At 35.1% G+C, this 57,671-nt stretch carries 45 protein-coding genes, 5 pseudogenes and 1 riboswitch (1 of these 51 running past the window's edge); of the genes and pseudogenes, 36 read left to right on the top strand and 14 right to left on the bottom strand.

Going from position 1 to position 57,671, the window contains the following annotated elements; genetic code table 11:
- The 4 genes in view from DN394_RS12840 to DN394_RS12825 are tightly spaced (at most 33 nt apart) and all read right to left on the bottom strand, a layout consistent with a single transcriptional unit that may run on beyond the window.
- On the bottom strand, nt 1-340 hold the 5' portion of the coding sequence (locus DN394_RS12840) for a hypothetical protein (protein ID WP_149293850.1). The gene continues 134 nt to the left of window position 1, outside the view; only the first 340 of its 474 coding nucleotides appear in the window; its start codon is at nt 338-340; the stop codon falls past the left edge of the window.
- A complete protein-coding gene (locus tag DN394_RS12835; protein ID WP_149293849.1) occupies nt 312-2,444 on the bottom strand; it encodes a site-specific integrase in 2,133 nt (710 codons plus the stop codon). Before DN394_RS12835 ends, DN394_RS12840 begins: the two co-directional genes overlap by 29 nt.
- Nucleotides 2,444-3,802, bottom strand: coding sequence for a tyrosine-type recombinase/integrase (locus tag DN394_RS12830; RefSeq protein ID WP_149293848.1), 1,359 nt, complete (start codon nt 3,800-3,802; stop codon nt 2,444-2,446). Before DN394_RS12830 ends, DN394_RS12835 begins: the two co-directional genes overlap by 1 nt.
- 33 nt (nt 3,803-3,835) lie before the next feature.
- A complete protein-coding gene (locus tag DN394_RS12825) occupies nt 3,836-4,390 on the bottom strand; it encodes a helix-turn-helix domain-containing protein (RefSeq protein ID WP_098090969.1) in 555 nt (184 codons plus the stop codon).
- Between the two features lie 667 nt (nt 4,391-5,057).
- Here DN394_RS12825 and DN394_RS12815 point away from each other — a divergent pair.
- The 4 genes and pseudogenes from DN394_RS12815 to DN394_RS12795 all read left to right on the top strand — a co-directional run.
- Nucleotides 5,058-5,267 carry a hypothetical protein gene (locus tag DN394_RS12815; RefSeq protein WP_098705263.1) on the top strand — a complete coding sequence of 70 codons (210 nt, stop codon included), beginning with the start codon at nt 5,058-5,060 and terminating at the stop codon, nt 5,265-5,267.
- A gap of 59 nt (nt 5,268-5,326) precedes the next feature.
- A complete protein-coding gene (locus DN394_RS12810; protein ID WP_149293847.1) occupies nt 5,327-5,707 on the top strand; it encodes a BA_1872 family lipoprotein in 381 nt (126 codons plus the stop codon).
- 327 nt (nt 5,708-6,034) lie between these two features.
- Nucleotides 6,035-8,080, top strand: a complete 2,046-nt coding sequence (locus tag DN394_RS12800) for a class I SAM-dependent methyltransferase (RefSeq protein ID WP_149293846.1) — start codon at nt 6,035-6,037, stop codon at nt 8,078-8,080.
- Nucleotides 8,081-8,107: 27 nt separating this feature from the next.
- Nucleotides 8,108-8,238 (top strand): annotated as a pseudogene (locus DN394_RS12795) (radical SAM/SPASM domain-containing protein); the annotation flags it as partial.
- Nucleotides 8,239-8,407: 169 nt separating this feature from the next.
- On the opposite strand, the gene DN394_RS12790 reads toward DN394_RS12795, so the two are convergent.
- Nucleotides 8,408-8,932, bottom strand: coding sequence for a GNAT family N-acetyltransferase (locus DN394_RS12790; protein ID WP_097917633.1), 525 nt, complete (start codon nt 8,930-8,932; stop codon nt 8,408-8,410).
- Between the two features lie 142 nt (nt 8,933-9,074).
- Here DN394_RS12790 and DN394_RS12785 point away from each other — a divergent pair, with 142 nt between their 5' ends.
- From DN394_RS12785 to DN394_RS12775, 3 genes are all read left to right on the top strand, one after another.
- Nucleotides 9,075-9,773, top strand: a complete 699-nt coding sequence (locus DN394_RS12785; protein WP_097917634.1) for a response regulator transcription factor — start codon at nt 9,075-9,077, stop codon at nt 9,771-9,773.
- Nucleotides 9,763-10,830, top strand: a complete 1,068-nt coding sequence (locus DN394_RS12780; RefSeq protein ID WP_141520993.1) for a HAMP domain-containing sensor histidine kinase — start codon at nt 9,763-9,765, stop codon at nt 10,828-10,830. The genes DN394_RS12785 and DN394_RS12780 overlap by 11 nt, the downstream gene beginning before the upstream one ends.
- A gap of 82 nt (nt 10,831-10,912) precedes the next feature.
- Nucleotides 10,913-11,854 (top strand): M23 family metallopeptidase, encoded by a 942-nt coding sequence (locus DN394_RS12775; protein ID WP_098705261.1) that lies wholly within the window; start codon nt 10,913-10,915, stop codon nt 11,852-11,854.
- Here the strand turns inward: DN394_RS12775 and DN394_RS12770 are convergent.
- Nucleotides 11,811-13,106 carry an Nramp family divalent metal transporter gene (locus tag DN394_RS12770; RefSeq protein WP_098705260.1) on the bottom strand — a complete coding sequence of 432 codons (1,296 nt, stop codon included), beginning with the start codon at nt 13,104-13,106 and terminating at the stop codon, nt 11,811-11,813. The two genes, DN394_RS12775 and DN394_RS12770, sit on opposite strands and share 44 nt — an antisense overlap.
- Before the next feature lie 491 nt (nt 13,107-13,597).
- On the opposite strand from DN394_RS12770, the gene trhO reads away from it, so the two are divergent.
- Nucleotides 13,598-14,557, top strand: coding sequence for an oxygen-dependent tRNA uridine(34) hydroxylase TrhO (gene trhO, locus DN394_RS12765; RefSeq protein WP_149293845.1), 960 nt, complete (start codon nt 13,598-13,600; stop codon nt 14,555-14,557).
- A 208-nt stretch (nt 14,558-14,765) separates the two neighbouring features.
- Here the strand turns inward: trhO and DN394_RS12760 are convergent, their stop codons facing one another.
- Nucleotides 14,766-16,241 carry a hypothetical protein gene (locus tag DN394_RS12760; protein WP_046959100.1) on the bottom strand — a complete coding sequence of 492 codons (1,476 nt, stop codon included), beginning with the start codon at nt 16,239-16,241 and terminating at the stop codon, nt 14,766-14,768.
- 174 nt (nt 16,242-16,415) lie between these two features.
- Here DN394_RS12760 and panE point away from each other — a divergent pair, with 174 nt between their 5' ends.
- The gene (gene panE / locus DN394_RS12755; protein ID WP_149293844.1) at nt 16,416-17,360 is read left to right on the top strand and encodes a 2-dehydropantoate 2-reductase; all 945 of its coding nucleotides are present in this window, start codon (nt 16,416-16,418) and stop codon (nt 17,358-17,360) included.
- Nucleotides 17,361-17,415: 55 nt separating this feature from the next.
- Here the strand turns inward: panE and DN394_RS29390 are convergent, their stop codons facing one another.
- On the bottom strand, nt 17,416-17,544 hold the full coding sequence (locus DN394_RS29390) for a hypothetical protein (protein ID WP_000031869.1): 129 nt from the start codon (nt 17,542-17,544) through the stop codon (nt 17,416-17,418).
- Between the two features lie 140 nt (nt 17,545-17,684).
- Nucleotides 17,685-17,831: riboswitch (cyclic di-AMP (ydaO/yuaA leader) on the top strand.
- A gap of 144 nt (nt 17,832-17,975) precedes the next feature.
- On the opposite strand from DN394_RS29390, the gene DN394_RS12750 reads away from it, so the two are divergent.
- The 12 genes and pseudogenes from DN394_RS12750 to DN394_RS12695 all read left to right on the top strand — a co-directional run bounded on the left by DN394_RS12750 (nt 17,976) and on the right by DN394_RS12695 (nt 35,001).
- On the top strand, nt 17,976-19,802 hold the full coding sequence (locus tag DN394_RS12750; RefSeq protein ID WP_000254869.1) for an APC family permease: 1,827 nt from the start codon (nt 17,976-17,978) through the stop codon (nt 19,800-19,802).
- A gap of 593 nt (nt 19,803-20,395) precedes the next feature.
- On the top strand, nt 20,396-21,556 hold the full coding sequence (nheA, locus tag DN394_RS12745) for a non-hemolytic enterotoxin NHE subunit A (protein ID WP_097917642.1): 1,161 nt from the start codon (nt 20,396-20,398) through the stop codon (nt 21,554-21,556).
- 37 nt (nt 21,557-21,593) lie between these two features.
- Nucleotides 21,594-22,802, top strand: coding sequence for a non-hemolytic enterotoxin NHE subunit B (nheB, locus tag DN394_RS12740; RefSeq protein WP_000162961.1), 1,209 nt, complete (start codon nt 21,594-21,596; stop codon nt 22,800-22,802).
- Nucleotides 22,803-22,909: 107 nt separating this feature from the next.
- Nucleotides 22,910-23,989: a non-hemolytic enterotoxin NHE subunit C gene (gene nheC / locus DN394_RS12735; RefSeq protein ID WP_149293843.1), complete on the top strand. Its 1,080-nt coding sequence runs from the start codon at nt 22,910-22,912 to the stop codon at nt 23,987-23,989.
- A gap of 217 nt (nt 23,990-24,206) precedes the next feature.
- Nucleotides 24,207-24,569: pseudogene (locus tag DN394_RS12730) on the top strand (WXG100 family type VII secretion target); the annotation flags it as partial.
- Between the two features lie 22 nt (nt 24,570-24,591).
- On the top strand, nt 24,592-24,798 hold the full coding sequence (locus DN394_RS12725; protein WP_097917645.1) for a bacteriocin immunity protein: 207 nt from the start codon (nt 24,592-24,594) through the stop codon (nt 24,796-24,798).
- 426 nt (nt 24,799-25,224) lie between these two features.
- Nucleotides 25,225-28,653, top strand: coding sequence for a DUF4132 domain-containing protein (locus DN394_RS12720; protein ID WP_098208869.1), 3,429 nt, complete (start codon nt 25,225-25,227; stop codon nt 28,651-28,653).
- Between the two features lie 15 nt (nt 28,654-28,668).
- Nucleotides 28,669-29,775, top strand: coding sequence for an ATP-binding protein (locus DN394_RS12715; protein ID WP_149293842.1), 1,107 nt, complete (start codon nt 28,669-28,671; stop codon nt 29,773-29,775).
- Nucleotides 29,736-32,042 carry a DUF5682 family protein gene (locus DN394_RS12710; protein WP_149293841.1) on the top strand — a complete coding sequence of 769 codons (2,307 nt, stop codon included), beginning with the start codon at nt 29,736-29,738 and terminating at the stop codon, nt 32,040-32,042. The genes DN394_RS12715 and DN394_RS12710 overlap by 40 nt, the downstream gene beginning before the upstream one ends.
- Entirely contained in the window at nt 32,032-33,138 is a 1,107-nt protein-coding gene (locus DN394_RS12705; protein WP_098109885.1) for a VWA domain-containing protein, read from the top strand. Before DN394_RS12710 ends, DN394_RS12705 begins: the two co-directional genes overlap by 11 nt.
- Complete coding sequence (locus tag DN394_RS12700) at nt 33,114-34,751, top strand: SWIM zinc finger family protein (RefSeq protein WP_046959108.1); 1,638 nt, start codon at nt 33,114-33,116, stop codon at nt 34,749-34,751. Before DN394_RS12705 ends, DN394_RS12700 begins: the two co-directional genes overlap by 25 nt.
- The gene (locus DN394_RS12695) at nt 34,723-35,001 is read left to right on the top strand and encodes a hypothetical protein (RefSeq protein WP_097994794.1); all 279 of its coding nucleotides are present in this window, start codon (nt 34,723-34,725) and stop codon (nt 34,999-35,001) included. Before DN394_RS12700 ends, DN394_RS12695 begins: the two co-directional genes overlap by 29 nt.
- Before the next feature lie 326 nt (nt 35,002-35,327).
- Here DN394_RS12695 and DN394_RS12690 read toward each other — a convergent pair whose 3' ends face one another.
- Nucleotides 35,328-35,756 (bottom strand): hypothetical protein, encoded by a 429-nt coding sequence (locus DN394_RS12690; protein ID WP_000873462.1) that lies wholly within the window; start codon nt 35,754-35,756, stop codon nt 35,328-35,330.
- A gap of 698 nt (nt 35,757-36,454) precedes the next feature.
- Between DN394_RS12690 and DN394_RS12680 the strand changes: the two genes are divergently transcribed.
- From DN394_RS12680 to DN394_RS12630, 11 genes and pseudogenes are all read left to right on the top strand, one after another.
- Nucleotides 36,455-37,192, top strand: coding sequence for a DUF975 family protein (locus tag DN394_RS12680; RefSeq protein WP_097917652.1), 738 nt, complete (start codon nt 36,455-36,457; stop codon nt 37,190-37,192).
- 581 nt (nt 37,193-37,773) lie between these two features.
- Nucleotides 37,774-38,178, top strand: a pseudogene (tnpA, locus tag DN394_RS12675) (IS200/IS605 family transposase).
- Nucleotides 38,179-38,181: 3 nt separating this feature from the next.
- Nucleotides 38,182-39,269, top strand: a pseudogene (gene tnpB, locus DN394_RS12670) (IS200/IS605 family element RNA-guided endonuclease TnpB).
- A gap of 169 nt (nt 39,270-39,438) precedes the next feature.
- Nucleotides 39,439-40,614 carry a DUF4272 domain-containing protein gene (locus tag DN394_RS12665; protein WP_097916011.1) on the top strand — a complete coding sequence of 392 codons (1,176 nt, stop codon included), beginning with the start codon at nt 39,439-39,441 and terminating at the stop codon, nt 40,612-40,614.
- Nucleotides 40,615-41,027: 413 nt separating this feature from the next.
- Entirely contained in the window at nt 41,028-41,975 is a 948-nt protein-coding gene (locus DN394_RS12660; protein WP_000356574.1) for a sugar-binding transcriptional regulator, read from the top strand.
- A 307-nt stretch (nt 41,976-42,282) separates the two neighbouring features.
- Nucleotides 42,283-42,954: a deoxyribose-phosphate aldolase gene (gene deoC / locus DN394_RS12655; protein ID WP_001017440.1), complete on the top strand. Its 672-nt coding sequence runs from the start codon at nt 42,283-42,285 to the stop codon at nt 42,952-42,954.
- Nucleotides 42,955-43,056: 102 nt separating this feature from the next.
- Entirely contained in the window at nt 43,057-44,238 is a 1,182-nt protein-coding gene (locus DN394_RS12650; protein WP_000876170.1) for a NupC/NupG family nucleoside CNT transporter, read from the top strand.
- Nucleotides 44,239-44,274: 36 nt separating this feature from the next.
- A complete protein-coding gene (locus DN394_RS12645; protein ID WP_001983022.1) occupies nt 44,275-45,576 on the top strand; it encodes a pyrimidine-nucleoside phosphorylase in 1,302 nt (433 codons plus the stop codon).
- 33 nt (nt 45,577-45,609) lie between these two features.
- Complete coding sequence (locus DN394_RS12640; protein ID WP_000358522.1) at nt 45,610-46,005, top strand: cytidine deaminase; 396 nt, start codon at nt 45,610-45,612, stop codon at nt 46,003-46,005.
- A gap of 147 nt (nt 46,006-46,152) precedes the next feature.
- Nucleotides 46,153-46,548 (top strand): DUF2871 domain-containing protein, encoded by a 396-nt coding sequence (locus DN394_RS12635; RefSeq protein ID WP_016088360.1) that lies wholly within the window; start codon nt 46,153-46,155, stop codon nt 46,546-46,548.
- A 15-nt stretch (nt 46,549-46,563) separates the two neighbouring features.
- A complete protein-coding gene (locus DN394_RS12630) occupies nt 46,564-47,043 on the top strand; it encodes a CcdC family protein (RefSeq protein ID WP_098092117.1) in 480 nt (159 codons plus the stop codon).
- A gap of 47 nt (nt 47,044-47,090) precedes the next feature.
- On the opposite strand, the gene DN394_RS12625 is transcribed toward DN394_RS12630, so the two are convergent.
- A complete protein-coding gene (locus tag DN394_RS12625; protein WP_063224254.1) occupies nt 47,091-47,321 on the bottom strand; it encodes a DUF896 domain-containing protein in 231 nt (76 codons plus the stop codon).
- 245 nt (nt 47,322-47,566) lie between these two features.
- Between DN394_RS12625 and DN394_RS12620 the strand changes: the two are divergent.
- Nucleotides 47,567-48,489 (top strand): annotated as a pseudogene (locus tag DN394_RS12620) (hypothetical protein).
- 46 nt (nt 48,490-48,535) lie between these two features.
- On the opposite strand, the gene DN394_RS12615 reads toward DN394_RS12620, so the two are convergent.
- A complete protein-coding gene (locus tag DN394_RS12615) occupies nt 48,536-49,255 on the bottom strand; it encodes an urease accessory protein UreH domain-containing protein (protein WP_252197137.1) in 720 nt (239 codons plus the stop codon).
- Between the two features lie 15 nt (nt 49,256-49,270).
- Nucleotides 49,271-50,254, bottom strand: coding sequence for a F510_1955 family glycosylhydrolase (locus tag DN394_RS12610; RefSeq protein WP_149293840.1), 984 nt, complete (start codon nt 50,252-50,254; stop codon nt 49,271-49,273).
- Between the two features lie 221 nt (nt 50,255-50,475).
- On the opposite strand from DN394_RS12610, the gene DN394_RS12605 reads away from it, so the two are divergent.
- Entirely contained in the window at nt 50,476-51,759 is a 1,284-nt protein-coding gene (locus tag DN394_RS12605; RefSeq protein ID WP_097993884.1) for an aminopeptidase P family protein, read from the top strand.
- Nucleotides 51,760-51,862: 103 nt separating this feature from the next.
- On the opposite strand, the gene DN394_RS12600 is transcribed toward DN394_RS12605, so the two are convergent.
- Nucleotides 51,863-52,498 (bottom strand): pentapeptide repeat-containing protein, encoded by a 636-nt coding sequence (locus tag DN394_RS12600; RefSeq protein WP_000687275.1) that lies wholly within the window; start codon nt 52,496-52,498, stop codon nt 51,863-51,865.
- Between the two features lie 302 nt (nt 52,499-52,800).
- Here DN394_RS12600 and DN394_RS12595 point away from each other — a divergent pair, with 302 nt between their 5' ends.
- Nucleotides 52,801-54,456: a multicopper oxidase family protein gene (locus DN394_RS12595; RefSeq protein ID WP_097993886.1), complete on the top strand. Its 1,656-nt coding sequence runs from the start codon at nt 52,801-52,803 to the stop codon at nt 54,454-54,456.
- 54 nt (nt 54,457-54,510) lie between these two features.
- Here DN394_RS12595 and DN394_RS12590 read toward each other — a convergent pair whose 3' ends face one another.
- The gene (locus DN394_RS12590; protein ID WP_097993887.1) at nt 54,511-55,056 is read right to left on the bottom strand and encodes a hypothetical protein; all 546 of its coding nucleotides are present in this window, start codon (nt 55,054-55,056) and stop codon (nt 54,511-54,513) included.
- A gap of 331 nt (nt 55,057-55,387) precedes the next feature.
- On the opposite strand from DN394_RS12590, the gene topB reads away from it, so the two are divergent.
- A complete protein-coding gene (gene topB / locus DN394_RS12585) occupies nt 55,388-57,532 on the top strand; it encodes a DNA topoisomerase III (protein ID WP_097993889.1) in 2,145 nt (714 codons plus the stop codon).
- Nucleotides 57,533-57,671 lie beyond the last annotated feature (139 nt).

Below are 57,671 nucleotides of genomic sequence, written 5' to 3'. Positions count from 1 at the left end.
TTCGGTCTGCTCGTATGCGTCGATAATCAACAGGAGCAAAGGCAACAGAACGCTTTTGTAGATACTGATCGGAATTTGATTTTTGCTTGTATGTTTTGCTGTGTTGTTTATAATACTCATTCAACTCTGGATTTGTCATAATTGTATTAGAGTGAATACCTTTTCCTTCGGAATCAATCTCTTTAGACTTCTCCGATACAGTTTTTAATGTAACAGGGAGGTTTCCTTTGACCAGAAGGTCAATTGCTTCCTTACCTAATAGGAGGGAACGGCGGCTTCGAGATTCGTGAACTCCTTTTAGCCATGTTTTATTATTTTTTGAAGGAAATGTGTGGTCCATATGTCCGTTCCTCCTGATATTTTTCGATCAATTCAATCTCTTTTAATTCATTCCTTGCAAGTTTCTGCATCTGTTTTGCCTTATTTACTTCAATCGTCAAACCCATAGAAACAAAACGCTTTTCCATATCCTTTGATAATTCAATTGTTTCAAGAAGTTCATGCTTCTTTTCAGGTTGCGGAATCTTTGCCACACATCCTAAACATGCCATTTTCACAGGACATACTTTATCTGTCACACAAGTACCGCCTAACACGTTGTTGTATATACCTACTTTCGTTTTATATTCCTCCCATTCCCGCTGAAGTTCTTCGGGACTCCGAAGAATCGCTTCATCTAAATCAACATAGTTAGCAATCACATCATGTAACTCTCCAATCTTTTCGGCTACTTGACTTGGAGTAGGTTCCGAATAATACCTTGTTACATTCACGTCACGCTGATGGAGTATTTTTGCTACAATGTCAATTGGAATTTCCTGACGTTGAACTGCTTCCGTTGCGAACGCATGACGAAGTAGGTGTGTTTTAAGAACAACAGGTCGTCCTTCTTGGGTCTCGAAGAACAATCCATGCAAGAGAAAACGAAGGCATGACTGAAGTGTTACTTCCTGAAGTGCTTTCTTATTGTATTGAAAGAAATAAGGCTTTTGCTCTGGAAATAGGTGTTTTCTTCTAGCACGATATGGTACATTGGGAATTTTCCCGTTGTAATGCTCTTTTAGCATTAAATTGACCTTTTTTATCAATTGAAAGGTTTGCTTACTGATTGGATAAGATTCGAGAGAATCTCTTCCTTTCGGGATGGCATAGAAGAAAAATTTCAGGTCACCATTTATTTTTATAGCTCGTAAATAATCTTTTTCACTGTTAAGTTGTAATAGTTCGTTGATTCTCGATCCTGTGGTAGTCAAAATGTCTATTGCTAACAAACCGAAGGTTGATACGGCATAAAAGGGGTCTACATCAAATAGAATGCCTTCGGCTTTACTGCTGTTAAGAGAGACAAAGGTACTTGTACATAGAACGCCTTTGTGTTTGGAGTAAAACGGTGCAGGGTTTTCTGTTAAATTTTCTTCTCCATATCCCCATGAAAACAAGAGTTTTCGTTTCTGCTGTATTTCTTCCTCTGTCGCATTTGAATACCACTGCCCCAACACGCCTTCTTGCAAGATTTCTACAAACCACAGCCCCTCCGCTACATCGTCATCTTCCAATCGTTCAGCTTTCAAAAACTCTACAAAATAATGATTCTTCGTCTCGGAATACGTTCCTGTACGCTTTTCGGCTGACTTTACAATGGATTCTGCAAATTTCCCTTTGTGGTATAGGACAAAGGAAGGTTTATCCCATAAACGGAAGTGAAACCGCTCTCCAATACTTTCCGGCTCGTCATAGTGAAACTCTAAAGGTAGAGTGATATCTCTCTGTTCAGTTTGTTTACAAGCTATCAGAAAGGCGTCTCGTAATCGTTTCATCTGATTCCAGCGGAAGTTTGCTTTTACCCGAATTTGAGGAAGATGCGGTACGATGGCATCCGTTTCACTTTTGCGAGTGTGTTGAGCTTGTTCTTTTGCGTGTTTATTGAATATAAAATCTCGATTATCAAACGTAGGCATAGGGAGTAAGAATTGTTGAAAATACTCTTGTTGTTCCTGACATAACTTTGATCTAAGCCATTTTTCATTTGAGTAAGAAATAGAGTTATACAATCGTAAAAATTCTGCCCTTTGGTTATTTGAATGCTCAGGATAAATAAGACCTTTAAGATAGTCATACATATGCTTCGCTGTATCAAAATCAGTGAAAGTCTTTAAATCGTAAGCATGAAATATATTTTTAAACCTAACATTTATATTTCTAATATTGTTAAATACTGTCTGTGCATCCAAATTTCTATCTCCGCCAATAAGCATCACCAATAATAATTGATTCTGCCAAGATGTACCTAAACACTGATTAATGAAATGTTTAACAGGTAATTCATTCAACTTATCTAACAGAAACACACCTCTACTATCACGCAAATAAAGAATGTGTTCATCTACCTTACCTGCTAATTCCTTATAAAAAGGGGAGTTTGGTGAACTCATAGATTTTGTCATCATTCGTCCTCCAAATCATTTAATAGTACATGTATATCTACCTCTAACTCCGTTTCTTTTGCTTTATCTATAACAGTCAGAAGGGGCCTCTTAGTACGTTTCTGTTTCAGCTGTTCCACGTACTCTTTTTCTTTCTCTGCTATTTGTTCAAGCATATTGTCATGAAAATTTCGATGCCTTTCCTCGTCAAAATGATGTTCGTACACGTCCATCGTATCTTTTTGTTTCCACTTCATGTATTTAAAGAGTTCATCTTTTCGCTGTTGTATTTCTGCATCTGTCTTGGAAATATTATAAATCTCACGCATTCTTGTCGTGACAAACCAATGTCTTGTTTTATGTGGATTTAACCTCATGTCCATCATTTTCATGGCCTTATTCCAATGTGGATACCAAGTCTGATAAGAAAATGGTGTTCCTCGATGCGTCAGGAACATGGGTGCATTGTTAGGTAGAGAATTAAAATCCCGCTCTAACGGGTCAAATTTTTTACGCTCTTGATTGATATATTGAAACAGAAGTTTCGTTGTGTCTTTTTTGAATCGAAGAAACTTTACTCTACGTCCATGACTGCCTTTATTAAACGTGCTGACTTCTTCAAAGGACCTACGGGAACGATAATCGCCAATGGTGAGTTTAATTACCTCAGAAACTCTTGCTCCAGTATCAAACAACATACGGACAATGACCTTTTCTCTCAATGACCAATTTACCTGATCGCCTGCTTGTTTAACTTTGTGATAGAGAAGAGGGTCATCAATAATTTCAGGTTGCCATTCCTCGTTAATGAGTTTGAAGTAGGAATCTGTCAAACGTCTATGCTCAATAGGGTTCTCTGTTCCTGCTTCGGCAGGCATTCGGGGCTTATTTTCTCTAACACCTTCGGTATTTGTTTTGTAATCATCCAATATCGCATGAGAGTCGATAAGAGGATTCGGATAGCCATACTGTCTCAGTGTAATCAAGGACTTATAAAATGACTTGAGAGCGGAAAGGAAGCGATGAACAGTATTCGGACTTTTATTGGAATGATTGACAAAGCGAAAAAAATTTTTTTCCCGTACTTTACAAGCCATTTCATTCATCAAATAATCTTCCACAGCAACCCGTATGGCTTCTGGAGAGTCACTCCATTGTACACGTTTCCCCTGATAATTGCTGTGCTTGTCTAACCAAGTGAAAAACGGCATCAGGCATTGTAGATATGACAACGCTGAACTTTCCGAATTCTTTCTACTGACATCATCATGAAAGTCTGCCAGTGGCAGGAATACCTTGTTATTTGGGGTGAACACAAGTAGTTTATATCGGCTTTGAACGCCTTTTGGACAACGTAAGTGGTAATAACTATCTCTCATTTTCATAGCCTCCTGTCAGATATTCATAGCTAATTATTCTTCTAACCAATTGAAGAAGGGGACTTTCGGTTGATACTCATGTTGCTCCTGATTCGCCATTGCTTCATAGTCCAGTTGGTTAAAATCGTAGATATGTTTACTTTGTTTTTTTGATAATTTGACAGGAACAGTCGTTGGACTCCAATTCTCTCGAATGGCTTTCTTAATAAACCCGTCGGGGTTTTTCACTTTGGTAGTGGATTGTTGGATAATCAATAGAATTTCTAAGGTTCGTTTGATCCCGACAACGGATAAAAGAGTAAACATTTCATGCGTTGGAGATGTTAGTGTAACTACCTCATATGCTAATTTTACTAACTCCGATTCTTCAACCTCGTTCCGTATCACTTGTTGATTTTGCTGAGAATCTTCTTTTACGAATCCTGTTCCTTGCTTGAAATGTACAAGATCGCCTTCAGGAATTCTCCATCCTTCTTTATCGCTATTGCGAAATGCGTTTGGGAACTTTCCGGACCGTAGCCATCGCTTAATTGTTTCCTCATGCTTCTGTAAAGCTAATGATAATTCTTTTACTGTATACATGTTCATGTAAGCACCTCAAAAATAAACGGTTATTTAAAATGGAAACATACATTCTTGTTTAGTGTAACCACACTAATGTTGTTGTAAACAATATATTTTATGAAATTGTTGTTGTTGTATATGAGGTCATAAAGCGGTCTCTATAATAAAAAAAGTACATCACTCTTATTGAGCAATGTACCAATACGTATATAATGTGCAACATTATATACATCCTCTTATCCTTATAAGGAAAGACAGATATTGTTACTTATTTATTTTACATAGTAAAGTAAGGTTTTTTTAAAGAGTGCATGGAATAAGGGAATACAGTACAAATCAGCATACAAACAATCTCTTGTTGTAACTATGTTTGTTTTTAATTATATAAAAAATATTATTAGATTATATATTTTGTCATTGATATACTTAAAAGGTAATTGAGGTATTGAGATGAATTGATAGAGATGTTCGTGTAGAATTATTTGAGTATTATAAAAAATAGGAAGGCTTAAGTGTTTGATTTGAACGGGGCTTTTTCTATACGAATTAATTGGTATGTATAATACTTGGGGGATCTTTTGAAGCTAGAAAAAGCAGAGTCAAATTCCATGTACCATTAATTAGGTCCTGGTGTAGGTTTATGGGGATGTGGTTTAGAAGTTAATGTTAAGGAATAAAGGGGATAATTAGTATGAATAAGAAAGTAAAAAGATTTAAATATTTTATGGTTGTATTAGCCTGCATTGCAATTTTTGGTACAATTTTACCTAATGCATTAGATCCAAATGAAACATTAGCAGGTAACATCTCAGTTGCAGTTTTTGGTACAATGGGTACTTGTTTATTATTTTCTATTACTTATTTTATTATGAAAACAGCTATTTTAAGAGGTGGGAAATAAGATGGTACAAAATTTAGAGTTAGAATTTTAATTCATATACATAAAAAAGGAGAATTTCTATGAAATTACTACGTTTATTTATGATCCTCACTCTTGTTGTATTGTTAAGCGCATGCAATACAGCAACACAAGTCACAAAGGTTCAAAAAAATGGCGAAACGACTTTGAAAATTGGTTCGTTGCAAGGGTATTACGATGTGCAAACGGTTAAAGCTGAAAAAGGAAATGTGAAAATTCCTTATGAAGCAGCCGTTGAAGAAGGTACGATTTTATTGCAAGTTACAAAAGATGATAGGGTTATTTATGAAGAAGAAGTCACTTCTCAACAAGAAGGTCTGCTTTCTTTTGAAGCGCCAAAATCCGGATCATATGATTTAATTGTACGAGTGAAGGGTGAAAAAGAGAAAGCAAAAGAAATTCAAATACATACTAAGCTATGAAAAAATGGCAAGTGGAGTGCACCCGCTTGCCGTTTCTATTTTCGGTTGATTCTATCACAACATATGTTTATCAATTTAAGAAATGATTCGCTGAGTCCTGCTGTTTATTCCGCCGAAATTCCTGATGAAGTTAAAATAAGAGATGAACAAAAGAATGTGTTACAAACTTGGCATGTTAGAAACGAAATTGATAACTCTCTTTTAGATGATAAAAAGACTGGGTTTGATGCATTTGTATTTGAAAGAGATATAGATGGTAAAGGGGACATAAGGTGATAATCTTTTTAGAGAAGATGTCCCAGACCATACTACTGATATTGATTATATATGGGGGTAAATAAGTTGAAAAACATTGAAGTTCTAAATACATACATTGAAGGGTTTTCTAATACTCTCCCTACGTGGTTAAAGTATCTAATCGAGGCAGAGGAGATACATCAAAACTATGAGAATGTACAAGTACTTGGTGAATTAAAAACAGATGCGGTGTTGTACTATGTACACCGTACGCTGCAAGTGTTAGATGGATTGTCTTTAGATGAAGAAGCGTATCGCATTATTGAAAAAGTACTAACGTATAGTGAGCTTGCAAAGGTAGGCTCTTTAAAACAGCGAGAGAAATGGAAGGAGAACGGAATCAATCTATTGGTACATAACGAGGGTTCTGCTGATATCTTTAGTGATATTCAGTTTATCGAACATATAGAGACAAACTTAAACTCTACTGAGTATTTGTTTGTTCGAGATTTAATTAGAACACATGGATTAATCGGGCAGTATATCCGCGGAGAGGCTCGTTTGAACTCTCATATTGATTTAATTGACACATATAAAGAAGAATACGGAGACGTTAGGTTAAAGGAGATTCTATACTACCTTAATCAATGTATTATTGAAGGTGTATCAAAATCTTTGTGGAGCGAAGTAAAGAACGATGTGAAGATTACAATTGATGGTCTGTTTGATGGTTATGTGGAGCCATTTACTTCTCGCATACATAGACTCACACCAAAACATAAGGAGTCAGCATTTGAAAAAGATATAATTATGGGGAGCGAGAAGAGTGACGTTCAAATATTCTTATCCGATAAGGATTTGTGGTATGTAGAACCGTCTATGCATGCTCTTAGCTTCGAGGATATTTGGACAGTTTTTGTTATGTTAAAGAATGAGATAGGCACTAGAAAGGTTCAGCATATCCATTTCGAGAAATTGATGCAGCAGTTGCACTATGATTTCAAAGGCGAGAAAAAGGACAACGTGTATCGTAAGCGCGTTATTGAGAAGTATCTACGGGAGTACCGTGAGAACGAGAAGCCGAATACAACGCATGTTTCTTTTGAGGTTAAAGTAGATGAAGATATGAAAACTGCATATGTGTCGTTTCAGTTTTCTGCTGTAGGTGAGGCGTTAATTACCTTCTGTGTAGAGGCAGAAAAGATAGATATGATGCATGCTCGGGCAAATGTACTGCTCTTTGATTTCTTCGGGTTACGTAAGGATGCATATGATAGATTCCATAACGAAGAAGTGTATTTGGAGCATATGAATAGTTCGGCTGATGATAAACGAATTATTCTTGATTATATAAAGGGAGATACGATTGTAGATGTCGGATCCGGTGGTGGTGTTATGCTAGACATGATTGAAGAAGAGACCGAGGATAAACGAATATACGGTATCGATATTTCCGAAAACGTGATTGATACGTTGAAAAAGAAGAAACAGGACGAAGGTCGTTCTTGGGACGTCATTAAGGGGGATGCAATCAACTTAAGTAGCTCGTTTGATAAAGAATCGGTTGATACGATTGTATATTCTTCTATCCTTCATGAGCTGTTCTCTTATATCGAGTATGAAGGTAAGAAATTCAATCATGAAGTAATTAAAAAGGGGCTCGAGAGTGCTTACGAGGTGTTAAAACCAGGAGGTCGTATTATCATTCGTGATGGCATCATGACCGAAGATAAAAGGTTAATGCGTGTGATTCGTTTTAAAGATGCGGACGGAATGAAGTTCTTAGAGCAGTATGTCCGTGAATTTAAGGGGCGTATAATCCAGTATGAGGTACTGGCAGACAATACAGTCAAAATGCCTGTTAACGATGCGATGGAGTTCCTATATACATATACATGGGGCGAGGATTCCTTCGTTCACGAGGTGCAAGAGCAGTTTGGAATCTTTACGCCAAAAGACTATAAGGATTTCGTAAAGGGTATCTTTGGAGATAAAGTAAACATCGTTCAAGCTATGAATTATTTACAGGATGGATATACACAACATCTTAGCGAGAAAATCGATTTTAAAGATGAGTCTGGGAATGCGGTTGTGCTACCGGATAGTACGTTCTTTATGGTTTTAGAAAAGAAGTAATGATATTGAAAACTTTTAAAAAGTTTAGTTTGTGAGTTTCGATATGTTTGTGGAGGATCTCGTTCTAAAGCATATGCAATGACGGGAGAGTACATGGACAGCTATACATTCCAAAAGCATTGCGAAAACAGAAAAAGAACGTAAAAAAAGGGACATGAGTAAGAGTATGCTCATGCCTTTTTTTAGATTATATAATTTATTGTACTTCGCATCAGTCGTATGATGATCTAAGAAATGAAAAACGCTCGGTTTCCTATCTTTCGTTAAAAATCCACTATCTTGATTCATTATGCTGAAACGAGTTTTTACGTATAATTTCTATTAAACTCATTTTAATAAAGAATAAAAATTCGTATCATATGGGATATCATCTTGATACATATAATTTTTTAGAACTCCTTCTTTTTCAAAACCTAATTTTAATAGCACTTTATTGGAAGCTTCATTTTCAAGAAATACAATTGCTCCGATCCGTTTTAAATGAAGTGTGTGGAAACCGTATGATATAACTTCAGAAACAGCTTCCGTCGCATATCCTTTTCCCCAGTGTTCAGGGAGAAAGGCATAACTTATATTGGCTCGTTTATGCTCAGAAGACCAATCATGAAACCCGATTGTTCCAACGAGCTCTTTTTTGTCTTTTAATTCGATTCCCCATTTTATGCCGCTTCTTGCATTGTAACTGAGCTTAAAGTTATGAATGACTTGTTTCACTTGATTAACATCTTGTAATGGTTTTTGACCATAATAGCGCAGTACATCAGTATTAGAAAAGCATTGTAGTATACCCAGTGCATCTTCTTCGGTAAGTTCTCGTAAAACGAGTCGGTCGGTTTTCAATTTAGGAAACATACTTTCACTCCATTTCTTCTGAAACTAGAATGTGTTGTTATTATATAATTTAGTCTGAAAATAAAGATTATTCAAGAGGTAAGTACGGTTTTGATTTGTGTTAAAATTGATTGTGGAATATATTTCAAAAAGAGGTTTGTATATGGAGAAAAACTCAATTTTAATTGTAGATGATGATCAAGATATTGTTCGATTTGTTAACGCGAATTTAATGCAAGAAGGCTTTAAAGTTTTTAGTGCTCATAACGGAGAAGAGGCTTTAAAAATAATAAATAATAACAGTATTCAACTTGCTATTTTGGATATTATGATGCCACATATGGATGGGATAGAATTGTGTAGAAGGATTAGAGAGAAACATAGTTTACCAATTATGTTTTTAAGCGCGAAATCATCGGATGTAGATAAAGTAATTGGGTTTAGTACTGGGGCAGATGATTATATTGTGAAGCCGTTTAGTACAATTGAATTTATAGCAAGAGTGAAAGCTCAATTAAGAAGGTATACATATTTCAATCAAAATGCTGTCCAAGTAATAGAAAAGAAAATAAATATTAGAGGTTTAGAAATAGATGAAGTGTCGAGGACAGTAATGTTATATGGGGAAACGATTAATCTTACGAAAACTGAATATGATATTTTGTACTTAATGGCCGCTGCAAAGAATCGTGTGTTTACTATTGAAGAAATATATGAGAGCGTTTGGAAAGAAAGAGCCTATGAAAGTAATAATACAGTAATGGTTCATATTGCGAGATTGAGAAATAAAATTGAAGAGAATCCAAAAGAACCGAAGTTTATTCAAAATGTTTGGGGAGTCGGATATAAAATTGAAGATTAAATCATTACAAGGCATTAGAGCTAAGTTTTTTATCGCATTCATATGTAGTATTTTGCTAGCAACCGTAAGTATAATAGCGTTTCAAATTGTAATTGGAAATATATATAGTCATGTTACTGCGTTAGAGGAAAAATATTCATTTTTATATTTTATAGTTTTTTTAATTTTTACTACAACATACTTTGCATTCATGACAAAAACAATGATGAAAAGGTTATCTGAAATTAACAAGAGTGTGAAGGAAATAAGTAATGGTAATTTTGAAATACATATACCTATTTCAAAAAATGACGAGATTGGTGAATTAGCGAAGAATGTTAATAGAATGGCGAAAAGTCTAAAAGAGTCTATCGAGAATGAAAAAAAATCGCAGGAAATGAAAACTGAAATGATTAGTAATATTTCTCATGACTTACGAACACCTGTAACATCTCTAATCGGTTACGCGGACCTGTTAGGAAATCAGCTTCATTCAAATAGAGAAGAATGTGAACAGTATGTAAGTATACTAAAGCGAAAAAGTTATGAATTAAAAAATCAAGTAGATGATTTATTAGAATATTGTCAAATAAATTATAGAGAGATCGAATTACATAAAAGTGTAGTAAATATGAAATCGTTCATTGAACAAATCATGATTGATTTTGTACCACAACTAGATGATGCCGATATGAGCTTTTGTATTAATGGTGATAAGGAGTTACATGTGGAAATAGATGTAGCGCTTATGGTGAGGCTATTCGAAAATGTAATTAGTAATAGTATTATGTACGGGAAAGACGGAAAGGATATTTTAATTCAAGTTTCTAAAAAAGACATGAATGCTGAAATAGAAATTAAAAATTTTGGACAATGTATTCCGGATGAGAACCTTCCTTACGTTTTTGAGAAGTTTTATCGCGGTGAAAAATCACGTAGCTCTCATACGGGTGGAAAAGGAATGGGACTTGCAATTGCAAGAAGTGTAGCAGAGCTTCATAAAGGGGATATCACTGTGTGCAGTAACGAGAAAGAAACTGTTTTCACTATCGTTTTACCGCATTATAAAGAATTGTAAGAAAGTCGTAAGTATTTCTTTTATATGTCGTAATTTTCACTTCGTATCATGTAGAACAAAGATATGAGAGTGGGGATACAACATGTGGAAGAAATATGTATTGGTAATTTTAGTTGCGTTTTTAATGATAAGTTGGAGTGTAGTTTGTTTAGCTAATGGTGTTATATCAGTCATTGTTTGGTGGAGTATACAAGCCTTTAGCTTAGTATCAATCTTTATTTTGATAGGGTCAGCATTACTATTTGTGTGGAAAGGCATTTTCAAAAATCGAATAGATAGAATATTACTCTTCATAGTTCTTTTCTCTATAATTGGAGCTTGGCCTTTAGGATGGTTTGCTAACATAGGGGGACTTGCTTATCCAGCAGATGTACATTCTATGAATCCTAAAGCAGTAGTTCGCTTTCCTTTGAATGAACGAGCATTAGTGGGCTGGGGTGGTGATCGATTAGAAACGAACTATCATGTTATAAAACCAAATGAACGATGGGCATATGATATTCTTATTCCGCCTGCTGAAGTGAAAAGTAGTAAGTTAGAGGATTATGGAATATATGGAGCGAAAGTAATGGCACCAGCTTCTGGAACAGTTGTATCAATCAATAACGATGAAAAAGATGTAGTTCCAGGAGAGGATGATTTTCAGTCAATGGCGGGGAATCATATTTATTTGCAACTAGATGAATCAGGGACATTTTTGATTCTTGCCCATTTAAAAAAAGGATCAATTAAAGTGAGGGAAGGCCAACATGTAAATGAAGGAGAGGTACTTGCTCAAGTTGGTAACTCAGGAAGTTCAAGTGAGCCGCATTTACATATTCATCATCAAAGGCAGGATCCATCCAAGGTGAGCATATTTCTTTCGGAAGGATTACCACTTTACTTCCGAACTGAAAAAGGTACGATAATGCCAGAAAGAGGTACATACATAAGTGGTAATGAAAAAAGGTATTCCAGTTTTATTGGAATACCTTTTCTCATTACCCTACAAATGTTTGATACAGTAAGAAAATATTTAAAATGATAACAAGTGCAGCGATGATCCAAGCGATAAAGGTTGTTATGCGGTGATTAACGAGCGCACCCATAATTTTTTTATTGCTTGTAAACATAATAAGTGGTACTAATGCAAAAGCAATACCGAATGATAAGACGACTTGGCTCATGACTAGAGCGTAAGTTGGATTTACACCTAAAGCGATAATAACTAATGGTGGAATCATTGTAATAAAACGGCGTAAGTATAACGGAATATGCATTCGAATGAAACCTTGCATAATTATATCACCTGACATTGTACCGACAGAAGAACTAGATAGTCCTGCTGATAAGAGCCCAATTCCAAATAAAGCAGCTGATACAGGGCCGACTAAAGTACTGAACTGGTTAAAAGCAACATCAAGATCTTCAACATGCAAGCCATTTTTAAAGAATAGTGCAGCAGCAACAATTAACATACTTGCATTAATTGCTCCAGCGATAACCATTGCGATAATGATATCAATAAACTCGAAGCGGAAAATCTTTTTCTTTTGTTCATCATTTGTTCCGATCACGCGGCGTTGTGTCAATGCAGAATGTAAATAGATTGCATGTGGCATAACTGTCGCACCTAATATCCCTGCTGCAAGTAATATACTGTCTACACCTTGGAATTTTGGAATAAATAGTCCTGAAAGAAGGGGACTTAATTCTGGTTTTGCATAAAAAACTTGAATCCCAAATGCTATTACTACGATAAAAATCATCCCTGTAATAATAGCTTCTAGTGGGCGAAATCCTCTGCGTTGAAACTCAAGAATAATAAATGATCCGACTGCTGTAATTAAAGCAGCTGGTAACATCGGAATTCCAAATAATAAATACAATCCGAGTGCTGCCCCGATAAATTCCGCTAAATCTGTAGCCATAATAACGAGTTCACCTTGAATCCATAAGCCAATAGACACAGGTTTTGGAAAGTGTTCGCGAGCAATTTCAGGTAAATTATTTCCCGTAGCAATTCCTAATTTAGCTGATAAAGTTTGAATTAATACTGCCATTAAGTTAGAGGCGAATATAACCCATAATAGTAAATATCCATATTGTGAACCAGCTGCGATATTTGTAGCAAAGTTACCAGGGTCAATATAAGCTACGGATGCGATAAAAGCGGGTCCTAAAAACGGTAACAGTCTTTTCCAGCCTTTCGTTTCTCCACTTAAAGCTAAGTGTGCTGATTGAACAGTTGTACTTTGAGAAGGGACTTGTTCATCTTTTGATATATCTTTATTCATAGTAGTTTTCCCCTTTGAAATGTTAACTTGATGAAATTATTGTAAGTATTCTTATTGTTTATTTCAATACATTTAAATGTATTAGATGATATTTTTATTTGAACATAAATGTTTCCTTAGTGCAAATTATATGCCTTGCTACAATAGATGGTGTCGTGTTATAAAAAAATGGGAGTTTATGGTGTGATCACATGGGGAAACATAATGAATTAAAGGACTAATTTTGAAATTTATGTGAACATAGAGCCTATATTACAGCATATTAATTGATGGAAATGAAATTGTATGATATATAATATATTGGGATTACAACATAACCATAGTGTTTTGTGATGTAATCTTGTTTTTATTTTCGTTAACTTATAGAAAAAATTGTAAATAGAAGAAAATAGGCTAAGTACAATTTAGTATGTATTTTCTTATTATATATGTTTTGATATGAACGTTAACTTATACATGATTTTAAAATTTAGATAGGTGGTAGAAATAAATTGGCAACTACAAAACCATATAGAGTATTACTATATTACATGTACACAACAATTGAAAATCCAGAAGAATTTGCTGAACAGCATTTAGAATTTTGTAAATCACTTGAGTTAAAAGGAAGAATTCTTGTAGCGACAGAAGGAATTAATGGAACTTGTTCTGGAACTGTTGAGCAAACAGAGAAATACATGGAAGCAATGAACAATGATCCACGTTTTGCTGGAATCGTTTTTAAAATTGATGAGGCAGATGAACATGCATTTAAGAAAATGCACGTACGCCCTCGTCCAGAGTTAGTTACACTTCGTCTAGAAGACGACATTAATCCAAAAGAAATAACTGGTAAATATTTAGAGCCAACAGAATTCTATAAGGCAATGAAACAAGAAGATACAGTTATCATTGATGCACGAAATGATTATGAGTTTGATCTAGGTCACTTTAAAGGTGCGATTAAACCAGATATTGAATCATTCCGTGAGTTGCCAGATTGGATTAGAGAAAACAAAGAAACACTTGAAGGTAAAAAGATTTTAACATACTGTACAGGCGGAATTCGTTGTGAGAAGTTTTCTGGTTGGTTAGTTCGTGAAGGTTACGAAGATGTAGGTCAGCTTCACGGCGGTATTGTAACGTACGGAAAAGACCCAGAAGTACAAGGTGAGCTTTGGGATGGACAATGTTACGTGTTCGATGAGCGTATCTCTGTACCAGTAAATCAAAAAGAGCATGTTATCGTTGGTAAAGACCACTTTACAGGTGAACCTTGTGAGCGCTATGTAAACTGTGCAAATCCAGAATGTAATAAGAAAATTTTATGTTCTGAAGAAAACGAAGCGAAACATTTACGTGCATGTTCTCATGAATGTCGTGTACACCCACGTAATCGTTATATCGTTCAACACGAATTAACTGAAGAGCAAGTAGCTGCTGCATTAGAGAAAATCGAAGCAGGGAAGTAAGCTAAATTATTGTAATAAAAAAGTACTCCAAATTTTATTTTGGAGTACTTTTTTTACTATGTGTTTTTTATCAGTTTTAGTCGGTAAGTCGATATATCTTAAAAATCGCTGATATAATTTGAGTTGCGCCGATGTATCTTAAAAATCGCTGATAAAAATTTCATTCACTGAAATGCTCTACGTATTTGTAATTTGAAAATGACCCTTTTTAATGTTTATCATCTTTCTCTTTAACAGCAGAAAGTACAGTTTGTTTTACCCATGATTTTCTTCGTTTATGTTGTAGACTCCATTGGTATAAACTTTGCGCACCTAAAATAAGTGAAATGACTATGCCGCTAATTGCTATTAAAAGCGCGAAAAATTCAAGTGGCGACGAGATTTTATTTGAATCGGTGTTTCTTAAAAGATCAATCATAGTAAACCCTAACATTTGGCCTACTACAGAGTAGAGCGTTAAAATTAATAGTAAAAGACTATCTTTTTTAGAAGCGACATTTTCTTGATATTTAAACAAACTATCAAGATTTTGTTTTGCATTCGAGTATAGTACTTCAATGTTAAATAGATTTCTTAAGCGGAAGAAAATATCTTCACTCTGTGATTGGGATACTAACTCTAAAGAGAAGTAATTTGCTGTAAATGAATTGATTGAATAAATTAATTGCTCTATTTCATTTGTATCTTGTTCAATGTTTAGTTCAGCATAAGCGTTGGCCATCTTTAATAAAACAACTTTATGAAATAAGTTTAATAATAAAGCGTAATAAAACTCCCCGTACATTTGACTAGCAAGTTTAGCGATTGCTTGCTCACCTTCATTTGTTATACATGTAAAAATATGTTCTTCCATAACAAAGTAGCGATTAGGAGCCCATCTTTGATAAGAATGTTTTATTAAATAATCTTGAATATAAGGAACATTATTTGCGCTAATATACGGCTTACCATCGTCTGTTAATCCGGAAAGGCTGGAAGTACGATAAACATCCACTTCATTCAGGTCCATATCTTCTTTTATAGATAATAACGTTTGTACATACATTCTTTGGTCTTCAAAGAAAGGAAAGGTTTGAAAGTAAGAGCTCCGCAATCTCTTTTTCTCAAAGAAGTCTGTTACACCATGAAATAAATCACCGAATATAAGTTTTTCCACTTGTGAGTATTGTTTTCCGTTACATTCAATACAAATAGTCTCGTTTGTATCATTTTTAGTTTCGAGTACACGGAAGCGGGCGGCGAATTCGATTGCTTCTGATAATGTCATGTTTGGAGCGGTTTCTATTTCTGTCCGAATTGTTAAGAAGCCAAGCTCATAAGGGCAAAGTGTTACATCAATAGAATGAATCTTGAAGGGAACGGAAATAAGATTTGTTGTTAAGTGTCCAGTTAAGTTAAGGTCTTTAGAATAGCGTTGTAATCCTTTTTGATGCTCTGAGTGAGGAAATAGAATTTTATTTGTAAATGAAAGATAGTATGCTTCCATATTTTGATGTGAAACTTGAAACTTTCCGTAGTATGTATTTTCATTTTCAAGATGATCGAGTCGAAAAGGGCGGAAATCATTTTTCTGTAAGAAAGGGAACATATTTTGTTCATATCCAGTTTTAAAAGAAAATGGGAATATAAATTGAAATATAGCTGTTGCTACATCTTTTTCCTCGATTGTTTGTATTGCCTCCATTTACATTGTTTCCTTTCATATATGCTATAAAAACAACATGCCCAAATTTATTTGAAAATAACCACTGTTTTACACTTGATTAAGAATGAAAATTCAGCTTATTTAGTAGGGGACATGTATAATGTTATGTATACTACATGTTGTAAAATTTTATTTTGAAAAGGGGGATGTTGTATGCGTATTTTAGTATTAGGAGCGGGTGGCGTCGGAGGCTTTTTTGGAGGGCGATTAGTCGAAAAAGGAGAAGATGTTACGTTTCTTGTCCGCAGTAAAAGAAAACAGCAATTAGAGGAAAAGGGACTTGTTATTCGTAGTGTTAATGGGGATTTTTCCTTCCAACCGAAATTAATAACGAAAGAAGATCGAACTTCTCCATTTGATGTTATTTTATTTTCAACAAAAGCGTATCACTTAAACGAGGCGATTCAAGATTTGAAGCCGTTTGTAGGTGAAAATACTGTCATAATTCCATTGTTAAATGGTATTGCTCATGTATCACTATTACAAAAAGAATTCGGCGTGGAAAAAGTAATTGGCGGTTTATGCTTTATCGAGACGACGTTAAACGATCAAGGAGAAATTGTACAAACGAGTGCCGCCAACAGACTCGTATTTGGAGAAATAAAGCTTCAAGATTCAGAGAGAATAAAGCATATTTCTAAAGCATTTGCAGGTACGAAATCTAGTTTTGTTTTAAGTGAAAACATTACGCAAGATATGTGGCATAAATATTTATTTATTACTGTAATGTCAGGTGTGACAACATTAATGCGTGCACCAATAGGACCGATTCGTGAAAGCGAAGGTGGACACGATTTTATCCAAAACTTATTTGAAGGATGTGTGCAAATTATGAGATCTATGGAAGCGCCAGTTAAGGATAATATTGCCCAGGAACATATGAAAACAATAGATAAAATTTCGTATGATATGAAGTCATCGATGCAGCGTGATATGGAAAAAGGTTCGTCCATTGAAGGGAAGCACTTACAAGGATACTTACTAGATGTAGCAGAGCAATTTTCTATAAAAGCACCATTATTGGGTGCGGTATATCAAAATTTAAAAGTGTATGAAGAAATGACCTTTAACAGATCAGCAATACAATTGGATGTATGAAAAAACAAAAAAGAAAGCAATATATAAGTGTATTGCTTTCTTTTTTTATGACAAATTATTTATTTCTTTTCGTTCTATCTGTCAAATTTATTTCCTGTTCACGTTTACCGTATAATTGATTAATTTCATTTGCTAACGCATCTAAATAGGAATCGGAAAAAATAGGCTTTTTTTCTTTAGACATATGGGTCTCCTTTATCGATTTTTTAGTATTCATTATGTATATTTACCGGCGGATTATGCGCAATCATTTTAAATTTTTTCTTTTTCAAAATTTTTGTTTACATTTTGAAAATAAAGGAGTATTATAATCCACAGTTTCAATTTTCTAAATCGCTGAAACCGCATGGTACGGGGGACCCGTTCTTATGGATTAGTACTTAATCCAATGGGGTGAATCCTTGAAAAAGGTAGGGCTACTCATAGGCCCGAATCCGACAGCTAACCTCGTAAGCGTTATATTGAGAAGGAAGGTGGAGCTTGTGCGACAAAAAATATAATGTCTACAAGTCTATTTCGTTATGGCTTGTAGACATTTTTTGTTTTCTGAAGAAATCGTTTATCCGCTGTAACTAGCAGAAAAGTTCGTACAAAATTATTGGAGAGTGGACAGCAGTGGTTTCATCTATTAAAAGATTTTTAATTGGAAGACCGTTAAAATCAACTGAGCTTGGAGAACAAAAGCTCAATAAAACGAAGGCGTTAGCAATTTTGTCTTCTGACGCTTTATCATCGGTTGCTTATGGTCCAGAGCAAATATTAATTGCATTAGCAGGTCTTGGGGCAATAGCTTATTGGTACTCCATTCCGATAGCTGTTGGGGTATTAGTGTTATTAACTGCTCTTATTTTATCTTATCGACAAATTATTTTCGCTTACCCGCATGGCGGAGGAGCGTATGTTGTATCAAAAGAAAATTTAGGGATGAATCCAGGGTTAATTGCTGGAGGATCTTTATTAGTCGATTATATTTTAACGGTTGCGGTAAGTGTGTCTGCAGGTACAGATGCGCTCACATCAGCTTTTCCAAGTTTACATGCACATAATGTAATCATTGCGATTATATTTGTTATATTGATTACTATTTTAAATTTAAGAGGGGTAACGGAATCAGCTTCCGTTTTAGCATATCCGGTTTATTTATTCGTTCTAGCACTATTTATATTAATTGGGGTAGGGATATACAATATTTTAACTGGTCACGTTTCACCGACTTTACACACGCCGATTGGAACGCCGGTTGCGGGAATTAGTTTGTTTTTACTGCTACGAGCATTTGCATCGGGTAGTTCGGCTTTAACAGGTGTTGAGGCAATCTCTAACGCAATTCCAAACTTTAAGGATCCTGCACCTAACAATGCAGCGAAAACATTGCTCGCAATGGGTGCATTACTTGCAGTGTTATTTTCAGGAATTGTCTTTTTAGCTTATTATTACGGAATTAATCCAAGTAAGGAAGTAACAGTTGTTTCACAAATTGCTGAACAAACATTTGGACGTAATTTTATGTACTATTTCATACAAGGTACAACTGCTTTAATATTAATTCTTGCTGCTAACACAGGGTATTCTGCATTTCCGTTATTAGCAGTTAACCTTGCAAAAGATAAGTTCATACCAAGAATGTTTACGATAAGAGGAGACCGCCTAGGTTACTCAAACGGTATTATTATACTTGGGATAGCTTCGATTATTTTAATTGTAGCTTTCCAAGGGCAAACAGAACATTTAATCCCGTTATATGCAGTGGGTGTATTTATTCCATTTACACTTTCTCAAACGGGTATGGTATTAAAATGGCTTCGTGAAAAACCTGAAGGATGGGCTTTGAGATTAACGGTTAATTTAATTGGTGCAGTTATTAGTTTTATCGTAATGAGCATGTTCTTTTTAACTAAATTTGCACAAGTTTGGTCAATCCTTATTTTCTTACCTGCCATCATCTTCTTGTTCCATCGAATTAAGAAGCATTACGATGCAGTGGGCGATCAATTAAGTTTAAAAACTTGTGAACCACTTGTTCCAATTGAGGGAAATGTAATTGTCGTTCCTGTAGCGGGCATGACTCATGTGGTGGAAAATTCATTGAACTATGCGAAGGCTCTTTCTGCAGATCAAGTTATCGCTGTATATGTTGCTTTTGACAGAGAAGAGGAAAAGAAATTTGAAGAGAAATGGAAGAAGTGGCAACCTGAAGTAAGACTTGTTACCTTACATTCTCACTATAGAAGTATTATTCAACCGCTAACAAAGTTTATTGATACAGTGCAATATAAAGCGAGTGAATCAAATTACCGAGTTACTGTCGTTATACCACAGTTCATACCGAAAAAAGGTTGGCATAACATTCTTCATAATCAATCTAGTTTACTCATACGTGCGTATTTACTCTATAAAAGAAATGTTGTTATTACGACAGTTCCATATCATTTGAAAAAGTAAGAAGATTTTTTAAGGATAGCTTTACGAAAGTGAAGCTATCCTTTTTGTGTATACACTATGCATAATTGCATATGGGTCTAAAAAATATATCAATATAATTTTTGTATCTATGAATAAGTAGAGGTTTTTGTTGTGATATATGGATAACTCAATTGAAAAAGTGAAGCGGATTATATTTTGAAATAAGGACAGGAAAGCTTGAAAATAAAGGGAATGAAAATACTTCTTTACGTTATATAAATAGCTGTGTTTAAATGACCTTACAGTACAAAACTTACATGAAAACAAAACGAAATTTCATATTTACGTACGTTATTTAGTTTAAAATGAATAATATTTTTATGTAATATATTCACTGTGTGAATGTGAGGATGGCTATAAAATAGAAATTTTATACAATATTATTCATACTAATCACATATGAAATGTTTTATAACAATAAGTAAGTACTGTAGCAATAAAAGTTGAGAGAGGTGGTTCGTACATGGATCGCGGTGAGAACGTTCTCTATTTTAACCATCTCAAATTATGTGCAAGAAAATAGAATAATAAAATGCGATAGTAATAGTTGCTAATACATAGGAGGAGTTAAAGTGAAAAAGACTTTAATTACAGGGTTATTGGTTACAGCAGTATCTACGAGTTGTTTTATTCCTGTAAGCGCTTACGCTAAAGAGGGGCAAACAGAAGTGAAAACAGTATATGCACAAAATGTAATTGCTCCAAATACATTATCCAATTCAATTAGAATGTTAGGGTCACAGTCACCACTTATACAAGCATACGGATTAGTTATTTTACAGCAGCCAGACATTAAGGTGAATGCGATGAGTAGTTTGACGAATCATCAAAAGTTTGCAAAGGCAAATGTAAGAGAGTGGATTGATGAATATAATCCGAAGCTAATCGACTTAAATCAAGAGATGATGAGATATAGTACTAGATTTAATAGTTATTATAGTAAGCTCTATGAACTAGCAGGAAACGTCAATGAAGATGAACAGGCAAAAGCAGATTTTACAAATGCATATGGAAAATTACAATTGCAAGTACAAAGCATCCAAGAGAGTATGGAGCAAGATTTATTAGAGTTAAATCGATTTAAAACGGTATTAGACAAAGATAGTAGCAACTTATCACTTAAAGCTGATGAAGCAATAAAAACACTGCAAGGATCAAGTGGAGATATTGTGAAATTAAGAGAAGATATTAAAAGAATTCAAGGGGAAATTCAAGCGGAATTAACGACTATTTTGAATAGACCTCAAGAAATTATTAAAGGTTCTATTAATATCGGTAAACAAGTATTTACAATTACAAATCAAACTGCACAAACGAAAACAATTGATTTCGTTTCTATCGGTACTTTAAGTAATGAAATTGTAAATGCTGCAGATAGTCAAACGAGAGAAGCAGCTCTTCGCATTCAGCAAAAGCAAAAAGAGCTATTACCACTTATTCAAAAGTTATCACAAACTGAAGCAGAGGCGACACAAATTACATTCGTTGAAGATCAAGTAAGTAGCTTTACAGAACTAATCGATCGTCAAATTACAACTTTGGAAACGTTATTAAAGGATTGGAAAGTTTTAAACAATAATATGATCCAAATTCAAAAGAATGTTGAAGAAGGCACATATACAGATAGTAGTTTACTGCAAAAACATTTCAATCAAATTAAAAAAGTAAGTGATGAAATGAATAAACAAACGAATCAATTTGAAGATTACGTTACAAACGTTGAAGTACATTAAGCAGAAAAATAATTAGCGATATAGGGAGAGAAGAAAAATGACAAAAAAACCTTATAAAGTAATGGCTCTATCAGCACTTATGGCAGTATTTGCAGCAGGAAACATTATGCCAGCCCATACGTATGCAGCTGAAAGTACAGTGAAACAAGCTCCAATTCATGCGGTAGCAAAAGCTTATAATGACTATGAAGAATACTCATTAGGACCAGAAGGCCTAAAAGATGCAATGGAAAGAACAGGTTCAAACGCTTTAGTAATGGATCTGTACGCCTTAACAATTATTAAACAAGGTAATGTTAACTTTGGTAATGTATCGTCTGTTGATGCGGCTTTAAAAGGGAAAGTAATTCAGCACCAGGATACAGCTAGAGGAAATGCGAAGCAATGGTTAGATGTATTAAAACCACAGCTTATTTCAACGAATCAAAATATTATTAATTACAATACGAAATTCCAAAACTATTATGATACTTTAGTTGCTGCGGTAGATGCAAAAGATAAAGCGACTCTTACGAAAGGTTTAACTAGATTATCAAGTAGTATTAATGAAAATAAAGCGCAAGTAGATCAGTTAGTAGAAGACTTGAAGAAATTCCGAAACAAAATGACGTCCGATACGCAAAACTTCAAAGGTGATGCAAATCAAATTACATCTATATTAGCTAGTCAAGATGCTGGAATTCCGCTTCTGCAAAATCAAATTACAACGTACAATGAAGCAATTAGTAAATATAATGCAATAATTATCGGCTCATCTGTTGCGACAGCACTAGGCCCAATTGCAATTATCGGTGGTGCAGTAGTTATCGCTACAGGTGCAGGAACGCCGTTAGGAGTCGCATTAATTGCAGGTGGTGCAGCAGCTGTAGGCGGTGGTACAGCTGGAATCGTATTAGCGAAGAAAGAGCTTGATAATGCACAAGCTGAAATTCAAAAAATAACAGGACAAGTTACAACTGCTCAATTAGAAGTAGCTGGGTTAACGAACATTAAAACACAAACGGAGTATTTAACAAATACAATTGATACTGCAATTACAGCGTTACAAAACATTTCAAATCAATGGTACACAATGGGATCAAAATACAATTCTTTACTTCAAAATGTAGATTCAATTAGTCCAAACGACCTTGTTTTCATTAAAGAAGATTTGAACATTGCGAAAGATAGCTGGAAAAACATTAAAGACTATGCAGAAAAGATTTATGCTGAAGATATTAAAGTAGTAGATACGAAAAAAGCATAATCGGATACGAATCGTTAGAGCGTTAAGTATTGATGAGTGATTTGAAGCTCCTGTTCAGTTGTGAGCAGGAGCTTTTTATACCCTTATAAAGAAAATAGGTGAAGAGTATGCAGAAACGATTTTATAAAAAATGTCTTTTAACGTTAATGATTGCTGGAGTGGCAACGAGTAACGCATTTCCTTTACATCCTTTTGCAGCAGAACAAAACGCAAAAACATTGCAAGAAAGTGCGGGAAATTATTCGTTAGGGCCAGCTGGATTCCAAGATGTTATGGCGCAAACGACATCGAGCATATTTGCAATGGATTCATATGCAAAATTAATTCAAAATCAGCAAGAGACTGATTTGAGTAAAATAAGTTCCATTAATAGTGAGTTTAAAGGAAATATGATTCAGCACCAAAGAGATGCAAAAATTAACGCAGCGTATTGGTTAAATTATATGAAGCCTCAAATTATGAAAACAGATCAAAATATTATTAATTACAATAATACTTTTCAAGCGTATTATAATAGTATGCTAGTAGCGATTGAACAAAAGGATAGTGGAAAATTAAAAGCGGATTTAGAAAAGTTGTATGCGGATATTGTAAAAAATCAAAATGAGGTAGATGTATTATTAGGGGATTTGAAAGCTTTTCGCGATAGAATGGCGAAAGACACAAATAGTTTTAAAGAGGATACAAATCAATTAACAGCAATTTTAGCAAGTACGAATGCTGGCATTCCAGCTCTAGAGCAACAAATAAATACATATAACGATTCAATCAAAAAGAGTAATGATATGGTCATTGCTGGTGGCGTACTTTGCGTAGCACTAATAACATGTCTTGCTGGCGGACCGATGATTGCGATTGCGAAAAAAGATATCGCAAATGCAGAAAGAGAAATCTCCAATTTAAAAGATAGAATTTCTGGCGCACAAGCAGAAGTGGCAATATTGACAGATGTAAAAAATAAAACAACAAATATGACTGAAACAATTGATGCAGCAATTACAGCACTGCAAAATATATCAAATCAATGGTATACAGTAGGGGCAAAATATAATAATTTACTGCAAAACGTAAAAGGAATCAGCCCTGAAGAATTTACGTTTATAAAAGAAGATTTACATACAGCGAAAGATAGCTGGAAAGATGTAAAAGATTATACAGAAAAATTACATGAAGGCGTGGCGAAGTAAACAGTGGACTAGTTCTGCTGTTTATTTTTTTATCCTGTTTTTTGTGAGAGTTGGATTTGTAATTTGATAAATAAATTTGCCGTGTGTTTTATCAATGTAGCTTTGCGGTAATATTTCTTCATGAATAAAAAAATGCCTATGTTCAAGGAGGATATTTTTACCCTAACCTCCGAAACAGGAGAATTAGCTTAATTCATTAGAAGGTTATACATCATAGAAGTTAATGTATAATGATGGTGATATTGGTATTATTCGGCAAGAAGTTAGAGACAAATTAGTCGGAAAAGAATTTAAATCATTTGATGATTTTAGAGAGGAATTTTGGAAAACACTTGCTGATTCAAGTTATGCTGGAGAATTTAGTCCTATGGATATAAAAAAACTTATGAAAAACGGTAAGGCTCCTTACTCACCAAGAACGGAACATTATGGTAACCATAATAAATATATATTGCATCATAAACTGTCTATCGATAAAGGTAGAGATGTCTATAATCTTGATAATCTAATGATTGTATCTCCTAAAATACATCAAAATGTTTTAGATCCCGCATACCATTTCGGGAACAAAGGGTTATAAATTAAATGAAAGGATGAAAAATTTGATATGTAAATTGACGGAAACAGAACTGCTTGAGCTTGTAAAAAAAATTTATGATCTTAATTTACCTGAGGATGAACACAGTAACTATGTTCATCAATTTAATAACTCTGGTGTACCTCACCCTGCTCCAAGTGATTTGATTTTTTGGAATGATGAAGAATTGACTCCCGAAGAAGTAGTAGAAATAGCATGGAATTACAAATAAAAATAAAAGTGGGATAAAACAGCTCCTTTATGGGCCTGTATTATAACCAGAAAATCTATTTAAGATAGCGTTGCATATCCCCGGGGTACAGTTCAAGACGCTATAATTGGCGTCTTTTTTATTCATTAAATTACGTTTGAATGCAGTGCTCGAATTTTTTGCCGAAATCTTAAGTCTAATACATATCATAAAAACATTCAGTACTTACTTTGTGTATCTCTAAACCAAATTTTCAATGATTGTTTTAAATAAATATGAAGTTTTTAAAAGAAACGTACGTTCTTATTTAGGTTGATATGATATACTAATAATGTAAATATATTCCGTATTTATGTATCTGAAATTTCAGACATACGAGAGAATGGTTATTATTATATATAAATAATATAACGATGAATTTATAAAAGAACTAGGGAGGCAGAGAAGGTGGCAGTCAGTACATATCAGTTGTTTCAACATCTTAATATAACAGGGGAACAAGAAGAATTAGCGTTACGTTACTTGCAGACGAGAGATGAAGAAATTTTACAGCATATAGAACAAACGACGATTCGTGACAATAAACGTAGTGATTTTGCTTGGCAGTTTATGAGTGATTTTAGGGAAACGTATAAGCAAGACGCAGGTTTTTTTCGGTTATTTTATTACTTGCTTGAAGATCAACTGTTGAACGTTCTTCTCGTACGCTTTTCACATATGAGTTTTCCAGATATAAAAGTTTATTTTGAAAAAAGCGGTCTTGCATTTGATAGTCTTGTAGAATTGGCGTGTAAGTATTTAACAAATCTTTCCCGTTCTGTAAATGAAGCGGATGTTTTTCTTAGGGAATTAATAAGGGAGAATCCAAAGTACATAGAAGAGAAGTTGCAAGTTATAACAGGTCGACCAAAGATGGTTTTGCTTCTGCATATGCTAGATGCAGATTATGAGAGATTTCTTACGTACAGTTCTTTATTGGAGGAAGAGCTGCTAGAGCATGCGGAGTTTATATTGAAACTGGATGGGGCACAAGAGAAGATAGAATTGGCGAAAAGATACGTTCAAGGTGAATCTGATAGTGAAGTTTCTGTTGGTTCATCTTTACCTGATGTAACCTGGCACCTATTATTTCGTGTTTATCAGCATTCAAATGTGGCAAGACGATATATTGACTTGTTAGCGAAACGTTCTGTTAAAAATTTTATGGATTATGCAACGGATCATGTGTGTCATGTTCTTGATCAGTTTGGAAATCATGTAAGAACAAGGAGTTTTGATAAACAAGCGTATGAAACCAGTCTAAACTTGTGCGAACAATTCGGTGTTTCAGAGGAAAGGTTTTTCGCATATCGTCTTACATGGCGTCATTTAGGCGTCTTTAACTCCGACAAAGTATATGAATATCAATTATTGCTTCGTATGGTGGAAGAACAGCCAGAATTTGTTCAGCGTACGCTGCAATATTTAAGTCAAAGTCATTATCTTTTCGTGGTGATGCTTTTGGCGGAAAAAGGATACGAATTCAATCGAAACAGAGTACGTGAAGAATTTTTAGCGATTGCCCTTGAGTCGGAATCATCTGACATACGTGATACATATCGTGACTATTTAGTTGGGAAATTATCATTTGAAGATATGAAGCAAGTGCTCGAGAGTTCGAAGCAGCAAAATAATTACCGAGGAATGTCTGTTTTAGCAATTGCACTCCTTTGGGATATAGAGGAAGCGGTAAAGAGGGAAGCAGCACTCAAACTTCAATTTGGAAATGACTATAATTATAAATTATATGAACTTCTGCAACAGTATTCTCATAAGGAAGGTTCGCTTGAACGAATGTTGGAAGATCTTCTATCCTACGGTTTATCGAAGGAGAAACTTGTTTATTATTCAGTTAAACAAGCTGCTGGGCACAGTGAGGAGGAAAGTAAGGCAAAAGAAGCACTCGTTCGTTTATTTGTAAAAGAACAGGCATATGTGACAGGAGTATTTACTGAGTATCCTGTAGATGAACGGATTTTCATTTTGGATGAGCTAGCAAAGTATGATGGGGTTAAAACGCGTGCTCTTCTTATTCAAAGTCTTGGAGATTCCTCTAAAAAAGTACGTACTGCCGCAGTCGAGTTTCTTACAAAAGATGTGGAAGCTGCAGATGATGTAGCGAAGGAATTGAATAGTAGAAAGAAAGTCGTACGCGAAAATGTAATGCAAACACTTTTAAACTATAAATCTGAAAAATATACACAACTTGTGCAAGAAGCTTTGCAAGAAAAGAAAAATGCTTCCTTGATGGAGAAGTTTGCTCCGCTGCTTGGCAATGGAGACCTAGAAGGAGTATCAGGAAGTATCGAAGCTTTTTGTACACGTATTTTAACACCACAAAAAAGAAACGCACTCGTGCAGTGGCTCGGATTTGAACCACAAATTCGTCTTCGTGATTCCGATGTAATTGCAGATGCAACGCTTCCGCTTGCTTATTTTCAGCAGTATGTATCGGAGTCTGTAATTGAGAAAAAGGAAGCGGTGGAAGTGATAGGTGCAGCTTTAAATGAACAAGATTTGAAAGAAAATATACAAGCGATCTATCAGCTGTGGATTTCTCAAGGAGCGGAGGCGAAAAAGCGCGGTATTCTTTCGATGTATAGCGTTCATAGTGATGATGAAATGGCGCTGCTGCTCAAAAAGCAGATTGATGAGTGGGCTGTTGGCATGCGCGGAGCTATCGCTGCAGCAGCTGTTCAGGCGTTGGCGTTGTCTTCGTCGCATCTTGCACTTATGACGATGAATACTATAGCATTCAAATATAAACATAAACAGGTGCGTAATGCTGCAAAAGAAGCGTTGAGTCTCGCTGCTAAAACACGTGGTATAACAGAAGAAGAACTAGAGGATCAGCTTGTTCCGGACCTTGGTTTTAATAAACGCGGTGAAAAGACAATTGATTACGGAAGTAGGATGTTTACTGCCTATTTAACGCCTAACCTGAAAATCGAGTTAAAAACAGAAGAAGGAAAACGAATAAAGTCGCTTCCGAAACCAAATGCAAAAGATCATGTGGAAAAAGCAGAAGAGGCTAAGGTGGAGTTATCATCTATAAAGAAACAGCTTCGAAGTATCATTAGTATGCAAACGCAACGTCTTGAAATGGCACTTTCTCTTAATCGTTATTGGTCGCAACATACATGGAAGTCTTTGTTTGTGGAAAATCCAATTATGCAGCAATTTGCTATCTCACTTATTTGGGGCGAGTATAAGGAAGGAAAGTTGCTTGCGACTTTTCGTTATATGGAAGACGGCACATTCAATACGGTTGACGAAGAAGAGCATGAACTTACGCCAGACACTGTTATCGGTCTGATCCATCCGCTAGAATTGTCCAAAGAGGAAAGGGAATTATGGAAGGAACAATTAGAAGATTATGAGGTTATCCAACCATTCCCGCAAATTGTTCGCGAAGTATTTCTGGCGGCGGAAGATGAGAAAGTAACTGTGGAAAGGTTTGGGGGCATTCAAATCAATGGTCGGTCGCTGTTTGGTAAGTTAACGAAGTACGGTTGGAATCGCGGATCAGTTGAAGACGCTGGTGTGTATTATTCTTTCTATAAAGAAGACACTCGCACAGGATTAGGGGCGGAGCTTGCATTTGAAGGTGCACCTGTTGGATATGAAGAAGAGGACGATGTATGCTTATTTGAAATTCAATTTTATAAAGCAGGCACAGTGAGCCGCGGTTCATACTCTTATGACGAAGTTGATGATGCGAGACGCATTGTGCCAAATCAAGTACCTAAACGATTTTTTAGCGAAATTTTATATGATATAAAACGGACGACAGAATCGAATCTTGGCCATGATGAAAACTGGCGCAGTAAGCGATAAGAAAGGAAATGACATATGCAGTCTATTAAACCATTAATGGAAGAATTGTATGAAATAGAATTGAATGCGTTAGAAGCGAATGATTCGTTTCCAAAACCACCTAATTGGCGATTGTCACCGCGTGCTGTTCGTACGTTTATTATCGGACAAGAAGAACCGCTTCTTTTGGAAGGAAAAGAAGTGGAAATTAGCCGTAAGTTTTATGGGAATGATGCGCTTGTGGAACGAGCGATTGTTACATTAGCAGGGAATCGCGGACTTATGTTAATTGGGGAGCCTGGGACTGCAAAGACGATGCTGAGTGAGCTACTTACTGCCGCAATATGCAGAAATAGTCGTAACACTGTGCAAGGAACCGCTGCTACGATGGAAGATACAATTAAGTATTCGTGGAACTATGCACTTCTTCTTGCGAAAGGACCTGTAAGGGAGGCGCTTGTGCCAGGGCCTCTCTTCGTTGGGATGGAAAAAGGGATATTAACTAGATTTGAAGAGTTAACGCGTTGCCCACAGGAAGTGCAAGATTCATTGATCAGCGTTCTGAGCGATAAGGTGCTCAATATTCCGGAATTTGGAGAACAAGGAATTCTTACAGCAAAGCCTGGCTTTAATATTATTGCGACGGCTAACACACGCGATCGCGGTGTGAATGAGATGAGTAGTGCATTGAAACGTCGTTTTAATTTTGAAACGGTACACCCAATTCAAGATGTAAAGCTTGAAGCAAAAATAATAGAGTCACAAGTAACGCGGTTATTAAGGGCATCAGGCATCAAACCAAAAGTGGATCAAACGGTTGTTCAGCTGTTAGCGACTGTTTTTCATGAACTTCGGGAAGGGGTATCTGCTGAAGGGAAACGAATTGATCAGCCATCTTCTGTTATGAGTACTGCAGAAGCGGTATCTGTATATTATCAAAGTGCAATGGATGCGTACTATTATGGAAGTGGAGAAGTGAAAATGGATGCGCTTGTTCGATATTTGTCAGGGACGATTGCGAAAGAAAACAAGGATGATTTAGAAAAGTTACGCAGTTATTTTACAAGCATCGTTAAGGCGCGAGGCCAAATAGGAGGAGAGGTATGGAAGTCGTTTTTCGAAGCTCGCAATCAGCAGAAGTAAATGCATTGTTTCAAAGAGCTTACAATTTAGATCGGAACGTCGTATACGTGCCAATTCGCCATCATAGTCCCGCGTGCTCTTTTCATATACAAAAGATTGTTAAATGCTATAAACCAGATGCAATTCTTATAGAAGGCCCGATAGACTGTAACCCACTTATTCCGCATATTGTGAGTGCAGATAGTAAAGCTCCGATTTGTATATATTGCAGTTATGATGATAAAACGAATGTGCTTGAAAGAGGAGAAAGTGGAAAGTACCGTGCGTACTATCCCTTTCTCGACTATTCGCCAGAACTTGTCGCGCTACGAAAAGGCGCTGCACAGAACATTCCTGTTTCATTTATTGATCTTCCTTATAAAGAATATTTGTTTTTAACAAAAAATGAGGAAGAGAATGGGAAACATGATGAGCAATATTTCTGGCATAGCCAATATGTCCGTATGCTTTCGGAAAAAACCGGGTGCCGAAATTTCCATGAGTTTTGGGAGAAATACTTTGAGTTGCAAGGCTTTCATATGACGAGCGAGGAGTTTGTCCATCAGTTATTTCATTATTGTTATTATACACGCGCGGACTATACGCAGGGGATGTTGACAGAAGACGGTTGTGAAGCCAGAGAGATACATATGGCAAAAGAAATTGAAAAAGCGCGTAAAGTGTATGACAAGGTGCTCGTTATTACTGGAGGCTTTCATGTGAAAGGGCTTCTTGAATTGGAAGGAAAAAAGAAAAAGTTGCCGAAAAGCCCGTTACCTAAATTGTATGCTAAAAACTATCTTATGCCGTATTCCTTTTTGGAAAGTGATCAGATGCGTGGCTATGAGAGCGGAATGCCTGCACCTGCTTTTTACCAACATATTTGGGAGAACAGCGATGAATCGGTAGCTGAGCAATTTATGATACGAATTGCTAGACAGCTAAAGGTAGAAGGAATATCAATGGCAGATGAGATTGAGGCTGCACGAATGATACGTGAACTTGCACTGCTTCGTGGAAAGATGCAACCCGGATTGTATGAATTAATGGACGCAGTGCGCAGTACATTTGTGAAAGGTGAGATATTCTCGGCCAATAAGCCTTTAGCATTGCTTCAGAAGAGTTTGCAAGGGACAAAGCGTGGGGAATTGTCAAAAGAAGCAGATGTGCCGCCGCTCGTGCATGATTTTCGTGCTTCCGTTCGGTCGTTTCGTCTACCGGCCCGTTCAACTGTACCGCAGGAGACGATTCTTGACATATACAAGAAAGAAAGGCACTTGCGCTTAAGTCAATTTTTTCATTGCCTCGCTTTTTTAGGAGTTCCATTTTGCAAGAAGTTACGCGGTCCAAACTTAGCTAGAAAACAGAATATTAATCTTATGCGTGAAACTTGGAAATATCGTTTTTCAGCACAAGTAGAAAGTGCTCTGATTGATATATCTGTGTATGGCGGAACGGTGAAAGAAGCGGCGCAGGAAATGCTAAGAGCAAAGCTACACAAGGCAAAGGGACGGGCTGGAGAGGTGGCCCTTTTATTGCTAGAAGCCTATTTAAGTGGTTTGTTTTCCGACTTTTCCATGTATACCCAATTTATAGATGAAGCTGTGCAAAAGGATGGAGATTTTGCTTCTATGGCAAATTGTGCTTATTATTTATCACAAATAGAAAAAGCAAATCAGCAAGCGGATTACGCTAGGAATAAAGCACTTTCGTTATTTTCTGTTTTAGATGGGGGCGAACCAGCAATTATTGCAGAAAAGCTTATCGATTTGTATACAATGAAGCCTACAGATCAGCAATTTATTGACGCATTGGAGCTTTATTTGCAAAAGGAAAAAAGAGAAAGTCAAGTAGAGGGAGCAGTATTTGGGCTGTTAACTTCTTTAGGAAAGCGGGAAATCGATGAGGTAATGCAAGTGGCAGAAGGGTATTTTTATGGAAGCGGTGATATGCAAAAGCAAGCTCCGATATTTTTGAATGGTTTGTTTGCTGGCGCCAAAGATATCTTTTTATATAACGAATCGTTGCTTAGCGGAATGTCTCATGTTCTAGAAGAACTTGATGAAGAGATATTTCTACAAGTGTTGCCACATTTACGCCTCTTATTCAGTCAATTCACGCCGCTTGAAGTGGATACGATTGCTAGACAGATTTCCAAGTTATATGGCGCTACAGAAGAAGCGATAAAAGAAGAACCAATTTCCGAAGAGCTGCTGATGTATGTAATGCAGTTAGATCGGAAAGTGAAGGGGATTTTAATGAGACGGGGGCTAGAAGATGGAGAATAACATTTCTTTAAATCGCTGGCGTCTTGTTCTTGGGAAACATGCGGATGATCAAATTACATTTCAGGAAGAAGAACCTGTATACAGAGAAATGGACGAGATGCTGGACTTTTTGTACGAGAGAGAACGCGGAGAAGAGCGCGGTGGATCCTTAGATCCCTCTCAGCTAACAGTGCCGACTTGGATTTCGAAAGTGCGGGAGTTATTTCCGAAAGAAACCATTGAAATTATGGAAAATCATGCGTTAGAGAAATATGAATTAACAGCTCTATTACAGGATAAGCAAACGCTTGAAAAAATGGAACCGAATATGAATTTATTAAAATGCATTTTACAATTTAAAGATTATGTAAAACCGGATGTATTAGACACAGCTAAACGTATTGTAGCGAAAGTCACTGAGGAGTTGCGTCGTAATTTAGAGCAAGAAGTGAAGCACGCATTAAGCGGTAGACCGGATCGAAATCGTTCTAGCCGCGTGCGCACGATGCGTAACTTTGATTTTAAGAAAACGATTCGAAAGAACTTAAAGCATTTTGACAAGGAAACAAACGCCATTCATATTGAAAAACCGTACTTTTACGCTGCCACTAAACATGTTAGCACATGGCGTGTAATCCTCGCAGTAGACGAGAGTGGAAGTATGATTGATTCTGTTATCCATAGCGCAGTTATGGCTGGTATTTTCGCAAGCTTACCGACGATTAAGACAGATTTGTTTATCTTTGATACAGCTGTTGTTGATTTAACGGATCGTATTGATGATCCGGTGGAAACGCTTATGAGTGTACAGCTTGGTGGAGGAACATATATTGCTCAGGCGCTGCGCTACGCAACGAATAAAATCGAGATGCCTCATAAAACAATTGTCGTGCTTGTAACGGATTTAAATGAAGGTGGCAGTTACGCTGAAATGTACCGAGAAGCGATGAAGATTGTAGAATCAGGAGCAAAACTGATTGTGCTTACTTCTCTTGATCCGACTGCACAGCCTTTTTATGATAAACAGGCAGCTAAAAAAATGGCGGCGCTCGGTGCTCATGTAGCCGCGCTAACACCAGGGAGGTTGGCACAGTGGATCGCAACAATCATTTCTTAAATGTTCTTTCCTCTATTGATGAAACATATTTAATTGCCATGTCCAACAAAGGAACATATAAGAGAGCAATGAAGGATTTGGCTGCTGCAACAAATATCAAAATGGACGTAGAAGAGGGGGCAGCGCAAATACATCTTGATGATGAAACTACTGTAACGTTTACAGGAGATATACGCAGTTACTCCTGCACTTGTGAAGCACGCTCGATTTGTAAGCATGTCATTATGGCTTTATTAGGAGCAAAGAAGATGTACGAAGGTGAGGAGAACATAAAAGTTGATTTCTCTGCCCTTTTGAATGTGGACGTTCGCAATATTGTCTCCGAAAAAATGTGGGCTGAAATGATGTTCCGCGAAACATTTCAGCAAAAGTTTGTTTTGGAAGAAGAGGGTGCTTTAATCGCCTCCTTTCCAGAAGAGGATATAACGGTTCGCTTTCTGACAGCTGAATCGGTAGCTGATGCGATTTGTACATGTAAAGCAGAGGGAATATGCCGGCATAAGGCGGAAGCAATATATTGGTATCAAAAAGAGAGAGGAATTTCGCATGAAACGAAACAGGTGCGGTTTCTTATTATTGAGTCGGATAAGCTATCTATTTTCAAAGAGATGATTGAGCAAATTGTTCACTTTGGATTAACACGTCTTACAGAAAAAACAATCTATGAAATAGAACAACTTTCTGTAAAAGCGCGTTCTTTGAAACTAGCAAAGTTAGAAAATTTATTTCGTAAGCTAGGGACTGATATTAGGCTATACCGAATGAAACATGCATCTTTTCAAATGGCATCCTATCGGCAAACGCTGTCCGCGATTTATGAATACATTGTGTTGTTAGAACGTCACCGTCTGCAAGAGAGTCCGTTTCGTTCGGAATATTATGAAGTTCCACCGCTTACTTTGCATGCCTTTGGCGCATCCGGCTGGCAAACGAAGTCCGGTTATGTTGGTGTGACATATTATTTCTATAATCGAGAACAGGAAAAGTGGATCACATACACACAGTCACGTCCCATGTTTTATGAAGGGAGCAACACAACTTCTGAGGACCTCCATGAAAAGCAAGTTCCATGGGGGATTGCAGGGAAGGGATGCGAACTGTCTCGCTCATCTCTAGGGTTGAAACATGCAAAGCTTAACACCGATTTCCAATTGTCATCTAGCTCACAGACAGTAGGGGAAGTAGACGGAAAAACAAATGTAACAGAGTGGCAATCGCTCTTTATAACCTCATGGGAAGAACTACTAAAAAAAGTAAAAGCGAACAGGTTAGAGGCAAGTAAACAAGGAGTCTTTTGTATCGAATTTGCTGAGATGGAAGAATGGGAATTTCAGAAGCAAGAGCAAAAATGGATTATACCTCTTATTGATAAAAAGGGGAAAGTATTACAAATGCAAATGATGAAACAACGAGACAATGAGCGGACGATTCGACTTGTAAAAATATATTTGGACTCATTACATGTAAAGAGAATGCTAGTTCATCCTTATCAGGAAGGAACAAAGCTCGTAGTTACACCTGTTATTTTATATACAGAAGTAGGAGAAATTATAAATATTACACTTAATGAAGGGGAAACATTGTATGATAGAGTTAGTGCGCATAATCGATGAATTGGAACAAGCTCTAGATGAGATGCTTGTCTCAGGAGCAGGGACGGTACCTCCTTCTTTTTTTCAAGATATAAAACGAAAATGTGAAAAGTATGGTCTTTCTTATGCAGCCGCGCAACTACTTGTCATAGAGGAAGAACGAAACAAGACCCGCTTTCTTCATAAAGAAGAAACAGGGAAATTGACGGAAGCGTTTTGCAAGTTGCAGGAATATATTCAAGTTGTAAAGGCTGAAATGCTACATTTATAAAGATGTGATTGAATAGGAATTTAATTTATCCCGTATTAACGGGCAATAAAATTCCCACCTCAAGATATAGAGAAGCGCAAGGAAGATAGGTAGGAGAGGAACTGTCCGTAAAAGCCTGAATGTTTCAACTAATAATGAGTGGGGAATGAAGAATCCCTCACTCATTACAGTTTCGCTTTATTCATCATATTAGAAGTAGAGAACAAGTAATAGGAATACCCAAGCCTAGACACCCTGACTTTGAAGAAACTTTCTAAACACCTAATCAGTATTTATCGAAAGTCCTTTCGGATAAGAAATCTGTTGATTTGTTATAAAAACGATTATTAAGCCGTTGTAAACCAATATACGGAAAAATAACTTTCTTCCGTTTCCATAACAAAAAATTCATCATTCCATTCTGGTTCATAAGCATAAGCAATTCGGATTCCTTTAATAGGGAACTCGATAGGTTTAATAAGTGGGGCATATCTGTTTCTCAATTCTGTGAATTCTTCTTGGGATATTGTTTTCAGTTCTTCTTGTTCAGCTCTAAATTTTTGTTCGAATTCCCAAATAGGCATATCTTTAACGTGTTTTCCTTTATACCAAAACCAATGCGTATTTCTTCGTTCAATGAATTGGCATGTTGCTGCAAAATCTTCCAAGGTTTTAATTGTGTCGTAACTGTTTTTTCCTTTGCTATGTTCAAAAACATATATTGTCTCTTCACCACAGCTTGATAATTCATCATCTTCTATTACAAAATATTTCATATGTAACATCTCCTAGCTTCTTGTCTTGTAAATAATTAATCTTTTTCTATACCATATTGAACAAGAATAAAAACTAAAAAACTGTTTATGTAAGAATGGATACATTTTTGTTGGGGTTTTCTATATAAAATTATATATATGTTAGCTAGTTTAGCACATTATAAACGTAAGTGCGGATTATGATGAATTGGATAAAATTATTCACGATTTTAACTCATTGTAAAATATGGAATATCGTAAAAAAACTTTTTGCAGACTTAAAGCTAATTTAGCACATAGAAGATTGTGGTATGGTTCACGGACTTGTTGAAAAATATGGTAAGAGAAAGATGCATGAAGAAAAACTGAAATGGCTAATTCCGAGTGTTTTTGATCATTTCGAACTTAATTAAAGCTATTATAGAATGATTTCAGTTTGGTAATGGATTTTATGTAGCAAGTATATTCACTGTGTTTTTAAATAAATTACATGATTAATAGATTGAAAATAAACATACTAAAATTAGTCAAGTAGTGTTAAAAAAACATTAGAAATACTGAATTTGATACTTACTTAAAAATAACACTTTTGGAACAGTTTCACCATTCATTTAGATATTAACGGAATTATATATAATGGAAATTTTGTTAAAATACGCTATTATTCCTTGTGTAAAAGTAATTCATATAAAAGGAAAAAATTGAAAGGTAGGATCAAAATGATTAGTGGCTTAAAAAAAGCGGCCGTATCTTCATTAACAGACAAATGGGGATTGGCGGTATTGTCATCGTTTCTTTATCATATTATTTCTAGGGTTTGTATGCTAATTATAGGATTTCCACTGTTGTTTCTTGGTATCCTATTAAGTGAAATAATGAATTCTAGTTTTTCCATTTCAGGAGACGAAAAGTTAAATGCAGCAGGTGCTATTTCTTATTTACTTGTTTTCGTTGTTCTATTTATTTGTTTAATAGGTGTACAAGGCATTATGAATTATGGGTATCTTAAAGTTACATTGCGTTTAGCAAAAAAAGAATCTACTACAATTGGTGAGTTATTTGAAGGATTTCGAAAAAGTAATGTGTTTAGATCTATAAAGGTGACTACTTTAATGACTGTATACACACTTTTATGGAGTGTATTATTAATTGTACCAGGTATTATAAAATTTATCTCTTATTCTATGGCTTACTATATTTTGTTAGATCATCCAGAATATACGGCGAGTGAAGCAATTAAAAAGAGTCAAGAACTGATGAAAGGACATAAATTAGATTTATTCCTACTATCGTTAAGTTTTATCGGATGGTTTATTTTAGGGGTTATCATCGGATTTTTCACATTTGGTATCCCGTTTCTTTGGATCTATCCATACTACATTACAACAGTATCGCATTTCTACTTGAAAATAGTGAATAGAGATACTGTTATGGAGGAAAAAAAGTTAACTGTTTGATTTTAATTTTGATTCGAAATATTGTATGTATCTTGATTTTATGACAAACACAAAGACTCCATTTTGAAAAAGGAGTGATTAAAATGGAGTTCTTTCTTGAAAAGTGGTGTAAAGATTTTATAAAAAAGTTTGATTGTTTTGTTATCTGTTATTTCACTGACGCCCCCATAACTTTAAGTGCGCTTCTTCATAATCATAATAGTTGTAATAAAAAACATTTTTTCGTTTTAGGTGTTATAAAACCGTTAAATTGATGGGCATATGGCGGCGCTTCTAACTGGATAGTATAATTATTTATATGGACAACTAAGATAATCAAACGGATTTTAGTTGAAGAACAAGCCATAATAAAAAGGCTGTTTAATATATTAATTATGTATAATATATTAAACAATTTATGTTCGCTTGTTTTTCTAAATTTAACGAATTTCCCGAAAGAATTCTCCTTCCTGGGGCGTGTGAAGGGCATAGCCCAACGATAGGTGGGAGATGAATTTCGGTTTTGCGCAGCCAAAAGGCTTTGCCTTTTATTTTCACCTCCAATATAATCAATCTTATAAAGGGTAAAGGTTGGTATATCAATGAAGTTAGATAGCAATAATCATTCAGTGTTCTTATTGTATTATCACCTTGTATTGGTCGTGAAATACAGAAGAAATGTATTTGATGATGATATATCGGACTATGCAAAAGATATGTTTGTCCAACTATCTGAAAATCACAATATTACATTAATCGAATAGAATCATGATGTAGACCATGTGCATATCTTATTCAAGGCACATCCGAATACAGAACTGACAAAGTTCATTAATGCTTATAAAAATTCAAGTTCTCGACTCATCAAGAGAGACTTTCCCCATGTGAGAAAGAAACTTTGGAAAGAAATGTTTTGGTCAAGAAGCTTTTGCTTGATTACTATGGGTGGTTCACCGATAGATGTAGTAAAGAAATATATTGAAAATCAAGGGGAAAGTGAGGTGTAGGAAATGTTAAAATCATACAAATATCGTATCTATCCAAATAAAGAACAACAAATGTTTTTCTCAAAAACATTTGGATGTGTTCGATTTGTATACAACAAGATGCTTGCAGATAGAATCAAATCTTATCAAGAATCACAGGATAAACTTGATAAATCTGTTACATATCCTACGCCTGCACAATATAAGGCTGAATTTCCATTCCTAAAGGAAGTTGATAGTCTTGCGTTGGCGAATGCTCAAATGAATTTGAATAAAGCATACGCTAACTTTTTCAGGGATAAATCGGTTGGATTCCCGAAATTCAAAAGTAAGAAAGATAACCATCGTAGTTATACAACAAATAACCAAAAAGGCACGGTTTACATTGAGAGTGGTTATATCAAGCTGCCCAAACTAAAGACCTTGGTAAGGATTAAACAGCACAGACAATTCTTTGGATTAATTAAGTCTACTACAGTGTCTCAAACACCTACTGGTAAATACTTTGTATCGATTTTAGTAGAAGAAAATGTGCAATTGTTTCCTAAAGTTGATGCAAAAGTTGGTATTGATGTTGGGCTAAAAGACTTTGCAATATTGTCTAATGGCAAGAAATATGAGAACCCTAAATGGTTGAGAAAGCCGAAAGAAGATTAGCCCTTCTGCAGCGCTCTTTGTCGCGCAAAAAGAAAGGTTCAAACAATAGAAATAAGGCCAGGTTACAAGTTGCAAGACTTCATGAGAAGATTGCGAATCAACGCAATGATTTTCTTCACAAGATAAGCAATGAAATCACAAACGAAAACCAAGTAATTGTGATTGAGGACTTGAAAGTGAAGAACATGCAAAAGAATCACAAATTAGCAAAAGCAATCAGTGAAGTATCTTGGGCTAAATTCAGAGAGCACCTTGACTATAAAGCAATATGGAAGGGTCGCGATTTGATAGTCGCACCTAAGAATTATGCGAGTAGTCAATTGTGTTCTTGCTGTGGTTATAAAAATAAGGAAGTCAAGAATCTAAGCCTTAGAGAGTGGACTTGCCCTGAATGCAATAGCCATCATGATAGAGATGTAAACGCAAGTATAAACTTACTAAAATTAGCCACGTAATTTGTATTTTCTATAGGGGTAGGTACTACCCTTATAGCTTGGTAAATATAGATAGCTAATAAAAGTATCTACTTCCCAAGAAGCTCCCACTTCAAACAGCCCGTAAGGACGTTAAGTGGTGAGTAGTTCACTAGCTAAGAAGAATATAAGAATTAGAGGAGGGAGAAAATTGAGGTTTTTTACGATATTTGCATCAAGGAATGATACAAGTGATGTAGAAGGTTTCATTACTCAAGTTTTCCAAAATGGATTCAAGGTTGAACGAAATAAAAATGAATATACCATTCAATCGAAAAGACTATTTGGCAAAAATAAAATTATTATTCGGGTGGATTCTGAAGAATCAACTCCTGATTATTTTTCCAATAATATTCCTGGAATGATGCACATGTACGATCAAATTGAATTTCAAGAAGAACATCTTAAGAGGATGGTTTTGGCACAAATTTCTGTAATTAATACCATAATTGCTATAGAGACGAAGAAGGATTATAGTGATGAATACGTGGAGTTGTTTCTTAAATTACTTAATCAGGTAAACGGTATTGGTTTTATCCCTGATCGAACTCTCATCGGGAATGATGGAAAAGTAATTGTATTTCCGGATGGATCCTCTGGTCCTTCAGAATTTACTCCTCAAGCATGTACGAACAAAATAATGGGACAGAATAATACTTCTACCGATGGGGAGAAAAGAAAACAGAAAGCGATAAGCTACCTGCAAGATAAAGGGATTCCATATATCGAAGGATTGCCTCAATTGCCTCCTTTGACAAGTATTCAGTTAAGAAATCGAGAAGAGATTACGAAGAGAGCGGTAGCTTTGTTGATTGTCATACAATATGCTTGTGATGTTGCCCAAGAAGGAGATTTGAAAATTTCCAAAGAGTTTGTCATGGGGCTGCTGAACAAATTTGATGTGATTGAATCATTAACGAGGCAGGAAAGAAATTTCCTAAATTCAGAGAAACCTGATGTGAAAGAAGCGATACAGATTGCATGGCAGTATGAAGCCCAATGGGTTTTACTTTGGTCAATTGGTCTCGTGAATACACTGAAATTTCCGAAAGAAATCTGTGACTGTCATTATGCAATTAAACTTGTTTCTGATTGTAGTTCTTTTAATGAATTTTATCAACAAACAAGATTGCGAAGTGCAGAAGAGATTTTGGATGAGGCCGACCTCATTTATCGGCTTCATTGGGCTTGTGTACATGATAGAATTAATGAGAGAGAAGCAACTGCAGGTATGCAGGAAAGTATTGTTATTGAAAGACGAAGGGGCTTGTTTTGGTTAATCAATTATAAAAATGAAGATTGGGATTGCATCTCCATGGATACATAATCTATATTCTTTGTTCTGTAGAGCTTTTGTATTTTAGATAATAAAATTATTGCTTCATCAGTTCAATCTCTTACAGAAAAACGGACGGAAATTCCATAGGTATGAGAAAAAACAGTCTTTAATATCCTAGGTCTCATATACAACTTTTCTATGTTAAATAACTTGATTCGTACATTTTGAACGGATTTGTTATCGTTACTGCAGAAAAAGTATGAATTAAATATTACTTGATTTACATGTTTCAAGCGTATCTATATTGAGTTTGTAAATCTACACAATAAGTTTTCATTATATATAATAAGTGTAGTAGAAGTTCAGTTAGATAAAAATTCGGTAGTCGAATTTTTTTGCATAAAGCTGTATAATGCTTGTAACGAAAAGGAAATACAGGAAAGGATATGTAATGAGTTACTATGGATAAAGATAAACAACAATTAAGCGTTGAAGTTGCAAGATTATATTATCAGTCAGATTATAGTCAGCAGGAAATTGCTAATAAATTAAATATTTCAAGGCCGACTATCTCTAGATTATTAAAGTACGCGAAAGAAAAAGGATTTGTTCAAATTAGCATAGCCGATCCATTTGCTGATTTAGATAACGTTGGAAATTTACTGAAAGAAAAGTACAACTTGTTAGAGGCACATGTCGTATTTTCTCCAGTGCCAGAATATGCAACAATTACAGAGTATATTAGTAAATATGCAGCTGAGTATATGGAAAAGACGGTTAAAACTGGTGATATCGTTGGTGTAAGCTGGGGAATGACGATGTATGAAATCGCTAGAAAAATTGTACCACAACATGTAAAAGGTGTAGAAGTTGTTCAGTTAAAAGGTGGTATTAGTCATTCGAGTGTAAATACATATGCGAATGAAACGATTGCTTTATTTGCAGATGCTTTTCAAACGACACCAAGAAATCTACCCCTTCCAGTTATATTTGATAATGCAGTGACAAAAGAATTAGTAGAGCAGGATCGACATATTCATCACATTATCGAAATGGGGAAACAAGCGAATGTTGCAATTTTCACTGTAGGAACAGTGAGAGACGAAGCACTATTATTCCGATTAGGTTATTTCGATAAGGATGAAACGAATTTGCTCAAAAAACAATCGGTCGGTGACATTTGTTCACGTTTCTTTGATGGAGACGGAAAGATTAGTAGCGAAGAGATTAATCAGCGTACAATTGGAATTGAGTTAGAAGAACTGAAATTAAAGAAACGTTCTATTTTAGTTGCTGGTGGTAATAGAAAAATAAAAGCAATTGATGGTGCGTTACGTGGCGGGTATGCAAATGTATTAATTATCGATCAGCATACAGCAAAAGAATTGTTACATTATCAAAAAGGTTAGAAATAAAAGGCTTTCTCAAGATGTTAATTTTGAGAAAGCCTTTTATTTTGTTATGTATGAATTATGGGAGTGTTTTTTGAATACAAATTGCCTTTTTAAAAATAATTATGGATACTGAGATACATACTACCATTGTTAATATAAAAGTTTTGATTTTAAATATGAATTGTTTCTTAGTTAGAATGCGCTTTATTTACTACAAGAAAATTCCTTTTTGAAAAGAATGAACAAAATTTCAAAAGTGTATTTACATTTGTTCAACTAAGAGTTAGAATGAAGTTGTTAAAAGATATGAGGAGTGAAGATAATGAACATTGCAAAGTTAATTGACCATACAATTTTAAAAGCTAATACTACAAAAGAAGATGTTATGAAAGTAATCGAAGAAGCAAAGGAATATAAATTCGCTTCAGTTTGTATTAATCCTACATGGGTAAAGCTAGCTGCTGATGAGTTAGCTGGACATGATGTAGATGTTTGTACTGTAATCGGTTTTCCATTAGGAGCAAGCACTACTGAAACAAAAGCATTTGAAACAAAAGATGCTATCGCAAAAGGTGCAACTGAAGTTGATATGGTAATCAATGTAGGCGCTTTAAAAGATGGCGACAACGAGTTCGTTGAAAAAGATATTTATGAAGTAGTACAAGCAGCAAAAGGAAAAGCGCTTGTAAAAGTAATCATTGAAACTTGCCTATTAACAGATGAAGAGAAAGTACGCGCTTGTGAATTATCAGTAAAAGCTGGTGCTGACTTCGTAAAAACTTCAACTGGATTCTCAACTGGCGGAGCAACTGCTGAAGACATCGCATTAATGCGCAAAACAGTTGGACCAAACGTTGGTGTAAAAGCATCTGGTGGCGTTCGTACACGTGAAGATGCAGACAAAATGGTAGCTGCTGGAGCTTCTCGCGTTGGAGCAAGTGCTAGTGTTGCAATCGTATTAAATGATGCAAAAGGTGCTACAGATAACTACTAATCATTAATGAAGTTAAGAGCAATAGATACACAACGTAAAGTGTATCTATTGCTTTAACAATTGAAAAGAATGTAAGCGGATACGAATGGGAGGAGACGGCTTATGAAATATTTAATCGGTATTTTTGGCCTCGTATTGATTTTAGGTATCGCTTGGCTTGCTAGTAATGATAGAAAGAAAGTCAAATATCGCCCAATCATAACGATGGTTATATTACAATTCATTTTGGGGTTTTTATTATTAAATACAAGTGTAGGGAATATATTAATTAGCGGAATAGCAGATGGTTTTGGAGAGCTATTAAAATATGCAGCTGACGGTGTGAATTTCGTATTTGGTGGATTAGTAAATCAAAAAGAGTTTTCGTTCTTTTTAAGTGTATTAATGCCAATCGTATTTATCTCAGCTTTAATAGGTATTTTGCAACACATTAAAGTATTACCTATTATTGTGAAATCTATCGGTCTAGCATTAAGTAAAGTAAATGGAATGGGGAAACTAGAATCATATAACGCTGTTGCTTCTGCGATTTTAGGACAATCTGAAGTGTTTATTTCAGTTAAGAAACAACTAGGATTATTGCCAGAGAAAAGAATGTATACATTATGTGCATCTGCAATGTCTACCGTTTCAATGTCTATCGTTGGGTCGTATATGGTGTTATTAAAACCACAATATGTTGTAACCGCTTTAGTGCTTAACTTATTCGGTGGTTTTATTATCGCTTCTATCATTAACCCTTATGAAGTTACTGAAGAAGAAGATATGTTAGAAGTACAAGAAGAAGAGAAAAAGACTTTCTTTGAAGTATTAGGGGAATACATTATAGATGGATTTAAAGTTGCAATTACAGTAGCAGCTATGTTAGTCGGTTTCGTTGCTTTAATCGCATTCATTAATGCAGTATTTAAAGGTGTAATCGGTATTTCATTCCAAGAAATTCTTGGTTATGTATTTGCACCATTTGCATTTATTATGGGTGTACCTTGGCATGAAGCAGTTAATGCCGGAAATATTATGGCAACAAAATTAGTATCAAATGAATTTGTCGCTATGACAGATTTAGCACAAGGAAACTTTAATTTCTCAGATAGAACGACAGCGATTATATCTGTATTCTTAGTTTCATTTGCAAACTTCTCTTCAATTGGAATTATTGCAGGGGCAGTTAAGAGCTTAAATGAAAAGCAAGGGAATGTAGTCGCAAGATTTGGTTTGAAATTACTTTTCGGTGCAACATTAGTAAGTTTCTTATCAGCAACGATCGTTGGCTTATTATTTTAATAGATTCATATCATATAAAAAGGAATGGTGATTGTAATGAGAATGGTAGATATTATTGCAAAAAAACGTGACGGCAAAGAATTAACGACTGAAGAAATCAAATTCTTTATTAATGGATATACAGACGGAAGTATTCCTGATTATCAAGTGAGTGCACTTGCAATGGCAATCTTCTTTAAAGATATGACAGATCGCGAACGTGCAGATTTAACGATGGCGATGGTTGAGTCTGGAGAAACGATTGACTTATCAGCAATTGAAGGAATTAAAGTAGACAAACATTCAACTGGCGGTGTTGGTGATACAACAACATTAGTATTAGGACCATTAGTAGCTGCTTTAGATGTACCAGTAGCAAAAATGTCTGGTCGTGGATTAGGACATACAGGCGGAACAATTGATAAATTAGAAGCGGTAGAAGGATTCCACGTTGAAATTACGAAAGAGCAGTTCATTGATATTGTAAACCGTGACAAAGTAGCTGTTATTGGACAAACAGGAAACTTAACACCTGCAGATAAAAAGATTTATGCATTACGCGATGTAACAGGAACAGTAAACTCAATTCCTTTAATCGCAAGTTCAATTATGAGTAAAAAAATTGCAGCTGGTGCTGACGCAATCGTACTTGATGTAAAAACAGGTGCTGGCGCATTTATGAAAACAGAAGAAGATGCAAAAGAATTGGCACATGCAATGGTACGTATCGGAAATAATGTAGGACGTCAAACTATGGCTGTTATTTCAGACATGTCACAACCTCTTGGATTTGCGATTGGTAACGCTCTAGAAGTGAAAGAAGCGATTGATACGTTAAAAGGCGAAGGTCCAGAAGATTTAACCGAATTAGTACTCGTATTAGGTAGCCAAATGGTCGTACTTGCGAAAAAAGCAAATACGTTAGAAGAAGCTCGTGAAATGCTAATTGAAGTTATGAAAAACGGAAAAGCAACCGAGAAATTTAAAGAGTTCTTAAGCAACCAAGGTGGAGACAGTTCAATTGTAGACAATCCAGAAAAAATGCCACAAGCGAAGTATGTAATTGATGTACCTGCTAAAACTTCAGGTGTTATTTCAAACATTGTTGCAGATGAAATCGGTATCGCAGCTATGTTACTTGGTGCTGGCCGTGCAACAAAAGAAGATGAAATCGATTTAGCGGTAGGATTAATGTTACGTAAAAAAGTTGGCGATGCAGTAAAAGAAGGCGAGCCATTCGTAACAATCTATGCAAATCGTGAAAATGTAGAAGATGTAAAAGCTAAAATTTATGAAAACATTTCTATTGCTGAAACAGCAGTGGCTCCTAAATTAGTTCATACAGTTATTACTGACTAATCATAATTACACTTACTTTAAGGAGGAAATAATATGGATAAGAAAAAATATATCGAAGAAGCAAATAAGATGTTAGCAAAAGCATATATTCCGTATTCGAAATTTCCTGTTGGTGCAGCATTAGTTACGAAAGAAGGCAAAATCTATACTGGTTGTAATATAGAAAATGCTTCTTACGGTTTATGTAACTGTGCAGAAAGAACAGCGATCTTTAAAGCAGTATCAGAAGGGGAGCGCGATTTTAGTTACTTAGTTATTACAGGCGAAACGGACGGACCAATTTCACCATGTGGTGCTTGTAGACAAGTAATTGCTGAATTCTGTGAACCGAAAATGCCAGTTTTACTAACGAATGTAAAAGGTGATGAAAAAGAAGTGACTGTAGAGCAGTTACTGCCTGGTGCCTTTTCAATTGAAGACTTAAAATAAATTAAAAGGTCATTCCACAATTAATAGTTGTGGAATGGCCTTTTTTATTTTCAATAATAGAATGTAATATTTTGTTCATATTCCGTTCATAAACTTTCCGTAAAATGATTTCAGCGAATATAGAAAGTTTACAACAGGGGGAATAAAATGAAGAAATTATATAATGCAGCATTCATTTACTTAATTATCGGTTTATTATCAGGAGTATTTGCAAGAGAGTATTCGAAAGCACAAGGAATTAAAGGATCCACAATGTTGCAATTAGTGCATACACACGTATTAGTGCTCGGCTTCGTCTTCTTTTTAATTGCTTTAGCTTTATGTAAAGTATTTCATGTCCATGAAACAAAGAGTTTTCATGCATGGTTTGTTGTTTATAATGTAGGAGTAATTTTTACTGTCGCTACAATGCTATGGAGAGGACTTTTACAAGTAAATGGAACTGACTTTAATGGTTTAAGCCATATGGCTGGATTAGGTCATGTTATTATAAGTATCGGGCTCGTTTGGTTTATGATTTTGCTCAAAAAGTCTTTTAAATAGATAGGAGTGGAGAGTATGATCGCACTTTTATCAAGTGTCGTAGCAGTCTGTATGGCTGTTGGAGTGATGTTTCTGCGCTTTAAAGCAGCGAAGAAGCCGGTAACGAAAAAGAAAATTATATTGCCGCCAATTTTTATGAGTACTGGCGCCATGATGTACTTTTTACCGGAATTTCGATTAACATCGTTAGAAATAGTAGAGGCAATTATCGCAGGGCTTATTTTCTCTATATTTCTTATTAAAACAACAAAATTTGAAATAAGAGATGAACAAATATATATGAAACCGTCAAAAGCATTTATATTAATTTTAGTCGGATTATTAGCTGTACGAGTAGCGTTGAAATCATATTTAAGTCAATCGATTGATTTAGCAGAGTTAAGCGGAATGTTTTTCTTACTCGCATTTGCCATGATTGTGTCGTGGAGAATTGCGATGTATCGTTCGTTTACTAAATTAGAAAAAACAATAAAAAGAGCTGGAATTTCTAAATAGGAATCCTGGCTCTTTTTATGTTTTATTGAAATTCTTTAGTGCGGAACTCATTTGCTTAATTTTAAACGTATTTGAGCATCTTGTAATGCGGCTGGTGTAACGTTAAGACCATGTTGATCAACAATTTTTGTGTTTAATAAAATGGAATCTAAGCTTCCACGAAATGTTTGTGTATAGTTTTGACGCAACATTTGTTGTTCTTGTTTTTCATCAACTGTTAATCCAGATGCTTTTTCTTTTTTTGATAATTCGTTAATACGGAATAAAATGTTTTTCATTTGTTTCACCTCTAGTTAGATTTAATTATATTAGTTACTTACTAATATATAGTTATTGTAACGTATCTTTTAATAAGTGTCAATGCCTGTAAATATTCCTTGTTTTGTATGTGTATGGAATGATAGAGAATGTAAATAAATACTAATACTTGAAATAGAAAAGATGTTAATATACAATACCTTAGTAGGGTATATAAAAATTGTTTTAAATTATGAGAGTAATAAGCAAAAAGGAGTATGTAATAATGAATGCAGTAATTTCAAAGAAAGAAACAATCATCTCATATACGATTGCTATTTTATTTATTTTAGCTATGGTAACAGTAGGTGTGTTATTAAATGATCCAGAAGTCATTTTGCCGGAAATAGCGGCAATGGCAATCGCTTTATGGGCATACCGTGAGCCGGGATGGCTAAGACACCAGAAAAAATCTTTATTGCGCCGTCAATAACAGCTGTGATTGGTTTTATGGTGAATCAAATGGATATAGCCTATTTAGGGAAAGTAAGCTTAACACTTGTATTCATGATGTTGTTTTTACGTGTTATTCAGTCCAATTTAGCACCATCTATTGCGACAGGTTTATTACCATTAGTAACAAATGCGACGGAATGGTCATTTATTATCTCAGTCTTCGTTTTGACATTTATTTTAATGATTGGTGTTCTTATATTTAAATTGAACAACGGTATTGAGCGAAAAGTGAATATACAGTATAAATATATGACTGTATTTCTAATACTAAATTTCGTTTGGATCAGTTTATGTTGGATAACTGGTTATGAACAATTAGCGGTTATTCCGCCAATTCTAGTCGTTGTGTATGAATCACTTCAAAAACCGATGTACAATGAAAAAATGGCATTTAAACAAATAGTAGTATTAACTACATCAGCAACTGTTGGAACTTTATTGTATTTTGCAATTGATTCATGGATTGTAGTCACCTTATTCAATATGATATTAATGCTTATTTTATTAAAAATAGTTGGAGTACGTATTCCAGCAGCTTATGCATTTCCCTTACTTCCGCTCGTATTTCCTGATGAAATGATAAAAATGTTACCAGTAGGTTCATTCATTGCAGGGATATTTTTATTTGGTGCAGTACTATTGTATAAGAAGTGGGAGATGAAGCAAAAGGGCATGCAGAAGAGTGAAATATAATTTGTAAAAAAGGTAAGTTCAAATCACTTGAACTTACCTTTTTTATTTATACCCAATATAAGGATATATCATAAATTCCAACTAAAATGAGTAGTACCCCTGCTATAAGTTGAATGTTTTTTCCTATTTTTCGGCTCTTTTTAAGTAGTGCTCCATTTAATCCAAGGTAGGAGATGATGAACAGTAATATAACGATAGGGAGAGCAGTTCCTATCGAAAAGAATGTCGGAAACAAGTAACCATAATTATATGAGAAAGATAAAGGGATTAACGTTCCGAAAAATAGAACGAACATAGTCGGACAGAAAGCTAAGGAAAAGAAGAATCCAAGTAAAAATGAGCCAACCTCATTTTGTTTTCGTATAAATTTGATTGAGAAGAAACTTCTCCCTTTTATAATACCTGCCAACATTAGCCCCATTAAAATTAATAAAGGTCCAATTATTTTTCGTAACCATGGGAAATACAAAGTTAATATTTGCTGAATCTCTTTTCCTAAAAACCATACTAATAGTCCAAGTGTCGTAAAAGCTATTATTTTTCCTAAAATGAATAACAATATATGTTTCCATGCATGTCCCTTTTGTAAAGATTGATTCCCATAAAGTGTAATAGCGCTAATGTTTCTTGTTAATTGGCAAGGAGCAAGGGTACCTACAATGCCTAATAAAAATGCAAATAAAAGAGGAATTGATTTCGTAGCATTCGCGACATCCATTAAAGGAGACATGAGTTGATAACTCCACTCGCTAATTGTTGAAAACACGTTATATTCACCTTTCTAATTAAATTGAAATGCTCCTTCTTTCGTAATCTGCTTCCAAGTTTTCCCCTCATCTGTAGAAAGGAACACATTTGCTTTCATTGTAGCAAATACTATTTCAGATGAATTTTGAGGATTTTGTGATATGTACATAATTGCATCTTTAGAATCTAAAGATGGAGTTTGTATGTTTGTTTCTTCATTTGTAGCAATTGATTTCTTCGTTATCATTTGCTTATTAATAGGGGCGTAAAAAACATCTTCATTACTTAATGTAACTGCTGTCGATTCAAGTGATGTAGAGAATAGTTCAAATGTATTTCCGTAATCTGTAGATAAGTAAACACCATCTTTAGCACTTACCGCGACTACACTAGATTGATCAGGGTGTACGGAAAAGGAATGAATTGTACTTGAAAGACCTTTTAACTTACTATTTTTCCAATCTTGTCCGTTGTTCGTACTGAAATAAAAACCTTGTTGTAATTTAGAATTTGGACGCTCATTGTATAAATAAATTGCTTCCGTATTATATCCGACAGCAAGGTTATGAAAATCAGATTCTCCATAAAACGCTAGCTTCTCGAGGGTATTACCGCCATCAGAACTTTTCATTAATCCTAAAGGATTTTTTAAATTTGCATCTGGTTCAGGGTGGCCGCTGGCAAAGAACCCATTCTTCGTTGCCTGAAATCCCATATAATCATGTAGCTCAGTTTTAGTTTCAAACCATTTTCCATTTTGATAAACTTTTATACCACTGTGAGTGGCGATAGAAACTCCGGGCATATTTCCTGCATAGCCAATTCCGTGAATGTGCTCGATTTTTCCAGATGTAGTTTCCTTATAGAAGTTTTGCGGACTCGTATTTACTGTTTCTGTATGTTTTCGTTGAGATTGCACCGTGTCTTTCTTCACTGGTGCTGTTTCGGCGTTGCTAGAACATCCTGTAATGATGAATAAAGAAGTAATTGCTATCCCTGTTGCTACATAATATTTCAAAGTTGTAGCTCCTTTCCTATATATGAGATTTTAAGTATATGGAATAAATGTCAAGAAATTGTGGAGTGGTATGCATAATTTAGATTGGAATGGGCACTAGTAATGAAAATTTTCCTTTTTCTATGAGTACTATCAATTGACGAAAAATTATAACAATAATAAAATGAATTGTATTGGGTAATTAGATTTACAAGTATACATAGAACGCTAGGGGGATTATTATGAAATCAACATTTTTTGCTCAAAATAGAGAACGATTAGTAAACACATTACCAGATGAATCTATTACTATTTTATTTGCTGGACAAGCACCTCATATGTCAGCGGATGCACATTATAAATTTGTGCCGAATCGAAATTTTTACTATGTAACAGGAATCGAGGAACCAAATGTTATTTTCATGTTGAAGAAGTTTGGAAATAGTGTTGAAGAAACACTGTTCATTGAAAAATCGGATCCAGTCATGGAAAAATGGGTCGGTAAAACAGTTTCTAACGAAGAAGCAGAGAAAATTTCAGGTATAAAGAAAGTTGTATATTTAGATAGCTTTGAAAAGACAATGTCAAATATATTTTTTACAGAAAATGTGAAGCATCTATATTTAGATTTAGAGCGTCGTGAGTGGAATGGTACGGAGACAAAAACGCTTGCTTTTGCTAAACATGTAAGAGAACAGTATCCACACGTTTTAGTTGGTAATGTATATCCGAATATTTGTGAATTACGAGTGTTTAAAACAGAAGAAGAAATTGAAATCATTAAAGAAGCGATTGCTGTAACGAAAGAGGGCATTTACAACGTACTTAAGCATGCAAAAGCTGACATGATGGAGTATGAATTAGAAGCTCAGTTTGATTTCACATTGAAGTCATCTGGCATTAAGCATCATGCATTCAATACAATTTTGGCAAGTGGGAAAAATGCTACAGTTCTTCATTATGAAGACAATGATGCACAAATTCAAAATGGCGATTTAGTACTGCTAGATTTAGGCGCTCAAAAAGACTACTATAACGCTGATATTAGTTATACATTCCCGGCAAATGGAACATTCTCTAGTCGCCAAAAACAAATGTATAATATTGTATTAAAAGCATTGAAAGAAACAACGGAACTGATTAAGCCAGGAGTAAAGTTTGCTGCATTAAATGAGCATACAAAAAAGGTGCTAGCAGAAGAGTGTAAAGCTATTGGTTTAATTCAAGAAGATGAGGAACTATCTAAATATTATTATCATGGTGTGAGCCATTTCCTCGGTTTAGATACGCATGATGTAGGAACATATAAAGATAGAGTGTTAGAAGAAGGCATGGTTATAACAATTGAACCTGGTCTTTATATTGAAGAAGAAGCAATTGGAATTCGTATTGAAGATGACATTCTTGTAACGAAAGACGGACATGAAAACTTGTCAAAAGATATCATTAGAGAAGTTGAGGAAATCGAAGAGTTTATGAGCGAAAATAATGAACATATAAAGGGAAAACAGGTCGTAGTTAAATAATAAGAAAAAAGGTAAGCATTAATTTATTTGAACTTTACCTCGAATCGTGGATACTTAAAAAAGTCCATGATTCGGGATAGAGTTCTATGCTACCTTGGAAATACTAATCTTTAATCACTAATCCCAATAAAGTTGCGAACTGAACAGCTTGATATGTTGATACTTTACATCCTCTTAAATCGTTCACTGAAACTGTAAGTGTATCAAAATTAGAAGAACTAATATCTATCCCCTTCAGTGATGTTTGATCAAAATTAGCTTCGTCAAGGCTACATAATTGGAATTTAACTTTTTTTAGTTTACAATCAAAAAAATCTGCATTATTTAATGAAGTTTCATTAAATATAATTTTTTCTAGTTTAGAATTTCCAAATGCCGCTAAATTCAAAATTGAATTCTCAAATTTAACATTTCCTAAGCTAGATTCTGTAAGGTTAACTCCAATTAATTTACTATTTTTAAATTCAACTCTGTGAACAGAAGAATTGCTTAAATTAACATTTGATAAATCGCAGTTTTCAAAACAAACATCTGTGATATCAATATTGCTAAAGTCTGTATTAGTGAACTTACAATTTTTTATCACTGCATTATATAAGCGCACTTTATCTACAGATTCATTTTCGAAAGTGGAGTCTATAATTTCACACATTTCCAATGTTTGATCTTCTTCATAAAAAATATCTTGAAAATTCTTTGAAGATAACTCTGGTGAAATTTTTGGTCTATCAATTTTCATAGTATATCAATCCTCTTCTTTTTGATATATGAGTGTAATTCAGGTTTAGTGTCTTTTTTAGAAAGAACATTAGTTCTTATTATACACAAACCTACCTTTTTTTGTGAAGAGCATTTTTAGTTACTTTTTTTATTTAAAAGCAGCAGTGTTTTTTTAGGATTACTATTAGTTCACTTCGTACTTTCTACATAATATAACCAATTTTCTTTTACAAGCGTAAGAGCAATATTTAATTACATCTCCTTATTTTCTTGAAAATCATTTTTTATAATGATTTTGAAAAAGAAAAAGGAGGGGTTTCCATGAAGAGATTTGTTTTAACAGCAGTTACAGTCTCTGTCATATCTTTAATTGCTGCATGTTCTGCGACCACAAATACAACAAACGATCATAAAAATATGAATGATAAAAAAACAACACAGACTGAAACGGCTATAAAACCATTGAAAGTTGAAAAAGGACCAGAAGTTACTTTAATAGCGAAAGAAGAAAAGCAAAAATTAAGTAACGGTGTTATTGTTCCAGTCTGGACATTTAATGGCTCATCTCCTGGTCCAGAAATTCGGGTGAAAAAAGGCGAAAAGGTGAAAGTGACATTAAAAAATGAACTATCGGCACCAGTATCTATTCATTGGCATGGGTATCCTGTCCCAAATAATATGGATGGAATTCCAGGTGTGACGCAAGATGCGGTTGAATCTGGAAAAAGTTTCACCTATGAGTTTGAAGCGAACGTACCAGGAACGTATTGGTATCATTCACATCAAGATTCTGTAAATCAATTAGATAGAGGTTTGTATGGAGCGCTAATTGTAGAAGATACAAAGGAAAAATATGATAAAGATTATACATTAATGTTAGATGAATGGGTAACAGATAAAGAAGAGATTAATAAACAGTTAAAAGAAATGACAAAAGGAAAAACAGAAAAAGCAGATGGTAATAAATCTAGTAAGGATAATGAAAATACGAAAAAGAATGATGATAGGAACGACATGGATCATTCCGGTATGGACATGGGCAGTGATAAAAAAGACTCTAGTAATATGGCAGGAATGGACCATGGAAATATGAAGATGGAAGGTCATGATATGAGTATGTATGATTTATTCACAATCAATGGTAAAAGCGGGGACTTAGTAGAACCATTAAAAGTGAATAAGGGAGATAAAGTTCGTCTTAGACTCGTTAATGCTGGTTATCTATCACATGATATACACGTTCACGGTCATGATATAAAAGTAATTGCGACAGATGGTCAACCAATAAACGATCCAAAAGTTATAAAGGATAAAGTAATTTCAATCGCACCTGGTGAACGTTATGATATTGAATTTACTGCTAATAATCCTGGGAAATGGTATGTTGAAGACCATTCAGCAAATAAAGGTGCAAAAGGAATGAAAGCTGTTATTGAATATGATGGCAGCAAAGAGATGAAAGATAAAGCAGATGAAAAAGAAAAATTACCGAAATTAGATATGACAAAATATGGTGCTAAAAAATTAGGTAGTTTCACGTTAGACCAGCAGTACACTGCCACATATAATATGGACTTGAATACGCAAATGAATGGAAATGAAATGGTATATACAATTAACGGAAAGGTATTTCCGGACATTGACCCGATTCCAGTAAAAAAGGGTGATTTAGTAAAAGTAAAATTGGTAAATCGTTCTAAAATGGACGATCATCCGATGCATTTACATGGTCACTTCTTCCAGGTGTTGAGTAAAGATGGAAAACCGATAGAAGGTTCTCCAATTGTGAAAGATACTTTGAACCTAAAACCAGGTGAAGAATATGAAGTAGCCTTTGTAGCATCCAATCCGGGTGATTGGATGTTCCACTGTCATGATTTACACCATGCTTCAGCGGGGATGGTAACAGAAGTGAAATATACAGATTATAAATCTGATTATGTTCCAAACCGAAACATTCCTAATAAGCCAGAATAAAATGAATAAGCAGTTATCCTATGGATAGCTGCTTATTCATTTTCGGTGTAAGAGTCAATGTATATGTTGATCATGCCCGGGTGAAGGTGGGGGAGTATGATCTGGGAATGTCACGAATACGGCAACGATAATTGCCGCACTAATTGATAGTAATAACAAAAAACGCCGTTGAATAAAAGTAGAAAATGTGTCTGATAAAAGTTGAATCATACATGACATAGTTATTGTTATCGAAAGTAAAAGACTAATAAACAGTATACTATGAGCTTGTTGAGCGTTTAACATTTCTGTAATCATTGCTCCCATCATACTTGCCATTAGTCCAGAAAACATTCCTTCCAAAGCGGTAAATAGGTGAAACCGTAGACCGACTAAAAAACCGATACAACTACTAATCAAAATCGCAAGCAAAGTAGAATATAGTAATTCACCTTTAAAAAGAATACCTAAATAAAAACCGATACTTAAACCCGTACTCATACTAAAAGACATAATAAATACCATATACTCCATTAGGGTACCGTTACGTTTAGAAATGTAAGATGTAATAAGAATCGAGATACAACAAAGTGTTAAGGTGGTTGCTGTGTAAGCGAACATTATGATACCTCCCTGTCCTATCGTTCATTTCATCATATGTTCGTATGGAGAATACTTATGCTTATTTATATCTGCATATTATCTGCACAATTTCATAAATGTAAGTAAGTAGGTGCTTGATTTTTTGAGCATCTTTTTTATTTGTGAGCATGAGAAAGAAATTGTTATATAACGAGTTTCTATTGTGAAGCTATAAAGAATAAGCGTATAATATTATAGTTATCCCATTACTGGGTAACCCGCGAATGATAAATAAGATTGTTCTTTTATCATCGCCTCTAAACAGATAGACAATGAAAGTAACACTGGAATACAGATAGGGAGTTATAAAATGAAATTAATTATTGCCGAGAAACCAGATCAAGGTTTGGCTCTTGTTTCACAATTTAAATATCGCCGGAAAGATGGGTATTTAGAAGTAGAAGCGAATGAGTTATTTCCAAATGGAGCGTACTGTACATGGGCAATTGGTCATTTGACGCAGTTATGTAATCCAGAGCATTATCACGCGGAGTGGAAAAAATGGTCACTTAATACGTTACCTATGATTCCAGAGCGTTTTCAATTTGAAGTAACAAAGTCAAAGTATAAGCAATTTAACGTTGTGAAACAGCTGTTACATAATCCACAGGTAACAGAAATTATTCACGCGGGCGATGCCGGGCGTGAAGGGGAATTGATTGTACGAAACATTATTAATCTTTGTAACGTACAAAAGCCGATGAAACGTCTTTGGATTTCATCTTTAACGAAGCAAGCTATATATCAAGGATTTAAAAACTTGCTTGATGAATCAGATACTATCAATACGTACTATGAGGCGTATACAAGGTCATGTGCGGACTGGGTCGTTGGTATGAATGCATCGCGTGTCTTTAGTATTTTGCTAAAGAAAAAAGGAATGAACGATGTATTTTCAGCTGGACGTGTACAAACACCGACACTCGCATTAATTGTAAAGCGTGAAAAAGAAATAGAAAACTTTAAGTCGGAGCCGTTTTGGGAAGTGTTCGCAACCTTTAATATAGAAGGAAAGAAGTATGAGGGGAAATGGGAGAAGGATAGTGAATCCCGCTTAAAAGACCCTGATATGGCAAATAAAATTGCAGCATTTTGCCAAGGTAAACCGGCTGTAGTAAAAGAAATGAAAACGGAGCGTAAAGAGTTTCAGCCACCGTTTTTATTTAATTTATCAGCACTGCAAGCGACAGCTAATAAAGCTTTTAAATTTTCACCGAAAAAGACGCTTGATATAACACAAGCACTATATCAAAAAGGGATAGTTTCTTATCCGCGTTCGGATTCTAACTATGTTACACAAGGAGAGGCAGCGACGTTCCCTGATATTTTACAGAAGTTAAGTCAGTTTGATGAATATAAAGGGTTATTACCAGCTCCAGTTGAATCGATTATGAATAATAAGCGTTATGTGAATGAAAAAAAAGTTACAGATCACTACGCCATTATTCCGACAGAGCAAGTTACAAATCCAAGCAAACTATCAGGTGATGAAAAGAAAATTTACGATATGATCGTAAGAAGACTGATTGCGGCGCATTATGAAGTAGCAATCTTTGACTACACAACGATTACAACTCTTGTAGACGAACGTGCTGAATTTATTTCAAAAGGAAAACAGCAAATTCAAGAAGGTTGGCGTAAAGTTATTTTCCAAGATGATAAAGATGACGAAACAATTCTTCCAATTGTCGCAGAAGGTGAACAAGGGAAAGTTGTAAAGGTGAAAGTGAAAGAAGGAAAAACACAGCCGCCGAAACGTTATACAGAAGGACAACTTATTACGTTAATGAAAACGGCAGGTAAGTATTTAGAGAACGAAGAGCTTGAGAAAGTATTAAAGAAAACAGAAGGTTTAGGTACAGAGGCAACTCGCGCTGGAATTATTACGATGCTGAAAGACCGTAAATATATAGATGTGAAGAAAAACCAAGTGTATGCAACCGATAAAGGGAAAGTATTAATTACCGCAATCGGTGATAAAATATTGGCTTCACCAGAAATGACAGCGAAATGGGAGCAGCGCCTTGCGGAAATTGGGGAAGGTACAGCATCACCAGCTACATTTATGGAACAAACGAAAAAGCTATCAGCGAAAATTATTGAAGATGCAGTGGAAATGTCGGAGAAGTGGGATTTCACTGGATTACATGTTGAATCGATTGAGCGAAAAGGATCGAAATTTACAACTGGTAAAAAGGTTGGTAGTTGTAAAAAATGTGATGGCGACGTGATTGATAAGTCAACGTTTTACGGTTGTTCTAACTACAATACAACGCAATGTGACTTTACCATCTCGAAGAAAATATTAAGTAAAACAATTTCGCAAAAGAATATGACAAAGCTCTTAAAAGGTGAAAAGACCGATTTAATTAAAGGCTTTAAAAAAGGCGAGAAAACGTTTGATGCGATGTTAGAGTGGAAAGAAAATAAGATTAATTTTGTGTTTGAGAATTAAGTAGTTTTAATAAATAAAAGGTTAAGTTTGAAAAATATGGATAGAAAAGAGAAAGCATGACAGTTTTATGTCATGCTTTTTTTACTTTGTAATTACAGGATTTTGTATGCTAAATATAAAAATAGTATTTAAATAGGAC

Source organism: Bacillus sp. BB081, assembly GCF_008368895.1.
Classification (GTDB): Bacteria; Bacillota; Bacilli; order Bacillales; family Bacillaceae_G; genus Bacillus_A; species Bacillus_A wiedmannii.
This window is presented reverse-complemented; position numbering and strand designations above follow the sequence as displayed.

What these genes read in the sequence shown, in the direction of transcription:
- DN394_RS12835 (WP_149293849.1), bottom strand. Translation starts at nt 2,444, where the DNA reads ATGACAAAATCTATGAGTTCACCAAACTCCCCTTTTTATAAGGAATTA.
- DN394_RS12830 (WP_149293848.1), bottom strand. Translation starts at nt 3,802, where the DNA reads ATGAGAGATAGTTATTACCACTTACGTTGTCCAAAAGGCGTTCAAAGC.
- DN394_RS12825 (WP_098090969.1), bottom strand. Translation starts at nt 4,390, where the DNA reads ATGAACATGTATACAGTAAAAGAATTATCATTAGCTTTACAGAAGCAT.
- DN394_RS12815 (WP_098705263.1), top strand. Translation starts at nt 5,058, where the DNA reads ATGAATAAGAAAGTAAAAAGATTTAAATATTTTATGGTTGTATTAGCC.
- DN394_RS12810 (WP_149293847.1), top strand. Translation starts at nt 5,327, where the DNA reads ATGAAATTACTACGTTTATTTATGATCCTCACTCTTGTTGTATTGTTA.
- DN394_RS12800 (WP_149293846.1), top strand. Translation starts at nt 6,035, where the DNA reads ATGGGGGTAAATAAGTTGAAAAACATTGAAGTTCTAAATACATACATT.
- DN394_RS12790 (WP_097917633.1), bottom strand. Translation starts at nt 8,932, where the DNA reads ATGTTTCCTAAATTGAAAACCGACCGACTCGTTTTACGAGAACTTACC.
- DN394_RS12785 (WP_097917634.1), top strand. Translation starts at nt 9,075, where the DNA reads ATGGAGAAAAACTCAATTTTAATTGTAGATGATGATCAAGATATTGTT.
- DN394_RS12775 (WP_098705261.1), top strand. Translation starts at nt 10,913, where the DNA reads ATGTGGAAGAAATATGTATTGGTAATTTTAGTTGCGTTTTTAATGATA.
- DN394_RS12770 (WP_098705260.1), bottom strand. Translation starts at nt 13,106, where the DNA reads ATGAATAAAGATATATCAAAAGATGAACAAGTCCCTTCTCAAAGTACA.
- DN394_RS12760 (WP_046959100.1), bottom strand. Translation starts at nt 16,241, where the DNA reads ATGGAGGCAATACAAACAATCGAGGAAAAAGATGTAGCAACAGCTATA.
- panE (WP_149293844.1), top strand. Translation starts at nt 16,416, where the DNA reads ATGCGTATTTTAGTATTAGGAGCGGGTGGCGTCGGAGGCTTTTTTGGA.
- DN394_RS29390 (WP_000031869.1), bottom strand. Translation starts at nt 17,544, where the DNA reads ATGTCTAAAGAAAAAAAGCCTATTTTTTCCGATTCCTATTTAGATGCG.
- nheB (WP_000162961.1), top strand. Translation starts at nt 21,594, where the DNA reads ATGACAAAAAAACCTTATAAAGTAATGGCTCTATCAGCACTTATGGCA.
- nheC (WP_149293843.1), top strand. Translation starts at nt 22,910, where the DNA reads ATGCAGAAACGATTTTATAAAAAATGTCTTTTAACGTTAATGATTGCT.
- DN394_RS12715 (WP_149293842.1), top strand. Translation starts at nt 28,669, where the DNA reads ATGCAGTCTATTAAACCATTAATGGAAGAATTGTATGAAATAGAATTG.
- DN394_RS12710 (WP_149293841.1), top strand. Translation starts at nt 29,736, where the DNA reads ATGGAAGTCGTTTTTCGAAGCTCGCAATCAGCAGAAGTAAATGCATTG.
- DN394_RS12705 (WP_098109885.1), top strand. Translation starts at nt 32,032, where the DNA reads ATGGAGAATAACATTTCTTTAAATCGCTGGCGTCTTGTTCTTGGGAAA.
- DN394_RS12695 (WP_097994794.1), top strand. Translation starts at nt 34,723, where the DNA reads ATGATAGAGTTAGTGCGCATAATCGATGAATTGGAACAAGCTCTAGAT.
- DN394_RS12690 (WP_000873462.1), bottom strand. Translation starts at nt 35,756, where the DNA reads ATGAAATATTTTGTAATAGAAGATGATGAATTATCAAGCTGTGGTGAA.
- DN394_RS12680 (WP_097917652.1), top strand. Translation starts at nt 36,455, where the DNA reads ATGATTAGTGGCTTAAAAAAAGCGGCCGTATCTTCATTAACAGACAAA.
- DN394_RS12660 (WP_000356574.1), top strand. Translation starts at nt 41,028, where the DNA reads ATGGATAAAGATAAACAACAATTAAGCGTTGAAGTTGCAAGATTATAT.
- deoC (WP_001017440.1), top strand. Translation starts at nt 42,283, where the DNA reads ATGAACATTGCAAAGTTAATTGACCATACAATTTTAAAAGCTAATACT.
- DN394_RS12650 (WP_000876170.1), top strand. Translation starts at nt 43,057, where the DNA reads ATGAAATATTTAATCGGTATTTTTGGCCTCGTATTGATTTTAGGTATC.
- DN394_RS12645 (WP_001983022.1), top strand. Translation starts at nt 44,275, where the DNA reads ATGAGAATGGTAGATATTATTGCAAAAAAACGTGACGGCAAAGAATTA.
- DN394_RS12640 (WP_000358522.1), top strand. Translation starts at nt 45,610, where the DNA reads ATGGATAAGAAAAAATATATCGAAGAAGCAAATAAGATGTTAGCAAAA.
- DN394_RS12635 (WP_016088360.1), top strand. Translation starts at nt 46,153, where the DNA reads ATGAAGAAATTATATAATGCAGCATTCATTTACTTAATTATCGGTTTA.
- DN394_RS12630 (WP_098092117.1), top strand. Translation starts at nt 46,564, where the DNA reads ATGATCGCACTTTTATCAAGTGTCGTAGCAGTCTGTATGGCTGTTGGA.
- DN394_RS12625 (WP_063224254.1), bottom strand. Translation starts at nt 47,321, where the DNA reads ATGAAAAACATTTTATTCCGTATTAACGAATTATCAAAAAAAGAAAAA.
- DN394_RS12605 (WP_097993884.1), top strand. Translation starts at nt 50,476, where the DNA reads ATGAAATCAACATTTTTTGCTCAAAATAGAGAACGATTAGTAAACACA.
- DN394_RS12600 (WP_000687275.1), bottom strand. Translation starts at nt 52,498, where the DNA reads ATGAAAATTGATAGACCAAAAATTTCACCAGAGTTATCTTCAAAGAAT.
- DN394_RS12595 (WP_097993886.1), top strand. Translation starts at nt 52,801, where the DNA reads ATGAAGAGATTTGTTTTAACAGCAGTTACAGTCTCTGTCATATCTTTA.
- DN394_RS12590 (WP_097993887.1), bottom strand. Translation starts at nt 55,056, where the DNA reads ATGTTCGCTTACACAGCAACCACCTTAACACTTTGTTGTATCTCGATT.
- topB (WP_097993889.1), top strand. Translation starts at nt 55,388, where the DNA reads ATGAAATTAATTATTGCCGAGAAACCAGATCAAGGTTTGGCTCTTGTT.